Raw genomic sequence first — 57671 nt, forward strand, 5'->3', positions numbered from 1 at the left:
TTCTCGGACAGCCTCCTAGAGCATTTTCACGAAACACTTATCTGTCGATTGAGGTTGTTTTGAGTGCTTCCTTACTTCGATGCGGCCGGATATGGGTCGATGTAGGATGAAAGTGCTCTAACTACTGCAGCAGCGCCCAGGCCGTTGCCGCTGTAGCAAGTATCCAGATAAGGATGACGATCGCTGCGGCAACCCGGCTGACCGGCCGGCTGGCGGCCGCTTCTGCCTGGGCGCGACAGTGCATCATCACCTCGGCCGGAATCATCCGTACCGACAGCATCACTCCCAGCGGCACCAGAATCAGGTCGTCCAGATAGCCGATTACCGGAATGAAGTCCGGGATCAGATCAATCGGTGACAGAGCATAACCCGCTGTTATCAGCGCCAGCAGTGTTGCCAGCCAGGGCGTACGTGGATCCCGTGCTGCCAGCCAGAGTGCGTGAACCTCCTGCTTAAGGGTGCGGGCCCAGTGCCTGAGGCGCTGGAAAAAAGTCTGTTTCATGTTGCTTGCCTATCCTCGGTGTCGTAGCCCCTGCTTGCGGTTTGGTTCGCTGGCCGTCTGAACTCCCTTTTCCTGCATTGTTCCTGCATTGTTCCTGCTTGTTGCTGCCTTTCAGTAGTTTCTACCGGGTTCTACCGGGTATTGAGTGCTACTTGAGATAGGACCGCAGGGCCGCCACCACCTGATCCACATCCTCGGCCCGCTCCTGCGGTGATATGTCGTCGGCGCCCAGGTGCTCGCGGATATGGCCTTCCAGCACCTGCGCCATCAAGCCGTTTACGGCACCTCTGATCGCAGCGATCTGCTGCAATATGGCACTGCAGTCGCAGTCTTCTTCCAGGGCTTTTTCCAGTGCGCCGGCCTGACCCTTGATGCGCCTAATGCGCGTCAGCAGTTGTTTGCTGTCCTTGCTTGTATGACCCATGGATGCACTCCCATATTTTTAGATAGTATACTGGGGTATAGTATATTTTTAACAATCCTCGGAATATAGCATAGTGACATCTTCATCGCCCACAGAGCGCTGGCAGCATTCCCATCTGTTTAACGAAGGTGATCCACTGGCTGAGCGCAACACGCGCTGGGCAGTGGTGCTGACCGCGATCATGATGGTGCTGGAAATCAGCGGCGGCTGGATTTACAACTCCATGGCCCTGCTGGCCGACGGCTGGCACATGAGTTCCCATACCTTGGCGCTGGGTCTTTCGGTGCTGGCCTACGCGGCTGCCCGGCGTTTTGCCGGTGACCAGCGCTTTGCCTTTGGCACCTGGAAGATAGAAGTACTGGGTGGCTATACCAGCGCGATTCTGTTGCTGGGCGTGGCGGGTCTGATGCTGTTCCAGTCGGTGGCAAGGTTGCTGGCACCGACTGAGATTCATTATGACCAGGCGATTGCCATTGCTGTGCTGGGTCTGCTGGTCAATCTGGCCTGTGCCTGGCTGCTGCGCGGCGGCCATGCGGATCATCATCACCACCACGATCATCATCACGGCTCCACAATCGATGAGCATCACCATGGACAGGTGGCTGGGCATGCAGGGCAGCATCAGGACCTTAATCTGCGCTCGGCCTATCTGCATGTGATCACCGATGCGGCCACATCTGTACTGGCCATAGTGGCGCTTATTGGTGGCAAATTGTGGGGTGCGGCCTGGCTCGATCCGGTGATGGGTATCGTGGGTGCTGTACTGGTGACGATCTGGGCCCTGGGCCTGATACGGGACACCGGACGGGTACTGCTCGATGCAGAGATGGATGCACCTGTGGTGGCAAAAATCAGGCAGCAGATTGAAGCGGGGCCTGTTGATGCCAAGATTACCGATCTGCATGTATGGCGGGTCGGCAAGGGTAAATATGCCTGTATTCTGGCGCTGGCTGTAGCGCAGGACACCACTGCGGATGTGTTCCGTGAATATCTTCAGCTACAGGAGGAGCTGGTGCATATCACGGTAGAACTTAATCAGTATCGGTCGAAATGAGGGTTTCGCTACCAGATCGGCTCAGGGATCTGGCGCTAAAGTTGTAGCTATAAGCCACCTAAGACCAAGGGTCGGGTGTCGGCGCGAGGGGCATAATGGCGTTATCTGCAGAGGGCTCGATGGCTCTCGCCTGGCAGTGGTGGTGGGAATGTCAGCAGATTCGGTTGAACGGCGTTCCCAAAAGCTCCGCCATCCTGCCTTGTTGCACTTCACTCTGACCGTTGATTATTTTTCCCCGCCAGGTTTTCCTGGCGGGGATTTTTTCGTCAAGGCGGTCGTGCCGGGGCAGGGAGGCTTCAGCCCAGCTGATCGATTACTATGGCATTTGAATAGACCAGAGCATTGTCTTTGACGCGGCGCCCAACGAGGAAGAAATGGCCGCGGTTGTCGTGGCGATGGCGGTAAACGTGGAATTTGCAGTCTTTCAGTGCGCCGCATTCGGGCGGTGTTTCCAGCTCCAGACCATCCAGTTGCGTATCGATGTCCAGTTCCAGTCGGTCATTGCTGTCGCTGAGTTGATCTTCGGCGGCGGCCAGCTTCAGGTGCATGTCTGCGGTGACTCTGAACCTGATCAGTCCCTGGGGTGACGATTTTTCGGCGCCGTCGGGTTTGTACCAGGCATCGATATTGAACTTGTTCATGCTGTATCTCCCCTGATTGCGCGAGCGCCGGCCCGAAGTACAGGCAGCAGCGATGGCTTCACCGCTGCTGTGACTGCGGGGGCAGGCGGCGTCGCCTGATTTCAATTCCAGTATAGCGGCGCCTCAGACGGTGATCAGATTTGCATCCGTACCCCGTATCAGTAGCGATTTCACTTCGGCGTAGTGATGGATGACTTCAGTCCCCAATTCACGGCCAAGGCGACTCTTGGCATCAGCCGCTCAACCCTGTATCGCAAGCTCAAACAACTCGAAGAATAACCGCTGCGGACAAGTGGTGCGCCTGAATGAAAAAATCCCGTGTCAGCCAGGCTGACACAGGATTTTTTTGAGATGAGCCGCAGCGGTGTACGGCGCGGGTGCTTAGCTCACGGGCGCCATTTCAGGGTGAGTGTTTTGCACGTGATGTTTATCGGCCACCTTGCGCAGACTCATGTTGGCGATAAAGGCCACCACCAGCAGGCCTGCCATGGCGTACATGGTGGAGTTGTACAGGCTTGGTGTTGGGTCCAGAGTGCCGGCAGGAGCAATTTCCATCAGGCGGCCCAGAGTTACTGTCTTGGATGCCATCAGGGTTTGCAACTGGTCGATTCCGGCGCCAAAGGTAGCACTGAAAACGGCCGGATCCACCTGGCTGGCCAGGCTGTTAATGGCATCATTCAGCGATTGCTCGCGCAGATAAGTGATGGCAAAGGGCCCCAGCACACCTGCGGTACTCCAGGCGGTGAGCAGACGGCCGTGAATGCCACCGACATGCAGGGTACCGAAGATATCTGCCAGATACGCCGGGATAGTGGCAAAGCCGCCGCCGTACATGGTGAAGATGATCATGGTGGCGGCGCAGAAGAGTACCAGCCATACGAGGCTTGGATTACTGCTGACCTGGCCTGCGAAGTAGGGAATGGACAGATAGAGCGCCATACCCAGAACGAAGAAACAGTGGAAGGTGTTCTTGCGTCCCAGGTAGTCCGACGACGAGGCCCAGAAGAAGCGTCCGAGCATGTTGAACACACTGATCAGCAGCACATAGGTGGCGGCAAAGCTGGTATCCACTATGTTGGGCAAGGTAGTGCCGAAGATCTCGGTCATCATGGTCTTGGCAACGCCAATAACACCAATACCGGCGGTAACGTTCAGGCAGAGTACCAGCCAGAGCAGGTAGAACTGTGGTGTTTTCAGTGCCTGGTCAATATGCACATGCTTGTCGGTAATCAGACGGGTCTTGCCGGAGGTATCGGCCTTGGGCGCCCAGCCAGCGGGTTTCCAGCCATCGGGCGGTACCCGGTAGGAGAAGGCCGCGATAGTCATGATAATGAAATAGACAATGCCCAGGGTGATAAAGACACTGGCCACGCCGGTGTTGCCGGTATCAACAACATAGACGCCTTCAGGGCCTGAAACGGGCAGCTTGGCCATATCGGCCGCGGTCGCCACCACCACTTCGAGCTTTTGACCTGCAACCTCTGCGAAGCGGCGGCCCGACTCGGTGATGAGATTAATGTCGGCTACTTTGCCCAGGTACTGCGGTGCTTCGTAGAAGATCGACAGTAGCCAGGTTTTCAGGGGAGCGCCTATCATGGCGCCGCCACCAAAGCCCATGATGGCCATGCCGGTCGCCATGCCGCGCCTGTCCGGGAACCAGCGTAGCAGGGTACTGACGGGCGACACATAGGCCAGCCCCAGGCCGCAACCACCTATAACCCCGTAGCCGAGGTAGAGCAGCCAGAGCTGATCCAGGCTGATACCGATACTGCCGATCAGAAAGCCTCCTCCCCAGCACAGGGCCGCGAGGAATCCGACTGCACGGGGACCGACTTTCTCCAGCCATTTACCACCCAGTGCCGCAGCGAGACCCAGGAAGACGATGGCGGTGGAGAATATCCACACCACTGAGCTCAGGGACCAGTCGTCGGCTGCGCTGGTAACAACGCCGTGCTGGCGTATCAGGGGTGGGTTGAAAATACTCCAGGCGTAAACCGAACCTATACATAGATGTATCGCGATGGATGCCGGCGGCACCAGCCAACGGTTGAAACCGGGCTTGGCCACGATTCTTTCCTTGAGCAGAAATGCCAAGGGGCCTGACGAGTTAGACATAACACGTTGCTCCGCTATCTTCATTTTTATTGCAGGAAACCAGTGGCAGAAATAGCTCGCGGCTATCTGCGCGCAATAAGCAAAGCAAGTGCCGGGCCAGAATGCACAAAGCCTTTAATGGCGGACTGTGGGGGAGCTTGTGCGGGGTCCTACGGGGCAGAAGAGACTGCTAACAGGGTCAAAATGACCCTGTTAGCAGGGTGCAGCGGGACATTATGACCCGGTTTTGCGGCTGGCACTGGGCGATGCCTGCGGCTCGGCCGCACGCAGCCAAACGAAAAAGGTCGTGCCGCGACCCTCGCGCGAGCGCAGGGAAATGCTGGCACCGGCGTGTTGCAGGATGCGATAGCTGATTGAGAGGCCAAGGCCAGAGCCGCCCTGGGTGCGGCTAAAGAAGGGGTCAAAAATGCGTGTTTGCAGTTCGGCGGCGATACCGCAGCCGTTGTCCCGCACCGCCACCAGAACAGCATCCGGGCCGCGATCACGGCTGTGCAGGCTGATGCGACCATCGGTGCGTTCTGGCGCTATGGCGTTGATCGCGTTCATTATCAGGTTGATCAGCACCTGCTGAAACTGCATAGGGTCGGCGGTAATCCAGTGCCTGGCACGCAGATCCAGATGTAACGTGATACCACGGCTTGATAGTGCATGCTGCACCAGCTGGCGGCTATCACGGATAACGCCGTGGGGATCCATTGCCTGGTGCGGATCGCTGCCGGTTTCGGGGCGGGAGAACTGCAGCAGATTGGTGATAATAGCTCTTATGCGATAGACCTGATCAATGATCATCTGGGCTTCGTGGCGTACGGGTGTTGCCTGGTCTCCCAGTTCTTCCAGCAGCAGATCCATATAGCCCAGAATAACCGCCGTGGGATTGTTGATCTCGTGGGCGATGCCGGCGGTGAGTTCGCCTATGGCCGCCAGTTTGCCCTGGGCCACCAGCTGTTCGCGGCTGCGCTGCAGCAACCGGATATGCTGCTGCAGCTCGTCTGTGCGCTGGGCGACTTTAAGTTCCAGGGATGCGGCGGCCTGCTGTATCTGGTCGTGTTGGGCATCAAGCTGGTCGAGCATGTTGTTAAACTGTGTCGCCAGCAGGGTGACCTGGTTGTCGGCTGCAAGCAGCGGAATGCGTTGGCGCCGGCCACTGCGGACCTGCTCAATCACGTCTGCGACGATTTCAATGGGTTTGAAAATGGCGCGGGCACCAAGCACGGCAATACTGATGCACAGCACTAGCCCCAGGGCGAACAGCCACAGCAGCAGCTCCAGCCACTGGTAAAAGCTTTGCAGGAAGGGCGCCTCGAGAAAGCCGGCATAGAGCATGCCGATACGCTGGCCATGCACATCGGTTACGGGTTCGTAGGCAGAAATGTACCAGTCATCGACAACAAAGGCGCGGGCCAGCCAGCGCTCGCCGCGTTCCAGCACCTGGTTGCGCACCTGCTCCGAGACCCGCGTACCCAAAGCGCGCTCGCGCGGGATCTGGGTAATAACGTTGGTGGTGATACGGATGTCATCCAGAAACAGGGTAACGTTGCCCTGGCTGTCGGCGGGCAAGCTGCCAGGGCCGTAGACAATGTCGCGGATACGGTCAACGAAGGCCAGATTGCCGTTCATCAGTAATCCGGCGGCGACGATCGCCACGGGCTGTCCTTTGGCGTTGCGCAGCGGATAGGCAAAATGCAGCATCATGCCGCGGGTTTCTTCGGTCTTGTCCGATGCCTGGCTAAAGGGGGTGGGTACTAGCTTGAGGTAGGCGCGCCGAGCAAGCCCTGGGTCTATGGCACCAAGTTCGGTGGCACTGAAAACTTCGACGCCACTGACGGCGCCCTGCAGCCTTGCCTGTTGCAACAGCGGACTCTTCGGATAAAGGCAATTGAGCGGCTGTTGCAGGTCGCAGCCCTGCAAATCCAGCAGGCGTACGAAGTCAAAGCCGGTATCGCCTTGCAGCCGTGCCAGCAGCGCGGCTGTAGCGGGTGCGGAGCTCAGTTGTGGCAGTGGCAGACGCATCTGCAGTGCCTCGGATGCCAGAGACAGGCGCAGCAAGTACTGCTCGCGGGTGGCGACGAAGGATTCGTGGGCAACGGCAAGGTCTGTATTGGCCTTCATCAGCAGGTGCCGGTAACCCACCTCGTGGCTCCAGTAATAGGCCAGGGCAAGGACGCCGGGCAACACCAGCAGCAGTGGAAAGAGTACCAGCGCCAGCAGGCGATAGCGCAGGTTGCCCAGCAGTCGGCGCCAGAGGCTGCGCCGGGGTGATTCAGTCGCGTTCATTACTGCCCTGGCGCTTGCGATCCAGGGTTTTGCGGGCAATGCCCAGTTGCTCCGCCGCCCTTGTCTTGTTGCCGCCGTTGTTGTGCAGCACCCGATCAATGTGATCGGCTTCCACCTGATCCAGCGTCCAGTGCAGTGGATAGCCACCTGCTGATGGTGTCTCACTGGCGGCTGTCAGCAGATCCCGGGGAAGGGTGCGCAGCAGCAGGCAGCGCTCCAGCAGGTTTTTCAGTTCCCGTACATTACCGGGCCAGGGATAGGCCTCCAGTGCCTGCATGTCGGCGTGATTCAGAGGCAGCTCAGGCATGCCCAGCTCAGTGGCCAGGCGTGCCGCCAGCTGTTGTGCCAGCAGCTTGATATCCTGGGTGCGCGCCCGCAGCGGCGGGACTTCGATCTGCAGTACGTTGAGGCGATAGAACAGGTCCTGCCGAAAGCTGCCATCGCTGACCGCCTGGTGCAGGCTGCGGTTGGTTGCCGCTATAATGCGTACATCCACCGGGGTATCGCGCTCGGTGCCAAGGGGGCGTATGCGACCGTCTTCGAGGATACGCAGCAGCCGGGTTTGCAGCAGCAGGGGCATTTCGGCGATTTCATCCAGGAACAGGGTGCCGCCGTCGGCATAGCTGAACAGACCGGGCCTGGACTGGTGCGCGCCTGTGAAGGCGCCCTTGATATGGCCAAAGAGCTCGGATTCCATCAGTTCGGGGGCAATGGCGCCGCAGTTAACCGGCACGAAAGGGCCGACACGGCCGCTTTGCTGGTGTATGGCGCGGGCCACCAGATCCTTGCCGGTACCCGTTTCACCTTCGATAAGCACGGCAGAGGGCGCCGGGGCGACCTGGCGTACCAGGGTGCGAATGGCTTCAAGTGCTGGGCTGGTGCCAATGAGGGAATCCAGTGGCGCGCCGCTGTCTAGACGGCGGCGCAACACAAAATTTTCCCGCGCCAGACGGCGGCGTTCGAGCACTTGCTGTACGGCCTTGCGCATCTGTTCGATGCGAAAGGGTTTGAGGATCAAATCGCAGGCGCCGAGCCGCAGCACTTCAATGGCGGTGTTCATATCGGCGAAGCCGGTCATGAAGATAGTGTCCGGCGGGTTGCCGGCATCCTGCAACTCCTGCAGCCATTGCACACCGGAGCGCCCAGGCAGGCAGATATCGACAATCTGCAGGTCGAAATGCAGTTTTTGGCGCAGCAGGTTAGCTTCATCGGTGGAGGCGGCGGTTTCAACGCAGCTGTATTCCTTCTGCAGGGCGCGCTGCAGGAAGTCGCGGATACCGGCTTCGTCGTCCACCACCAGAATGGAAAAGCCCTGGCGCTTGGGCGCCTGTGTCTCGGGTGTCGGGCGGGTCTGTTCGCTGGCACTGGGGCACATGTTGGATCCGTGGGTAGCAAAGGCGGTGCCGGCAGTGTAACGCGGAGGATGCAACAAGGGGTAAGCATACGACTAAAGATTGAGAATAGCGGCCAGCAGAATGCCGTGGCGTCAGGGTGCCGCAGGTGAAAAGTTGCTTTCGCCCAGGGTGTTCCAGCCGCGATAGTCGCTCACATTGTCGCGGGTGATGAGTTCGGGCCTGATAAGAATGCGCTGCGCTGCAAGGGTTTCGCCGCGCAGCAGCTGCAGTCCGGTATCAACGGCGCGCTCGGCAATGCGTCCTGGAAACTGAGCTGCGCTGGCCTCGAGCAGGCTGGTGGTAGTTTTAAGCTGATCAAAGGCGGCGGGGGAACCGTCGATACTGACGATAACGAAGTTGCTGCGCCCGGCCTGATGTGCGGCTTGCTCTGCGCCCAGCGCCGAGGGGTCATTGATAGTGAATACGCCCTGGATGTCGGGGTGGGCGGTCATAAGCGCGGTCATTTTTTCAAGTCCGCCTTCACGGGCACCGCCACCATTTTCTGTGTCGGACAGCAATTCAATGCCGGCGAAGGCCGCCAGTGCGTCCCGACACCCCTGCACGCGCTCAAGTACCGAGGACACCGCAGGCCCGTTTATGATCACCACCTTGCCGGTGCCGCCAATGCGCTGTGCCAGGTAGTTGCAGGCTAAAGTGCCGGCGACGCGGTTATCCGTGGTGATGGTGGCATCGGCGCCGGCGGCTTCCACATCCACCGCAATCACCCGGATGCCGGCCTCGTGGGCGCGTTCTACCGCAGGGGCTATGCCATCGCGATCCGCCGCGGACAGCAGGATCAGCTGCACGCCGTCACTGATAAAGGCATCGATCTGACGAATCTGGCGGGGCAGGTCATAGGCGCTGGAGACCACCTGAACCCGTACCTGGTCGCCCCCAAGCTCGCGGGCGCGCCTTTCGGCTCCCCGGGCGATTTCAACAAAGTAGGGGTTACCCAGGTCCGACACTGAGACGCCGATGGAGGTGAGAACTGTGGTTGCAGGCTGAGGGCTTGATTCGCCTTGCGCCTGCGCACTAGGGCACAGCAGCACGGCCGCAAGCATCACCAGAGGTTTGAAAGCGGGCATGGCGATCTCCAGCGGCGATGAGTGGAATGCGTCGACTCAGATAACAGCAATGGGAGTCGTTCGGCAGTGCTGTGGTATTGAATCATGCCAGGCGTCTAAAGCGTAGTGCTCTGGCGCCTGATATGGATTGGCAGAATGTTTGAAATGGACATTCTGCCAGATAGCGTCTGGGCTGCTCGCCACCTGACAGGGTTCAGTCCGCGAGGAGTTGATTGAAATACAACAGATAAAAAAGGCGCGGCCTTGCGACCGCACCAAACGGGTTCAGGCGGCGTAGGCGCCGGCTGGATGATCTTCGGGATTCAGAGCGCCGGTCATAATGGCGACAGCTTCAGACATGGTGTGCGTATCGGGCTTGACGATGGCGATACGTTTGCCCAGACGATGGATGTGAATCCGGTCGGCCACTTCAAACACATGGGGCATGTTGTGGCTGATCAGGATCACCGGCAGGCCCTTGGCGCGAACATCGTTGATCAGGTTCAGTACCCGGCGCGATTCCTTCACTCCCAGTGCAGCCGTGGGTTCATCCATGATGACCACATGGCGGGCGAAGGCAGCGGCACGCGCCACGGCAACGCCCTGACGCTGTCCACCTGACAGAGTTTCGACGGCCTGATTGATATTCTGGATGGTCAGCAGGCCCAGTTCCGCCAGTTTGGCCTTGGCTTCATCGTGCATGCCTTTCTTGTCGAGCATGCGAAACACTGAGCCCAGGATGCCAGGACGGCGGCGTTCACGGCCCAGGAACATGTTGTCGGCGATGTCCAGTGACGGTGAAACGGCCAGGTTCTGGTAGACGGTTTCGATGCCAAGGGCACGGGCGTCCATCGGGCTCTTGAAATGAATGGGCTTGCCGTCCAGGGTGATTTCGCCTTCGTCCGGTACCAGGGCGCCGGACAGAGCCTTGATCAGGGAGGACTTGCCGGCACCGTTGTCACCAATAATGGCGAGTACTTCACCGGCATAAAGATCAAAGTCAGTATGGTCGATTGCGGTGACATGGCCGTAGCGTTTTACCAGCCCGCGGGCCTGGAATACGATTCTTTTGTCGGTAGTCATGATTTATACCTTCCGGATCCATTGATCGACGCCAACGGCGACAATAATCAGTGCGCCAACGGTAAATTCCTGCCAGAGCACATCGACACCGGCCAGGGCCAGGCCATTGCGGAACACACCGACCACCAGCGCACCCATCAGGGTCCCGAAGATCGAGCCGCGACCACCAAAGAGGCTGGTGCCACCAATCACCACGGCGGTGATGCTGTCCAGGTTGGCCATCATGCCGGCCTGCGGGCTGACAGAACCGATGCGACCTATGAGTACCCAGGCGGCGATGGCACAGAGCACACCGGCAACCACATACACGGACATCAGCACACGATCGGTACGGATACCTGCAAGTTTGGCTGAGTCGGGATCATCGCCGGTGGCGTAAACGTGCTTGCCCCAGGCGGTCCATTTCAGCGCATACCAGATAACGACGAAGAGCCCCAGCATCAGCAGTGAACCATAGGTCAGGCGAGCGCCGAAGATATCGATGGCCGTGCCTGTCCAGTGCAGCAGCGGAGCTACGGCGTCAATTTCCTGGGAACGGATGGTTTCGCTCTGTGAGTACCAGAGGTTGAGCGCGAAGAAGATGTTCCAGGTGCCGAGCGTGACGATAAAGGGCGGCAGGCGGAAGCGGGTCACCAGCAGGCCGTTAATCCAGCCGGTGATGCCACCGGCGATCAGGCCGATGCACAGTGCCGCACCAGAGGGTAAACCGACCTCAACAGCCATGCGGCCCATGATGACGGAGGTCAGCACCATCACGGCGCCGACGGACAAATCGATACCGGCCGTGAGGATAATCAGGGTCTGGGCGATACCCAGTACACCGATAATCGTCACCTGCTGCAGGATCAGGGACAAGTTGAAGGGGTCGAGAAAGCGGCCGCCAATAATAGAGCTAAACATCGCAATGGCGGCAAGCAGTACTATGGTCGGTGCGGCGACCGGGTACTTGTGGAAAAACTGGTGAAGTCTGTCAGCAACGGAGACCTGTGCGCCTTTGAAGGTCGCAAAGTCGCCACCGGCAGCATTGGCGACCTTTTCATGGTCAGCTGTCTGCACTTTGGCATTCTGCGGAGTGGTCATAGCGTGAACCTGTTATTGTTAGATTCGCAAGGGACCGGGAGTGAAAACTCCCGGCTTTGTGCATGGCTGTCTGGCGTTTGCCTGGCTTAGCCCCAGCAGAGTTCCAGGCCTTCTGCGGAGGTCTTGGAGCTGATCCCCTCGATCGGCTGATCGGTGATCAGCTCAACGCCTGTATTGACGAAGTCGAGACCCTCAGAGGCCTGCGGCTTGGTACCGGTCTTGGCGAATTCCATAACGGCGTCTACACCCATGGAAGCCATCAGCAGCGGGAACTGCATGGAGGTGGCGCCGATAACGCCATCCTTGACATTGCTCACGCCCGGACAGCCGCCATCGACGGAGACAATCAGCACGTCGGTCTTGCCAACCGCTTTGAGGGCTTCATAGGCACCGGCCGCCGCAGGTTCATTGATGGTGTACACAACATTGATGCTCGGATCTTTCTGCATCAGGTTTTCCATGGCAGTACGGCCACCTTCTTCTGCACCCTGGGTGACTTCGTTACCGACAATGCGCGAATCGGTTTCGTCACCCATCTTCTTCGGGTCCTTCAGATCAATACCGAATCCCTGCAAAAAGCCCTGATCACGGGCAACATCGACGGTGATTGCGCTGCTGTTCAGATCCAGCATGGCGATCCTGGCGGTGGCGGCCTTGTCACCCAGCTGAGCCTTGGCCCACTCGCCAATCAGCACACCGGCCTTGAAGTTGTCGGTGGCGAAGGTCGCATCAGCGGCGGTAGCAGGGGACAGCGGCGTATCCAGGGCGATCACCAGCAGGCCGGCTTCACGGGCACGTTGAACCGCAGGCACTATGGCAACAGGGTCGCTTGGGGTCAGCAGAATGCCTTTGGCGCCGGCAGCGATCAGGTTTTCGATGGCCTGAACCTGGGAATCATTATCGCCATCAAATTTGCCGGAGAAGGACAGCAGCTTGATGCCTTCGGCTTCGGCTTTCTGTTCGGCTCCTTTGCGCATCTTGACGAAAAACGGGTTGGTGTTGGTCTTTGTGATCAGGCCGACGATGGTCTGCTCAGCGGCGAAGGTGAAGGGAGAGGCGACTGCGATAGCGATGGCGAGAGCACTGAGTTGCTTTTTCATGATGGAACTCCAATTGTTGTTTTTGTGTTGCTTTGCTCGGTAGGGTCATTAAAGAGCGCCTGCATGAACACAAAATGTCGGCCAGAAGCTGAGCTGTTAACAATTGAAACATTGGCGCAAGGGGCTAGGGGCGAAACTAAAGGGGCTAGGGGCTAGGGAAACTAAAGGTGCGAGGTGCGAGGTGCGAGGGAGAGCAAGAGCAAGAGCAGGCCAGGTAGCCTGGAATGAGTTTACGAATTCCGGGAAAGGAGCGCGGCGGGTTTCGAGAACGAACCTACGAATTCGGGGAACGGAGCCAAAGGCGAGTTGCGAGAATATGCCGGCGAAAAGCCTATGGCTGCAAGGCGGTGGCGATGGCCCGTGCCAGGCTGTCCAGCCGGTAAGGTTTGGCGATAAAGCTGCTGTGCGTTGCCAGCCCGTAGCGCTTGCTGAGCTGATCGCGCGGCAGACCGGACGCCAGAATGCAGGGGAGGTCTGGCCACTGTTGCTGTAATGTCTGGCGCAGCTGGATACCGGTCTGGCCGGTGCCCAGGTTAATATCGCTCAGCACCAGGTCGGGTACAGGGTTGGTTTGCAGCCACTCCAGGGCCTCTTCGGCACTGCGGCACGCCAGAGGTTCGTAACCAAGCTCTGCCAGCATGTCTTCCACCGCCTGCAGCACCAGATGATCATCTTCCACCAGCAGTACAAGTTCACCGTTGCCCTGTGGGCGAGGGCCCTCGGACGCAGTGTCCTGCGGGGCCGCGGCGGCTCTGTGGCGCGGCAGGCTGATGCGGATGCAGGTGCCCTGGCCCGGCACGCTTTGAATATCGATATCGCCCCCGGATTGCTTGACGAAGCCGTACACCATACTGAGCCCCAGGCCGCTGCCCTGGCCCACTTCCTTGGTGGTAAAGAAGGGATCGAAGACTCGTTCCAGCAGTTCTTCCGGAATGCCGTTGCCGGTGTCTCTCACCTCTATTTGCACACGCGCAGGACTATCGGTGTCGGTTGCATGGCTATCGGTGGGGCTGTGCTCGGTATCGTCAATACCACTGACAACGCGGGTGCTAAAGCTGAGTGTGCCGCCATCGGGCATGGCCGCGCTGCTGTTGAGGGCCAGGTTAAGCAGGGCGTTTTCAAGCTGGCCGGGGTCCACATAGATCCAGTCATCAGTGGCCTCTAGCTTTGTTTGAATTTCAATATGGGGCCCCACGCTGTATTCCACCAGATCCAGCATGCCATCGATCAGCGCATTGAGCTGCTGCGTTTCCGGGTGCAACTGCTGTTTGCGGGAAAACGCCAGCAGACGCTGCACCAGGCTGGCGCCGCGCTCGGCGGCGGCCAGTGCGCGCTGGCCATAGCGACTGACCTTGTCACCCAGGTCGGGTTGCTGTTCCAGTAACTGCAGGTTGCCGATAACGGCGGCGAGCAGGTTGTTGAAGTCGTGAGAGATGCCGCCGGTGAGCTGCCCCAGTACTTCCATTTTTTGCGCCTGGCGCAACTGGGATTCGATGGTCTTGCGATCCGTAAGGTCGCTGTAGAGGGTAACAAAACCGCCGTCGGGCATGGGCTGGCTGCGAAACTCGATCACGCGGCCATCCTGATAATAGCGCTCGAAGCGAATGGCCTGCTCTGGGCGCTGCAGGTTGGTTTGTGTCATGTCCAGCGGGCGGTTGTCCAGGGTGCGGTTACTGTGGGCATTGCGCGCCATTAAATTCTGCACATGATCCAGCGACAGATCGCGGCGGATCTCGCCGGCGGGCAGGTCGAAAATACTCAGATAACGCGGATTCCAGGCGATCAGGCGCTGATCACGGTCGAATACACTGAGGCCGTCGTTGATATTGTCAAACACGGTTTGCAGCAGGCGCTGCTGTTTTTGCAGGTTCTCTGCCATGGATTGCAGTTCGCGGCTGTTTTCGCGAAAGACGTTAAAGGCGCGGGCCAGGCTGCCGATCTCATCGCGTCGCTGCACTGCAGGGGTGGCCTGCTCGGTAACGCCTGAGGCCAGGCGTGTCATCAGCCTGGTAACAGCCTTGAGGTTGTGGGTCATGGTGAGTACCAGGGTGGCGCCGGCCGCCAGTGCCAGCAGGGCCACAAGGCTGATCCACAGAATGCGCACCTTGCCCTGGTCGATGGTCTCAGCCAGAGCACCGTGCTGGCGCTCAAAGCGGCTTTGCAGGCTGTCGACGAAGGCTTTGACCTCGGTGGACAGCTGCTCGGAAATAGCGCGCACCGCCGCCAGCAGATAGGCCTGTCGTTGCTTGACGTCGAGTTGCTGGTGGCGCAACTCGAATATCGCTTGGGCACGTTTGTGCAGTGGTGTGTCTTTTGCGATGCGGGCGCCAAAGCGCTTTTCGATCAGAGCCAACTCGCGTGAAGACGCAGAGGCGGCTGCAAGCAGCTGATCGATTGCCTGGCTGTCGCTTTCATTCGGGCTCAGGCTGTTAATACCGGGGCTGCCTACTTGCTGCAACTGGTAGAGCAACTGGCGCAGATCTTCGCGCTGAAACAGCTCCTGCTGGGTCAGAAAAATAAGTTCATCCAGGGTCGCATAGAGCTTTTCGAGCAATCCGCGCAGCACCGGGGCCGAGGTCAGGTGGCGAATGCGGCCGGCCAGGTTCTTGAGCTGCTCGACGCGCTGCTGCAGTTGCTGGCGATCATGCTGCAGCTGGAAGGGGGCCGATGCCTCGGCGACAAAGGGCGCCAGGGATGCGAGGCTGGCAGTACGTTCGGCCAGTTCCAGGGAATGGGAAATATCCGGCAGAATCTCCGCCCGCAGACGTTCCAGCGACTGTTCGGTATCACTCAGGCCGCGCCAGCCGACGATGGCCAGAGCCAGGGCGGCCAGGGTGATACAGGCAAAAGCGAGCAGCAGGCGGGCGCGGGCACTGTACATAACTCAGAGCCGACTGATCTGGGCGTGGAAACAGTAGCCCAGGCCGCGTTCGGTACGAATGTAACGGGGCTGGCGCGGGTTGGGTTCAAGCTTGCGCCTCAGGCGCAGTATCAGTACATCAATGGTGCGATCGAAGACTTCGCTATTGTCACCGCGGGTCATCTCCAGCAGCTGATCGCGCGTCAGGATGCGATTGGGTGCCTTGACCAGGGCTTCCAGCAAGTTGAATTCACCGTAGGTCAGCTCCACGCCGGTACCATCGCTGCGCTGCAGCTGGCGGGCAGTGAGATCCAGCACCCAATCGCCAAAGGCCAGACGCTGGTGGCTATGCAGATCTTCTGGCTTGGCCATGATGCCTGCGGAGCGGCGCAGCAAGGCCCGCACCCGCGCCAGCAGTTCACGCACGTTAAAGGGCTTCATCAGAAAGTCATCGGCGGCCAGTTCCAGCCCCAGAATGCGGTCGGTTTCATCGCCCTTGCCAGTGAGCATCATGATGGGAATGCTGGATTCGGCTCGCAGGCCGCGCGCCAGCTGCATGCCGTCTTCACCCTTGAGGCGCAGATCCAGAATCACCAGGGAAAAGGCGGATTGCGCCAGTGCCTGCTGCATTTCTGCACCATTGGTGACCGCCAGGGCGTCGAAGCCGTTGTCATCCAGCAGATCGTGCAGAAGATCCCGCATGTCCGCTTCGTCATCGACGATAAGAATTTTCTGGCGTGCTGTTTCCGTCATAGATCTCTGTCCGTTGGTCCGTTGCGCTGTTGTGATACCACAGAATAGGCCAGATTGAATTTCAAATGTTTCAGGGGACTAGTTTTGCAATTGCGATAGTGTCGGTGATTTACAGGGTGCCGCACGGGGGATTAGCCCGGAGGATGCGCAGCAGAGTTATGGCCGATTGGATCGGCTGAGGCGTTCCCTGCCGCATCTGTATAGAGGTCATTAGTGCGCTGGAGGCTCGTGGCGTCGGGTTTCGATCATTGACCATTGACCATTGACCATTGACCATTGACCGAGAGCGTCGGCACCACCACGCCGGGGGAGGCTCATATTCCATGTGTTCGGCGCATTGGGACAGTTCGAGCGCGACCTGATCCGCGAGCGTACCAAGGTGGGATTGGCTGCCGCCGCACGTGGTCGTAAAGTAGGGCGCAAGCCCGTCGTTAACGACGAGAGGCTGCAGCGGGCGCGGGAACATATCGCCAAGGGTCTGAACGTCCGGGAGGCTGCGGCCCGCCTCAAGATTGTGAAAACTGCGCTATACGCCGCATTGAAGGCGCAAGTTGGGTGAGTGACCTGATGATAATCTCTGTTACGTTAAGTAGGGCCACCCATCGGGTGCTGACGATACACCACCGCAGGACCGGTTTGCGTGCCTCAGCGGTTTGTTGAGGCGCCTGGCACTGCCAATGGGAGTCGTAGAGGCTCACTGCTCCCTACCGTATATTTCTGATGTGCTCTCTGTTTACGCTTATCCCGTGACGACTGCACGATCTTCTGCCCAGGATTTCCCCGGATCGCTTTTAGCCTAAGATATACTCTGCTGCAGCCTGGCTCTTGCCAGCAGTGCAGGTGCGATGTCGCTGTTCGTCGGGTTGACGTGATGTCGTTTGGTAAATATACAAATTTATGTCTTTATATACGCTCGACATCTGGTTATTATTGCAAAATTAACGTATAAAATTTACCGTTTAGGCTCTTCTGTGTCATGCCTGCTCGGTCTTGCCGGCGTCTGATTGGCCTGCGGCATCTATAATTCCTAATTCAACTTGTAGACGAGGGGACAGACATGTCCGTTAAAGTCATCGCATTCGGTGAAGCCCTGATTGATATGCTTGCCAAGCCGGCAGAGTCCGGCCCGGCCAGCTTTGTGGCACACCCGGGCGGCGCGCCGGCCAATGTCGCTGTTGGTGTGGCCAAGCTGGGCGGCAACGCCAGTTTTCTGGGCCAGGTCGGACAGGACATGTTCGGCGACACCCTGGTGCAGACCATGCAGCAGTTTGGTGTTGATACCAGCCAGTTTGTACAGACCACCGATGCCATGACTGCACTGGCGTTTGTGAGCCTCGATGCCGATGGCGAGCGCAGCTTCGCATTTTACCGCGATGGCAGTGCCGATTTGCTCTACCGCGCTGAGCAGTGCCCCGAAGATTTTCTGCAGGGCGCAGTGTTTCACAGTTGCTCTAACACCCTTACCGAGGCTGCGATTCGCGAGCAGCATCTGATACTGATGGCCCGTGCCCGTGCCGGTGGTTCAATTGTCAGCTTTGACGTGAATTACCGCCATAACCTCTGGGCTGAGGGCGAGGATGCGCGGGAGCCTATCTGGCAGGCGATGCTGGCATCGGATCTGGTGAAGATAAGCCGCGAGGAGCTCGAAGCACTCTACGGCAAGGATCCATCCCTGGTTGGCGAACTGCTGGACGGCGGTGTTGAGCTGTTGCTGATCACCGATGGTGGCGAGCCGCTGGAAGCTCACTGGGCCGGTGGTTCTCTGCGCCTGGTCCCCCCCGTGACCAAAGTACTGGACAGCACCGCCGCCGGCGACTCTTTCGTGTCGGGCTTGCTGTATCAGCTGTCCGAACAGTCTGTCAGCCACGATGCCTTTGGCGCCTGGTTGCGTGATGAGGCGAAACTAACCGCAGCACTTGAGTTTGCCAGTCGCTGTGGCGCACTTACGGTCGGGCGTTATGGTGCCTTTGAAGCCTTGCCAATGGGCTCCGAGCTCGGGCTCTGATAAAAAGCCGCACCGCTTCAGGCTGAACGACAGCCTGTATCAGTAGCACGCATAAAAAACGGCAGGTTAAATTCCTGCCGTTTTTTTATGTCTGGTTTTTGGCGGCACCGGTTGGGGTTTGGCGTTGAATCAGCCGTTGCTCGTTTTGCTGTCTAGCTTGAGCTTGGACTTGGACAATAAGGCGGTGATCACATCGCTGGGCTGTGGTCGGCTGAACATGAAACCCTGGGCTTCGGCGCAGCCGGCGTTGAGCAGGTAATCGGCCTGAGGCTGGTTCTCTATCCCCTCGGCGCAAACTTTCAGGCCAATACTGTGGCCCAGGGCGATGATTGCTGCAGCCACACCTAACCCGTCTTTGTCCTCCGGCAAGGCCCGCACGAAAGGCTGATCCAGTTTGACGCGAGTCAGGGGCAGGCGGTGCAGGCTTGAGATGGAAGAGTAGCCACTGCCAAAATTATCAATGGCGAGTTCGAATCCGAGCGCTGCCAGGCGTTCAAACAGTTCTACTGCATGCTTCAGGTGGGTCAGGTCGCTTTCGCTGACCTCAAGTTCAAACCAGTGCGCCTGGCACTGATATTTCTCCAGTGTGGTGATGAGCCAGTCGACCTGATTGCTGGTGAACTGGCGTGCTGAGAGGTTGACGGTAATCACGCCTGGATCAAAGCCCTGCTGCCGCCATTGTCTTGACTGCTGCATGACCTTTTCGATGATGCTATTGCCGATGGTGATAATCAGATCACTGCCTTGAGCTGCGGGCAAGAACTGTGCGGCCTCAATAATTCCGTTGGTGGGGTGCTGCCAGCGTGCCAGAGCCTCCATGCCGATGGGAAGGCGGTTGCGCAGGTCAACGCGGGTCTGATAGTGCACGCAAAACTCGTCGTTGGCGACGGCCAGGCGCAATTCGGCGGTTTGGGACATATGAGCCACGGCGCGGTGGGTAAGTTGTTGTGAAAAAAGGCGGAAGACATTCTTGCCGTCTTCCTTGGCTCGGTACATGGCGGCGTCGGCGTTTCTGATCAGAACTTCGCTGCTGCAACCATCTGTCGGATACAGACTGATGCCGATGCTGGTGGTCAGCATCAAGGGGTTGTTGTTCAGCATGAATGGGGGCGCGATGCATTCAATCAGTTTCTGCGCCAACATGGCGGCGTCATCGCTGTGCAGTAGCGGTGACATTATGACGGTGAACTCATCGCCGCCAATGCGGGCCAGGGTGTCACTGGAGCGCACACAGGCACTCAGGCGTCGGCTCATTTCCTGCAGTACGAGATCGCCTGCCTGATGGCCCAGGCTGTCGTTGATGGCCTTGAACCTATCCAGATCTATAAACAGCAGGGCGAAAGACAGTTGCCCGCGTTCGGCCTGCAGTCGTACCTGTTCGAGTCGATCCAGGAACAGGGTGCGATTGGGCAGCCCGGTGAGCTGATCATGATGGGCCAGTTGCTGCAAGCGGGACTGTTCTTCGTGCAATTGCTGCAGCAGTCGGGTGTTCTCGCTGATATCGCGGTAAATTTCGATCACGCCACTCAGGGAGCCGTCCGGCAGGCTCAGGGGTGTGGCGACCAGTTCTATATGGCAGAGCTTGCCGTTGCTATCGGTAAAGCTGCAGATCTCGGTTTCTCGGGTGCTGCCGCGCAGCAGTCGCTGTGCCGGGCCTTGGTGTTGCATCGCTGTGGTGTCCGGTGACTGTAGCCGGTTACAGGGGTGGTTGGCTTCGCTGTCACGGGCGGCGCGGTTGAGCAGGCGAGTATTGCAGTTTATATCCCGCACCACCATGGCGTCGTGCACGCTGTCGACGACGTTCTGCAGAAACGCGCGGGCCTCGCGCAGACGCTGTTCTTCCAGTATGCGGCCGGTGATGTCGTGGGAGACGGTGATGATGCTGATGATATCGCCGTTGTGGTCAATAAAGGGGACGGCGTAGGTTTGTAGCCAGACATCGCTTTCGGCGCTGTTTGTGCGCAGGCGGTACTGCAGATTTCTGTTGTGCCCGGCGAAGGCGGACTTGATCAGATTGCCGAAGGCGGTACGGTCTGCTTCGGCGACAAACTGTTCGCAGAATGACTGCTCCATGGCCTTGTCCACCGGACTGTGCAGAATGCGGGCGCCGGCATTGTTGATGCTGAGTATTCTTCCGTCCTGGTCCAAAGTGATAACGCCGGCGGGCTCCGCCTCGATCAGGGTGCGCAGGTACTCTTGCTGATTCTTGAGGTTGGCGGTGTGACGGTGAACTTCTTCATTCAGCTGCTCTACGGAAAAGGTGGTGGTGCGCAGGCGCTTGAGCATGTTGTCAAAGCCGCGGGCAAGCTCGCCGATTTCATCGTTGCGCTGGTCGTTGATCGATACAACCAGGTTGCCACCGACGACCTGTTGTAGCTGGGTGCGGATACGATCTAGCCGACTTTTCAGGTTGCGGGCGATCTGGATGGCGATGAGCGTCAGAACCAGCGATAGCGTGATTATCAGTCCCTGGGAGATAACCCGACCGCGCTCAGTGGTCGCCAGTATGCGTTGCTGTGCCTGGGTGGCAAGGGGTATGGCGTCTTCAGTCATTTCCTGCAAGGTGGCATAGATGCGATAGGTCAGCTGAACCTGGCCGGGGTTGTCATAGCGCTCGCGCCCCAGCAGCGGTGTCAGGCTTTGCAGTGTCTCGTTCTGGCGGCTGATGCTATGTATAAAGCGGTCGGCACTCTCAGGATTGTCGTTGAGGACCGCGCTCAGCTGCGCGCGCGCCAGCTGCCAGTCGTCCAGGGCATCCGCATCATGGTAGGACAGGTAAAGCCCAAAACGGGTATTGAGCCGCGTGACAGAGCGCTGTACTGCATTGGCGTACTCCAGTTGTCCCATGGCTTCGTTGAGTTGGGAAGCGCTCCAGTGGCTGACAAACCAGCCGGATAGCGCAACTGTGGCCGAAAAAGTCGACAGCAGCAGTAATCGGGTTCCGACTTTCATGTCCAATCCCCAGGGTGAAACTTAAAGATCTTGTGCTTCAGGGGTTATCTGAAGCAAAAAACGGTTATCGAGCACGGACCTATAGTCCGGCAAGGGCTGTGGTTCTATTGCGCCGCTGCTTTGTGCCCAGCGTGCGGCGCTGTCGAGCCCGATCAGCAATGACTGGCCAAGACCCAGGCGAAAATTGTAGTCGGGCCAGACCCATTCGATAAAAGCGGATTCAAGCTGCAGCTGGTGCTGGATAATGGCCTTGGCGCTGGCCGGGTCGCGCTGAATAAAGTCCGCCGCCTGGTTCAGCGCTCGCAGTGTGGCGACGATTTCATTCGGATGTCGTGCAAGGGTGTCGTTCAGTGCCAGTAAATTGAAGCTGGTGGAGTGCAGACCCTTGGTGGGCAAGAGTACCGCCTTTTCACCCAGAGACTGCATCAGCTTGTAACCATAGGGTTCCCAAAGTGACAGTGCCTGGACTTCACTGCTTTCCAGCAGTTCCAGTGTCATGTTTTCCGGCGAAGTAGCCCGCATGTTCAGGGTATGGGTATCAATGCCATGCATGAGCGCAACATTGTGCAAAAAGTATTCACTGGACGAACGAGGGGTTACGGCGACCTGGGCGCCGGTGAGGTCATAGGGGCTGCGAAGTGGGCTATCCGCCGTGGTGATGAGCTTGATATCGTTATCGGACGAAACAAAGGAGGCGATGACTGAAAAATTGCTGTTATCAAAGCTGTGGAACATGACGACAGACTCTGAGCTGGTCGCCAGGTCGGCGCCACCACTGGCCATCAGGTCGTAGCTGCGGTTGCCGCCTATCACCTCGCGCAATTCTATATCCACGCCCTGGTTGCGAAAGTAGCCCTGCGCCGCCGCAATATAGACCGGGGCTGACAGTGGGGTACGGGATACGGCGATGGACAGTTGGGGTAGCTGTGTCGGGCGTAACAGCACGCCTACGGCAAGGGCAAGGCTCAGCAGGCTCAGCAAAAGCAGGCTAACGGAAACGGGGGACCAATTACTCTTTATCATTGCGTGGTGACATCCTGTTCCCACGGTTTAGGGTCGATATTATCTACTTACTATCGCTGCACAGGGGGCGAGTCTGCCCAGGGCGCTGCGTTCCGTGAGCCGTGAGTATCACAAAAGCATAGTTTATCGTCCCGTACTTGGACAGTGAACCTGCGTGGGAAATGTGATAATCGGGAAGGTATTCATTGGCATGCAATAAAAAGGCGCCGGGCTTATTAAACGCGGCGCCTTGTTTAGTTCAGCTGCAAGCAGTCCAGCTGTTTCGCTGCGGGCTTATTAGCCGCGCAAGCGGTTTACTGTATCCCGCGCTATATCACGGATGCCTTTCCAGTCGCCTTTGGCGATCAGGTCGGCCGGCGTAAGCCAGGAGCCGCCAACGCACATGACATTGCCAAGGGCGAGGAACTCAGGTGCGGTTTCCAGACGAATGCCGCCGGTGGGGCAAAAGCGCACATCGGGGAAGGGGCCGCCGTAGGCTTTCAGTGCCGGGGTGCCGCCTGCCACTGTGGCGGGGAAAAATTTGAAGCGCTGGTAGCCGCGCTGCAGGCCTTCCATCATTTCGGATACGGTCTGGATGCCTGGTAGCAACGGGATGTCGCTGGCAACGCCGGTATCCAGCAGTTCGCAGGTGGAACCCGGCGTCACTATAAAGGAGGCACCGGCATCACAGGCCTGCTGGTACTGGGCTGGTGTGGCGATGGTGCCGGCTCCGATTTTGGCTTCGGGCAGACGTTCGGCCAGTAACTGAATAGAGGCCAGCGCCACTTCGGTGCGCAGGGTGATTTCCAGTACCGGCAGGCCACCTTCGAGCAGGGCTTCGGCGATGGGCAGTGCTTCTTCAAGCGTGTTGAAGGTCAGTACCGGAATAACCGGCGCCAGGGCACAAATGGCATCAATCTGGGCGGTGATTTTGGGAGAAAGCATCGTGTGAGTCATCATTGATCCTGTATTTCGGCGACTGGCCTCAAGGGCTCCAGTAAATGGTCAGGGGCTGGCGCAGGAATAACCGTATCGGCATGATGCGGATGTCGTCGTCCAGTAACGCTTGCTGCAAGGTTTCGAGCTTGTCGGCACCTTTCAGGTGGAGAATACGTTCACGGCTGGCGAGCAGTCGTTTGGCGCTGAGGGTCATGCGTGCGTGGGGCGCGCTGGTCGGTGTCACGGCGGCACAGGGCGCGTCTGTCTCAAGTGCGTGCTCAAGCTCGCTGGCGCAGGGGAACAGTGAGGCGGTATGGCCATCGTTGCCCATGCCCAGCACGACCATGTCCAGTTCGGCTGGCAGGCTTGCCAGTCGCTCTGCGCAGTCGGCCTGGGCTTCGTAGGCCGTTTTGCCCGCCTGCCACAGGCTGATAAAGCGGGCCTGTTGTGCCTGGTTCTGCAGCAGGTTGCTCTGGATCAGACCTGCATTGCTGTCGGCCTGATCGGTGGCAAGCCAGCGGTCATCCGCCAGAGTCACGCTGATTGAAGACCAGGGCAGTGGGCTCTGGCTCAGGCGCTGAAATAGCGGCAGCGGCGTGCGCCCACCGGACAGCGCTATGGCCGCCTCGCCGCGGGTCTTAACCGCGTCGCTCAGGCTCTGGCTAATATGCTCTGCCAGGGCTTCGGTCAGCTGCTCGGGCGTGTCGAAACGCAGCAGTTTGACCTGTTCCGGCAGCAGCGCTGAGATATCACTTTTGTTCATGCCACTTCCTGCCATCGCCGTTCATCATTGAGTAGGAGGCTTCGGGGCCCCAGCTGCCAGCGGCATAGGGCAGCGGATCGCCCTTGTCGCTCCAGTTGGCCAGGATCTGGTCACACCAGCTCCAGGCATGTTCGATTTCGTCGCGACGAACGAACAGGTACTGATTGCCCTGGATGACTTCCAGCAACAAGCGCTCGTAGGCATCGGGTACACGATCCATATCGAAGGCCTGGGCAAAGCTGACCTGCAGCGGTGCCTGGCGCAGCTGCATGCCCTTGCCTAGCCCCTGGTCCTTGGTGGCAATGTGCAGGGCGATGCCTTCATCCGGCTGCAGCTTGATGGTAAGCAGGTTCTCCGCCAGTTCGCGCTGCTCCGGATCAAAAATGTAATGCGGCTGCTGCTTGAAATGTATGGTGATCTGCGACAGTTTTTCCGGCAGTCGTTTGCCTGTGCGCAGGTAGAAGGGTACGCCGGCCCAGCGCCAGTTGCGCACTTCTGCCTTGATGGCGACAAAGGACTCGGTGTTGCTGCTGGTGTTGGCGTCGGGCTCTTCGAGGTAGCCGGGCACCGCCTTGCCTTCCACTTCACCGGCAATGTACTGGCCGCGAATGACGTGGCTGTCGCGGATATCGTCGGTGATGGGGCGCAGGGAGCGCAGTACCTTCACCTTTTCGTCGCGAATGGCGTCGGCGGACAGGTCAGACGGCGGATCCATGGCGACCAGGCAGAGCAATTGCAACAGGTGGTTCTGAACCATGTCCCGCAGCTGGCCGTATTTGTCGAAGTAACCCCAGCGTCCTTCGATACCGACCTTCTCGGCCACGGTGATCTCGACATGGGAGATGTGGTTCTGATTCCACTGGCTGCCAAAAAGGTTGTTGGCAAAGCGCAGGGCGATCAGGTTCTGTACAGTTTCCTTGCCCAGGTAATGGTCGATACGGTAGATCTGGGATTCGGCAAAGTACTCGGCAACATCGGCATTGACCTGGTGTGACGAGGCAAGGCTGTGGCCTATGGGCTTTTCCAGCACGACACGACACTCTTTATCAAGGCAACCGGCGTCGTGCAGGTTTTTGCTGATCATGCCGTAGATGGAGGCGGCGGTGGAATAGTAGAACACCCGCGCGCGATCCGTTTTTTCATCCAGCAGCGTTTTCAGGCTTGCATAGCCCTGGGGTGCGCCGAAGTCGAAGTTAAGAAACTGCAGTTTGGCCAAAAAAGCTGTAACCGTCTTTGTATCCAGATCATGCTCGGATACGAAGCGACGCAAATTAGCTTCGCTGGTTATTTGGCTGGTGGCGGGTTCTGAGCCGCGGGCCAGGCCTATAATGCGGGTATCGGCGGGCAGCAGGCCTGCGCGATCCAGCTGATAGAGTGCTGGCAACAGTTTGCGCTGGGTCAAATCTCCCAGGGCACCAAAGAACAGGATGTCGCAGGGAGTGTCGGTGATAGACATGTGTCTCGACCTGTTTGTAGTTATTCAACGAATATGTGGTGATCCTATCGAGGCTAAAATGCCTAGTCAACAGGTTATTTTGTAAAACTTACCAAAATAAGACGGATAAACGTCATCACAACAGTCCTGGATTGCACTTTTGTACGGTTGGCAGGCTATCAAGGGGGCGTTATAGTGGGCCCCTGAACGAAATGTAGATAATTTACCAACTATCAGAGTCTGCCATGAACTCGAACAGTGTTAATCTTCTCGAGCAGATTCGCCAGCGCCTCGACAGCCTTAACAAGTCTGAACACAAGGTGGCGACGGTGATTCTGCGTGATCCCCAAACGGCTACCCGGCTGAGTATTACAGCTCTGGCCCAGGCATCGGGTGTTAGTGAACCTACGGTCAATCGCTTCTGCCGTGGTTTCGACAATCGCGGTTACCCGGATTTCAAGATTCAGCTTGCCCAGAGTCTGGCGGTGGGAATGCCCTACGTCTCCCGCAGTGTAGAGCAGGACGACTCGACCGAAGAATATACCGACAAAATTTTCTCATCGACCATTGCCGCGCTGGACAGCGCCCGCCAGGGCTTTGACTCTGCGCTGGTCACCCGGGCCGTGGATTACCTGAGCCAGGCCAAGCAGGTGGCATTTTTTGGTCTGGGTGCATCGGGCCCGGTGGCCATGGATGCGCAGCACAAATTCTTCCGCCTCAATATTCCTGTCATGGCCTATGATGATGTGCTGATGCAGCGCATGGTGGCGGCCGGTGCCAACACCGGCGATGTCGTGGTGGTGATTTCCTATACGGGGCGCACCCGGGAGCTGGTGGATATTGCCCGCCTGGCGCGGGAAAGCGGCGCCACTGTTATCGGTATTACCAGTGAGGGTTCACAGCTGGCTGCAGAATGCACCTTGCTGCTGGCGGTGCGCAGCTACGAAGATACCGACATCTATATGCCCATGACCTCGCGTATTATTCAGCTGACACTGCTGGATGTGCTGGCCACGGGTGTGACCTTGCGTCGAGGCGTGGATTTCCAGCGTTATCTGAAGAAAATCAAGGACAGCCTGGTACCGACAAGGTATCCGCAGGATTAATCAACACCGGTTTACATAATAAGAATGAATCAGAACAAACCGATATATGTGGTCGATGACGATGCCGCTATTCGCTCGCTGCTGCGCAGCTATCTGGAGCGCAATCAGTTTGCGGTAAAAACCGTGGCCGATGGTGAAAGCCTGTTGCGCGAGCTCAAGGCCGGCGGCTCGGCGGCGCTGGTGGTGCTGGATATCATGTTGCCGGGGGACGACGGCTTTGAAATCTGTCGCAAGCTGCGTACTTTCTCCAAAGTGCCGGTCATCATGCTGACCGCCAACTCCGACGAGATGGATCGCATCGTCGGGCTGGAAATCGGCGCCGATGACTATCTGGCCAAGCCCTTTAATCCGCGGGAACTGCTGGCGCGCATCAAGGCCATATTGCGGCGCAGCGATGCGCCCGATGAGGTGCCACAGGCGCTCGTTCAGTCGCGCTATCTGCGCTTTGCGGGCTTTGAACTGGATTCGGCCACCCGTGCGCTCTGTACGCTCAAGGGTGAGTCCCTCGTGTTGTCGGGGGCTGAGTACGATCTGCTGCGCCTGCTGGTGGATCACGCCGGGGAAGTGCTGAGTCGCGATCTGATTGCCGAGCAGACCCGGGGTCGGGATAACCTGCCGATGGATCGCTTTATTGATGTGCAGATCAGCCGGCTGCGGCAGCGGCTGCAGGATGATGCCCGCTCGCCGCAACTGATCAAGACGGTCCGCGGCCAGGGTTATGTGCTGGCGGCGACAGTGGCGGCCAGCAATGAGTCGTTGCGTCCATAGTCTCTGTGCAGCGATTGCGCGGGTAACTGTGGGGGTAGTCGCCTGTACGGCGAAGAAGGGGAGCGCGTGATCAAGTCACTGAAAACTGTGCTGCGGCGCTGGCCGCGTTCGCTTTCGAGTCGCATTCTGCTGGTGCTGGGCCTGGGTGTGTTGTTGGCACAGCTGGTCTCCAGTGCGATCTGGCTGACGCAATGGCGTGCTGATACCGAACGCAATGTGCAGGAAATGTCGCGTCACATGGCTTTCAGGGTCGCGGCCACGGTGCAGTTTTTTACCGAGTTGCCCATCGCCTATCGCCATCTGATTCTGGACCAGTTGCGGGACATGGGCGGTACACGTTTTTTTGTAACCCTCAATCGCGAAGAGATTCGCATCACCGATTTGCCCGACTCCCCCCTTAAAACACGGGTTGTGCAGCAGTTTCGAGAGGTGCTCGAAGGCCAGCTCGGCGTGACCGAGGGGCTGACAATAGCTTTTTCCCGACCCTCGACGCTGCATGTCATAAAAAACGATATTCTGCTGCGCGATCTGCCCGAGCGCTGGGGCAGTCAAACCCTGCTAATGGGTTCCAGCGATGCCCCCATTCTGGTGATCCAGATTCCCATAGCGCCTGAACAATGGCTCTACCTTGCGACCCTGATGCCGGATCCGGAATTTCTTGAAACAAGTACACCGCTGTCCAGGGAGCGGCTTATATCGCTGCTGGTATCCCTGGGCGTGATGCTGTTGTTCGGCGTTTGGATTGTGCGCTCGCTGACGCGTCCGTTACGCCGGCTGGCACAGGCGGCGGAAAGTTTTGGTCAGGGAGAAGCTTTGACCTTGCCTGAAACGGGCAGTCGCGAACTGGAAACCACGGCGCGGGCCTTTAATGCGATGCAGTTGCGTATCCAGCGCTATCTTGATGATCGTGAAAGGCTGTTTGCGTCCATATCCCACGACCTTAAAACACCTATTACCCGCTTGCGTCTGCGCGCCGAGCTGCTGGATGACGATAATGCGCGCGATGCATTTTGCCACGATCTGGAAGACCTCGACATGCTGGTCAAGGGGGCGCTGCAAAGCGTCAAGGATACGGATATCCATGAAAACCGGGTTGAAGTGGATCTGCACCGCATGCTCTGTTACATGCGCGACGGTGCCGCCTTGGCCGGCAAGATAGTTACGCTGCAGGGCGAACAGCGCGAGCCTTTCCTTGGCAAGCCGCTGGCGCTGCGTCGCTGTGTTGGCAATCTGGTGGACAATGCACTCTATTACGGTGGCCGTGCCGATATTCATATTGAAGACAGCCGTCTGGGCCTGGACATACGGGTGTGCGATAGTGGCCCCGGCATTCCGGCTGCTCAGCAGGAGCGTGTATTCGCCCCCTATACACGATTGATGGCGAACCAGACGCTGGACCCTGCGGCGCACTCCTCCATGGGGCTTGGATTGTCGATTGCCCGCAATATAGCCCGTGCCCATGGTGGGGATATACTGCTTGCCAATCGCGAAGAGGGCGGCCTTGAGGCCCGGCTAACACTACCGCGTTAATTTTCCCCTGTTTCTGCGCATTACTTGAGTGACTCCGTTGTAGAAGCCCGCTGTTGCGGGTTTTGCTGTCGTTACTGGTGTTTATGTCTGCACCTGTGTCTGTGTCGATATGCGCTGCGTGCAATCTGAGGCTGCGGCCTCGCAATATGCGCATTGCATTTTGCAACTTGCTAGTAAATCCGCTTCGCCGAGCCAGCAGCCACCTTGCACGAAAATTATTTTATTTATTTAAAGTATTGATAAATATCAATTTTATTCGCACCAGTGGTCGATTTTATTAATTGGCACGACTGCTGCATTAACGAACTGATACTGATTAAATGCTCGTTTGCCTATTAGCGCTACGGGTAGCTGAAAGTCAGGTCATAAGGTTTTCATTTTTGGCTGCGGGCAGGTTCCAGGTATTGCTGGCGGATGTTTAGGTAAGGAAGGAGTGCACACAATGAAGCTAACGCGATTAGTCGCAGTTATTGCAGGAATACAGGGGCTCTGGAGCATGCAAGCTTACGCTGTGGGCACTGCTGCCGGTACGCCTATTAACAACACCGCATCGGTGAGTTATTCCCAGGATGGGGGGGCCACTACACTGAGCAAAAACAGCCCCACGGTCACTAACCTGGTGGCAGAGCTGCTTGATGTTAACCTGGTATCCCAGGATGCTTCGGCCATCAGTGTCGGGCAGGGTGATACTCAGAGTGTACTGACATTCCTGTTAACCAATACAGGTAACGGCAACGATACCTATAACCTGGCGGCAAGCAATACGGCTGGCGATAATTTCGATACATCTAACATCAATATTTATATTGATAACGGTGATGGCATATTTAACGCGGCGAGCGATACGCTTTATGTTCCCAGCAGTACAGACCCCGCATTACCCGCAGATGGTGATGTTGTCGTCTTTATTGCCAGTGATATACCCCCAGGCGCGGCCAATGATGAGCAGGGTGTTTTATCGCTCACGGCTACGTCCAATACGGGCAGCGGTGCACCTGGCACCATATTCACAGGCGCCGGTGATGGTGGTCTGGTCGATGTGGTTGTCGGCAACAGTACCGGCATTCAAATCGATGACGGTGGCTACATTATATCGACCTTTAGTGTTGGGGTTGACAAGGTCTCCACCGTAACAAACGAGTTCGGTCATGCCGAACCTATTCCAGGTGCGACCATCGTCTACACAGTAACGGCGAATATAACCGGATCCGGCACCGCAACCAATATGGTTCTGGCTGATCCTATCCCAACCAATACCAGCTATAACGCAGGTTCGTTGCGCCTTGATGGGGTCGCTCTGACGGATGCGTCCGATGCCGCCGACGATGGTGACTATAACATCACCACGGCGGGTGCCATTACGGTCGACCTTGGCGACGTAACGGTCAGCAGCGAAACCAAAACCTATGTAGTTTCCTTTTCCGTAACAGTCGACTGAGGAGAAAAACAATGAAATATGTATTTTTTGCAATAGTGACGCACTTTCTATTCGCCATGTCTGCTCAGGCGGCTGGCGTTATAAAACTAAACCTGATAGCACAGCAGGAAAAAGTGGTTGTTTCTGCTGATGGTGTCAAGGAAATTAAACTGGTAAAGGCCGATAAGGTTATTCCAGGGGAAATCGTTATTTATACCCTGGAAGTGGAAAATACCAGTGATTTATCGGCCGATAATGTCGTGATTACCGATCCGGTTCCGGAACATATGACCTATATGGAAGATCTGACGGAGGCCGAGGGTGTTCGTGTGCTCTATTCCGTAGATGGCGGCATTATCTACGACACCCCGGAAAACCTGCAGGTTCAAGGTGACGACGGCCAGATGGTTACCGCCAAAAAATCGGATTACACCCATATAAAATGGAATTTTGACAAGGCAGTGCCGGCAAAAAGTGAAACCCTGGTTCGCTTCAGTGCGAAATTAAACTAACCCTAAATTAACGCAAGTCACTAATCAGGCTCTGGCGGGTGTTGATTAAAGGCTTAATAAAAACCATGCCTGTAGCAGTCGGGCCAGGTTTAATCTGATAGGAAGGAACTGAATCATGAACTACTCACGCTTATTCAGGCGACTTGATGTGGCGGCCCCGCTGGCGGTGCTGGCGCTTTCAATCGCCCCGATGCAGCTTGCGTACGCCGTTGGCGTAGCCTCTGGCATTCCAGTGAACAACACCGCGACCATCGACTACCAGGTTGGCGGTGTTCAACAGACCACGGAAACGACCAATACGGCCACCTTCGTTGTCGATAACAAAATTGACCTTACGGTGGTTGCTGCCGGTGACAATGCCGTGGCGCCGGGTGCCGTCGACCAGGTTCTCAGCTATACCCTGACGAACACAGGTAACACCACCCAGGGCTACGAAATTGAAGCCTTCCCGCTCGGGACTAACACCGTAACCATGGAGAACGTGCGTATTTATCTGGATGTAAACAAGGATGGCTTGCTCGATGCCGGCGATACCCTCTATACACTGGGTACCAACGTGGCAGATATTCCCGCCGATGGCGATATCAAACTGTTGATTGTGGCTGATACCCCGATCGGCGCAAGCGATGCGGATATCGCGCAATTCGATCTGCAGGCCACAACCCTGGATGCAGGCACAACCACTGTGACCGTGAACGATACAGGGACGGCGGATGATCCGACCCTGGTACAGACGGTATTTGCTGATGGTGCAGGCACTATTGATGCCACTACCGATGGCAAGTTCTCGGCGGCTGCAAGCTATATAGTTGCATCGGCTGAGCTGGTCGTAGCAAAAACTGTTGAAGTCATCAGTGATCCGATTAACGGCACAACCAACCCCAAAGCCATTCCGGGTGCGGTGGTTCGATACAGCATTACCGTTGAAAACACCACGGCTACAGAGGCCACAGACGTGACCGTGGTCGATGCGATTCCGGCCAATACCACCTATGTGCCCGGTTCCATCACCGTTGATGCGGTTGTCAAAACCGATGTGAATGATGCGGATGGTGCTGATCATGGTGCGACTAACGCCAACTCAGTGACGGCGGTTGTTGCAACTCTGCCTGCAACCACCACGACGACTGTGACTTTTGATGTAACCGTTAATTAGACGCATCCCCGTCTGATATTGGCAGCTACCTGGTAGCTGCCTTTTTTTTGCCTGTTTTTTGCCGTTTGGAAAATCAGCTGCCGACGGCGCTGGCGCTCGTTACTGATAGGGCATCCTGCAAGAAGTGGGGCAAGAAGCCGCATCTGACGCTTGGCTACAGGCGTTGTGTTCTGCAAGGCCCCGTCCTGAGGCTGTTCCTGCAGTTTAATCGCGGGGCTCCAGTGGAGCGCCAGGTTACCCCTATTGCTGTCTCTGCATGGGAGTCCGAGTGGGGCGCGCCTGCGCGAGTCTTAAGGGCGCCTGTCGTCGATTTGCACCTATTGCAAATTGCGACCAGCGCAGTAGTGGAAGGTCGGGAGCTTGGCTGGTTCTGATTTGGAAACAACGGCTTCTGCGTTTCGACACCCATGCCGGTGTCACCGTGGGCAAAAGCCGGATTGCGTTTTGCAAATTGCGAGTCGTTTTGTCCGTTGAGTTAAATATTCGCAGAAAGTCAGATTGCAAATATCGATAATCAATCGATTAAATAATCGTAAGTTTCTGTTTTAATTGAATTTAAAATGGTTTTTATGCATTGGCATTGTTTGTGCATTTGATATAGGTGCGCCGCTCTGTATTGCTTGGTTATTTTTTGATTTGGGATGTCGGCGCTTAACAGGATGTGGTGGGAGAGACTATGAAACGGCTCATTTTGACGACCAACCTAAAGGCGCTATTCACGCGTGTAACCGGGCTACTGAGCCTGATTGCGCTGTGCTGCTCTTTTGGCATCGCCACTGCGTCTGCTGCCACCATTTCCATCTCCAATATCGCCGAGCTGAGCTACCAGACACCGGGCGGCACTGTGCGGGTGCCTTCCAACCGCGTTGAAGATTTCCGCCAGCGCGCACCGGCCACGATTGATTTCTTGATGTATCGCCCGCAATCGACTCAAGCCCAGTCGCTCAAGGTGCAGCCGACCGCGTTTGATAGCAGCGGCAGTGAAACCTGGCAGACACTTGCGGCCCCCAAAAGCAGTCAGGGTGGCGCACTGAATCTGGCCGCATCGCTGTCGCTGGTACAGGACCCTCAGTTTCGCCAGGGCGAGCCGCTGTTCATACGCCTGAGCGATCTGGATGCCAACCGCGATCCGGCCGTGCTCGATACTGTTATTGTCACGCTGACTACCTCCAGCGGTAATGACAGCGAAACCCTGCTGCTGACAGAAACCTCCCCCAACAGCGGTGTCTTTCTGGGTTACGTACCGACCCAGGCCAGCGGTGGCGGCAACCTGGATGGCGCCCTCACCGTAGAGCGCAACAGCCGCATTATTGCGCAGTACACCGACGCCGGTGACCTGACAGACAACACAGAGTCCTTTACGCTGGTGGATCCTTATGGACTGGTACTGGATAGCTGTACCGGTGAGCTTATTGATGGTGTGAGTGTGACCCTTATCAATGCCGCGAGCGGGTTGCCTGCCGCCGTATTTGGGGATGATGGAGTCAGTCGTTACCCCTCAACGGTAGTCACCGGTGAGCAGGTAATTGATGCCGGTGGTACCGTTTACCCCGGTGTGACTGGCCGCTATCGCTTTCCGCTGATCGAGACTGGTCGCTATGCGCTGCGCCTTGATCCGCCGGATGGTTATGTATATCCGTCCAGGCGTACCAATGCTGAGACTCAGGCGTCGACACCTTTTCCGGTGGTACTGGTGAATGGTTCGCGCGGCGAGGTGTTTACCATTGTTGAAGGTCCGCCGCTGTACCTTGATCTGCCCGTGGACTGCGTTGCCATTGATCCGCTGTTTGTGAATATGAGCACCGATCAGGCCAAGGCGTCCATCGGTGACTTCGTCGCCTTTACCATTGATGTAGGCAATACCAACAGCGATACCGATTACAGCGACGTTGTGGTAAACGATCGTCTGCCACTGGGCTTCATTTACCGCTCAGGTTCCGCCACCCTCGATGGCCGCCCAATAGCGGATCCGCAGATTGCCAGCAATGGCCGCGACCTGGTGTTCAACCTTGATCTGCTGGAAGCCGGCGAGACACGCAGCATCGATTATGTCATCGAGGTGGGCCCAGGTACGCCTATAGCCACCGCTATTAGCATCAGCCGGGCCCAGGCGTCAGGAGGCGAGCAGTCCAACAGCGCCAGTGCCGGGGTCAATGTTCGCGATCCGTTTTTCCGCAATCAGGGCATTCTGATTGGCACTGTAAGCGAAACCGAATGCAAGGACGACGAAGACGAGCAACCCTGGAGGGGCATCGCAGGCATACGTTTCTATCTGGAAGACGGTACCAACGTGCAGTCCGACGACAAGGGCATGTTCCATTTCGAAGGTGTGCGTCCGGGTCTGCATGTTGTGCAGCTGGATGTCGATACCATCCCTGCCGGCTATGAAGTGGTGAACTGCGAGCCCGACAATCGCTTTGCCGGTCGCGCCTATTCCCAGTTTGTTGATCTGCGCGGTGGCTCACTGTGGCGCCTGGATTATCATCTGATCAAGACACCGGCACCGGTGGCGGATGTTGAGCTGAACCTGGGTGTGACCCTGGTGGGTGAGCAGCTGCAATACAGCATTGATAACCGTGGCGGTGCCGTGGCACTGAGCAACCGCAGCCTGATTGTTACTCTGCCCCCTGGCAGCCTGTATGAAAGCGGCAGTGCGCGCCTGAATACCGAGGTTCTGGCGGATCCGCAGCAGCAGGGTAATCGTTTGACCTTCAATCTGGGTGGGGTAGAAACCAGCTGGCGCGATCTGGTGACTTTCTCGGCCTCGTTGCCAGAGCAGGCCGACGAGCTGACCAGCAAGGCGCTGCTTAAGTTTGATACACCGTCTGCCAGGGGTGTTCGTACCCCGGCCGCCCGCGTGACCCTGATGGCTCCGGCTGAACCTGCCAGCATCATGCATGAACTGACCTACCGTGCCGGCTTTACCAGTCTGGGTGCTGACCTTTCCGCCGCCGATCATGCGTCACTTGCGCAGCGCTTTGAAGGCCTGGATGTTGACTCCCTGAGCCGCATCCAGGTGATCGGCCATACGGATAATCAACCCATTAGTGGCGCGGCGCGCCGTCGCTACAGCAACAATGAAGCTTTGTCGCTGGCCCGTGCCCGCACTGTGGGTCGTCATATTCGCGATATTCTTGGCCTGCTGCCCGATCAGGTCAGCGTTGCCGGTCATGGTGCCCGCGAACCGCTGACCGAGAACAACAGCGCTGAAGGCCGTCGCGAGAACCGTCGGGTGGAGGTTCGCATATTGCAGAAAACGACGCCGGTGCGTTCTGTCTCCCTGGCACAGGAAGTCGAGAGCGGCTGGCGCGCTCGCCTGGTGAAGGGTATTGCGAAGGCCGATCAGGTTGAACGCAGCGTAACCTCTACCAAGGTAACTCTGCCTGGCATGCCTGCGTTCGACCAGACCTGGTTGAACAGCGTACCCGCCGGCAACGAGTGGCTCTGGCCGCTGGGTGATTACTCGCCGGAGATTCCGAGCATCAAAATTGCCCTCAAGCACGGCAACAAGCTGCGCGCCCGCCTGATGCTTGATGGTGTGGCAGTGAGCGCGCTGAATTTCGATGGCACTATTAAAAGCAGCGACGGCAAGAAGGTGGTGAGTCGCTGGAACGGTGTCGACGTACGTGAAGGTGATAACCACTTTGTTGCTGAACTCTTTGATCGTTCGGGCAAGGTTGCCGAGCGGGTTGAAAAGGTGATTCATTACTCCAGTGCGCCTGTTAAGGGACGCCTGCTGAGCGAGCGTTCGCGTCTTGAGGCGGATGGCAAGTCAGCATTGATCGTGGCGGTACAGTTTTACGATGCGGCGGGTTTTCCGGCCCGTGCCGGTGTCGTAGGACAGTATCTGGTGGATTCGGGCCATAGGCCGCGGGCCGAGACCGATGACCTGACACTGGATCCGCTGGCCAACACCGGCAGCGATTATCAGCGTTTTACCGTCGAGGATGCCGGTATTGCCTATATAGAGCTGGAGCCGACCACCCAGAGTGGCGAAGTCGTGCTGCGCTTCAAGCTGGAGAACAATACTCAGGAAGTGCGTGCCTGGACGCAAGCCTCGCAGCGCGAATGGATACTGGTGGGTGTGGCCGAAGGCACCATTGGTCTGGATCGCCTTACCGGCAACCGTGATAACGCCAATGACGCAGGCAAGGGCAAGGATGACGATCTGCTCACCGATACCGGCGTTGCCTTCTTTGCCAAGGGTCGGGTCAAGGGAGACTGGTTGCTGACCATGTCCTACGATTCCAACCGCGAAGGCACCATGGCGAACAACGATCTGTTCAAGGTGATTGATCCCGATCAGTACTACACCCTCTACGGCGATGAAAGCGAGCAGCGCTACGATGCCGCCAGCCGTGAGAAGCTGTACGTCAAACTGGAACGCAAGCAGTTCTATGCCATGTACGGCGATTACGAAACCGGCCTCAATGTGACTGATCTGGCGCGCTACAACCGCAGCCTGACAGGCTTCAAGAGCGAACTGCAGACCGAGCGCTTTGATCTGAATGTCTTTGCCAGCCAGGCGTCGGAAGGTTTCGTGAAAGATGAAATTCGCGGCGATGGCACTACAGGCCCCTACAGCCTGAGCCGTTCGGTACTGATCAACACCGACAAGATCAGCATTGAAACCCGTGATCGCTTTCGCAACGAGAAGGTGCTGGAACGCCGTCAGTTGCGCTCCCATACCGATTACGAGATCGACTACGATCGTGGTGTTATCTACTTCAAGGCGCCCGTAGCCTCGAGCGACTTTGACTTCAACCCCAAGGTTATCGTTATCGACTACGAAACCGAGGGCACCGGTGAAGAAGCACTTAACTACGGTGGCCGCGTGGCGGTGAAACTGCTGGATGGCGCGCTTGAGATTGGCGCCAGCAGCATTCACGAGAACAATGCCGGAGACGAGGGCGACTTGCAGGGTCTGGATCTGCGTTATGACATTACCGACAAGACTCAGCTGCGGGCAGAGATTGCCACCAGCGAGAGTGTGGAAGAGGGTGTACGCAAGGAAGGCCAGGCCCGCTCGGTTGAGATTACCCATCGTGACGACGATCTGGATGTACGTGGCTACTATCGGGAGCTGGAAGAAGACTTTGGCCTGGGTCAGCAGAGCGCCAGTGGGCGGGGTGTGCGCAAACTTGGTGTGGATGCCAGCTACCGCCTGAATGATCGCAATCGCATTACCGGTCGCAAGTACCGCGAAACCCGTACTGAAACCGATGCCCAGCGCGATGTTAGCGAAGCGCGTTACGATTACCGCGGTGACAACTACAGCATCTATGTAGGTGCGCGTCAGACCGATGATCTGATCATCGATTATGCCGGCACACAGCAGCGCCAGTCGTCGAAACAGGCGCTGGTGGGTGGCGAAACCCGCATGATGGATGGCCGACTGCGCCTGCGTGCCAGCCATGAGCAGAATATTGGCGATGAAGTGCAGAGCACCGATTTTCCCAATCGCACCAAGCTTGGGGCTGATTACAAGCTCACCGACAAGGTGGATCTGTACGCCGAGCAGGAATACACCAAGGGCGATACGCGTGAAACCGAGAAAACCCGTGTCGGTGTGCGTACCTATCCCTGGGAAGGTGGCGAGATCGATACTTCCCTGGGGCAGCAGTTGTCCGAAGAGAGTGCGCGCCTGTTCGCCACCGCCGGTCTGCGTCAGCGCTGGCAGCTGAGCGATCGCTGGAGCACGGACTTCAGCATTGATCGCAGCCAGACGCTGGAGTCCGACTCGCCGGTGCGGGTTGACCCGGACAGCGAAGAGCCCGATGCCGAAATCGACTACACCTCCGTATCCGTGGGCAATGCTTACCACGCCGATGATTGGACCCTGAGCTCGCGAGTTGAAGTACGCGATGGCGAGACCGAACAGCGCTGGGGTGCAGCTGTGGGTGTTGTGGCCGAAGTAGAGAAGGGCACCGCTGTTGCCGCCAAGGCCCGTTACGGCGACAGCCGCCGCGATGATCAGCGCAAGCGCACTCTGGATCTGAGCCTGGGTCTGGCGTACCGCCCGCGCGGTGGCAAGCTTACTGTGCTGGATCGGCTGGATTATCAGCGCAACGATGAAACCATCGGCAGTGTTGATCGTGATGACTGGAGCCTGACCAACAACCTGAACCTGAACTACAAGCCCAATGATGATACCCAGCTGGCGCTGCATCATGGTATCAAGTACCAGCAGAAGACCATCGCCAAGAAAAGCTACAAGGGCTACACCGATACCCTGGGCGCCGAAGTGCGGCATGATTTTGGCGACCGCTTCGATGTCGGTGCCCATGCAAGCATTCTGCGCAATGACAGTGGCCAGTCCGAAACCAGCTTCGGTGTGTCGGTTGGCGTTAATCCGATGAGAAATACCTGGATCAGCGTCGGCTACAACTTCGAGGGTTACGACAATAACGATTTCAGCGGTGGTAACTTTACTTCCAAAGGCGCTTTTGTCCGCTTCGCGGTCAAGTTCGACCAGGACAGTGTCAGGGAATTGCTGGGTAATGATTAAAGTCGCCCGGTCCGACAAGAGGCCCAGAATATGAAGAACATCAAACAATCTGGACAGCAAAAACCCTTTGCCAGGCACGCTCTCTGGTGCTGCCTTACCGGCCTGCTGCTGGGCACTGGCGTGGCCCAGGCGGATTACCTGGGCACGGGTACCACACGGGTGTTTATAGACCCCGACAGTCTGCCGGCCATCATTGATGGCTATCAGGTGGGAGACATTGTCTCTATCATCGCCGAAACCACGCCCGATCCCAACAGCGGTAGTACCGTGGGCGCCGGTGCCTGGAATACCCAGTACGTGCCGGATGGCGCCGAGATTGTGGGTGCTGCCATAGTCGTAGCCAACCCCGATGGCACCTACTCGTCGACACCGGTCACAGATGTGTCGGAAATTGCCCGCGGCTGTGGCCCCCGTGGCTGTAAATACCCGGTTACCGGCTCCTTTCAGAACGGCACTGTGGGTCACTCGCAGCAGGATACCGGTATCTTCTACAGTACAGATCCGCGTACCCGCCAGCTGGCGACGCCCTACAGAGTATCCCCGACCGGCAGTAATGTGACGCCCCAGGATGCCTGGAACGAGTGGGACTACTGGCAGGTACTGGCCTATGGTACAGGCGATGCGCTAACCGGCAACGGAGGCCAGGGCAACACCCCCATCACCCTGGACACCACCTCCGGTATCTGGACGGGATCAGGATCGCCGGTGGCGGGGCCTGATGTCTATTACACCAATGATTACAACGATAACTGTATTGGCGGGGGGCTGGCGACGCTGCAGGACAAAACCAGCTGTGTCGGCCCCTGGCAGCGCATTAGCTATCCCAACTCCAAGATTGCGGCCTCAGGCCTGGTGCGTCCTCCACTGGCAACCGATGGTGAGGCACTGGCGAACGACTCGGTGCTAACCTCGGCGGGTCACAGTTTTAGCGGCGATGGCGCCCTGCCAAGCAATACCAATGCGGTACGTTTCGTATTTGGTGAACGTCGCCTGGGCGAGCTTGAGTATACCCGTCTGTCCTTTCGCATTACCGATGCGGCAGCGTTCACAAACTCTATCGAGCTGGGGGATGTCTGTGCCGATGCCACCGGTGGTGATACCGACAAGGAAGGTCGCGGGCCCCAGGATAATATCTGGCGCTATTTTGAAGGCAACGGTCAGAGCTGCCTGGTGGCCAGCACCGCGGCAAACCTGCATAAAACCATTACCCACGTCGATAATGTTGCCGGTGCAAGTTCCGCCCAGCAGGACTCCATAGTGGCGTTCAAGATCTCCATTGCCAACACCGGCATTGCCGATCTCCATGATATTGCTATTACAGACCTGCCACTGGATAACGATTTAGCTTTGCTGCCGCCGGGTGATCCCAACTGCCCCTACGCCAGCTACGATGGCAACTGGCCGGGCGGTTTGCCGACCTTTACCGGTATCGCCGGTGACACCGGGTCCTGGTCTACCGTGCCCTCCATCGGCGCTGGCGAGAGCTTTGAGGTGTATATCTGTGCTCAGGTCGACAGCAAGGCGAAGATTGGCAGTGCGCTGGATAACGAAGCCACTGCAACCTTTTCCAAGACCTCAGGGGGCACCACAGAGGCGCCTCTGACTTCAATCGCCAAGGTGCTGGTGAATACCAAGATCAGCGGTACTCTGTATCTGGACAATGATCGCAGCGGCACTCTGACCACAGGAGATAATCCTCTTACGCCTGTTTCGGTGCAGCTGTGGATAGATGAAAACGGCAACGGTGTGCTGGAGTCCGGCACCGATACCCTGGTTGATACCGCTGTAACCAACAACGCCGGTGGCTACCTGTTCAGCGGCCTGGAGGCGGGCGACTATCTGGTGGTGGAAACCGATACCGACTATGCCGCTATCGCTGATATCGATACGGCCCTGGGCGCCTGTGCCACAGGTAACAGCTGCAGCGTGATCGCGGTGGCCCTGGATGGGGGGGCGGCCAGTATCGGCAACGACTTTTTCAAGGTGGGTGCCAGTATCGGCGATACGCTGTACGCCGACAGCAACAATAACGGTGTGCAGGATGCGGGCGAGCCCGGCATCGAAGGCGTGACCTTGGATCTGCTGGACAGTGGTTCTGAAGTCATTGCCACCCTGACCACCGATGCCAGTGGCCTTTATAACTTTAATGAGCTGGTGGCCGGATCCTATACGGTGGTGGTAACCGATACCGACAGTGTTCTCAGACCTGGCTTTTTACATGATCAAACCGCGGACCCCGACGCCACCCTGGATGGTCAGCACAGTCTTAGTGTGACTGCTGGTGAGGTGGTTGATACCGTCGATTTTGGCTACCTGCCGCTGGTGATTAATCTCACCACGGTAAAATCGGTGGTTACGTTGTCGGATCCCGTGAATGGCACCAGCAACCCCAAGGCCATACCGGGCGCCGAGGTGGAGTACACCATTACAGTGACCAACCTGGGTAATGGCCGCACGGACGATGGCACCTTCGTGATTACCGATCTGATAGACCCCAGTCTTGAGGTCTTTGTGGGTGATTTCAGCGGTGCCGCCACCGGGCCTGTGGAACTGCTGCAGGGGGCCACCAGCAGCGATCTGACCTACAACTATGAATCGCTCAACAGTGTCACCGATGATCTGGAGTTTTCATCCGACAGTGGCGCTACCTACAGCTATAGTGTGACACCGGACGCCGACAACTTTGACACCCTGGTTAATGCTGTCCGCCTGACACTGGGTGGTCAGCTGCAGGGCAGTGATGGCACCCTGGACCCGAGCTTCAGCGTGCGCTTCAAGGCTCGGGTGAAGTAACCTGAGCGGAAGATGCACGCAGAGAATTTAGAGAGGCGGTTGAATAGGGGGGTGCAAAGGCGGTATCAGGTACAGAACCTGATACCGCCTTTGTCGTTTGTGCGGGAAGCAAAGTGCTTTGTTGCACTTTGTTACAATTCCTTGCGTAAGGTTACCCCTTTCCTGACGGCGCTTTGTTAATTTAGCTACATCCGGTTCAGGGCCGCAACAGCCCCCGGTCATAACAATAATTCAGGAAACAAAGTAATGAAGACATTCAAGACCTGCCTTACCAGCATAGCCCTGTCTATCGCCTGTGCTACAGCCTCTGCCGGTGAGGTTGAAGTGCTGCACTATTGGACCTCGGGTGGTGAAGCTGCCGCCGTGAACGTACTCAAACAGGAAATGGAAGCGGCCGGCCACACCTGGACCGACTTCGCCGTTGCCGGTGGTGGTGGTGAGTCCGCCATGACCGTACTGAAATCCCGCGCCATTTCCGGCAATCCCCCGTCTGCTGCCCAGATCAAGGGCCTGGATATTCAGGAGTGGGGTGAACTCGGTTTCCTGACGTCGCTGGATGATGTCGCTGCCGCCGGCAAGTGGGATTCGCTGCTGCCGCCTGTGGTCAGTGATGTGATGAAGTACGATGGCCACTATGTTGCTGTGCCGGTCAATGTACACCGCGTTAACTGGCTCTGGGCCAATCCTGAAGCCTTCAAGAAAGCGGGCGTTGAAATCCCAACCACCTGGGAAGAGATGATTGCTTCGGGCCCTAAGCTCAAGGCTGCGGGTATCATTCCGCTGGCCCACGGTGGCCAGGCCTGGCAGGACGCGACTACCTTTGAAGCCATCGCTCTGGCGGAAGGCGCAGACTTCTACCGCAAGGCCTTCGTGGAACATGACGAAGCGACCCTGAAGGGCCCAACCATGGTGAAAGTTCTTACTACTTTCAAACAGATGCGTGACCTTATAGATGCTGATTCCAGCGGTCGTGACTGGAACGTGGCCACCTCCATGGTGATCAATGGTCAGGCGGCCATGCAGATCATGGGTGACTGGGCCAAGGGTGAATTCACCGCTGCGGGCAAAGAAGCTGGCACCGATTATGTCTGCGTAGCCGCACCTGGCACCGCCGGCATGTTTACCTTCAATATCGACAGCCTGGCGATGTTTACCCAGTCCGATGACAGCCGTGCCCAGGCGCAGAAAGATCTGGCCGCCATGGTCATGGATCCCAAGTTCCAGGAAACCTTCAACCTGAACAAGGGCTCGATTCCTGCGCGTCAGGGTATGGACCGTACTCCGTTTGATGCCTGCGCACTGGCATCCATGGATGACTTCACCCTCAGCGCCGAGAAGGGCACCCTGGTGCCAAGCATGGCCCACGGCATGTCCACCAGCTCCCGCGTACAGGGCGCTATCTATGATGTAGTGACTAACTACTTCAACGCCAGTGATATCACCGCTGAGCAGGCGGCCGAGAAACTGGCCCGTGCTGTAAACGCCAGTCTGTGACAGGTGGCGGCCGCCGATCCTGCTAGCAGCCTGTCGGACTTACCGATCGGCCAAGTCCGACAGGCTGCTAGGGACCGGTGACCGCATTGAGCCACTCTCTACCGGTACCCCCTTATGAATCCCAAATCCCTCTCACTGCCCGAAACCGGGACGGTGCGACCCGTTACGCTTCGACTGCAGGATAGGTTGGCGGCCCAGCTGCCCAAGCTGGTGTTGGCACCGACCGTTATCGTTACTCTGGTAGCCGTGTATGGCTATATGATCTGGACCGGGCTGCTGTCCCTTACCAGCTCGCGAATTCTGCCGGTATGGAAGTTTATCGGCACTGATCAATACAGCAAGCTGCTGGAAAATGACCGCTGGGGCGTCGCGGTTGAAAACCTGATCATCTTTGGTGGTCTCTTTATTCTAATCTGTCTGGTGCTGGGTGTGCTTATGGCCATACTGCTGGATCAGAAGATCCGCGCCGAAGGCGCGCTGCGCACCATTTACCTCTATCCCATGGCGATTTCATTCATCGTTACCGGTACCGCCTGGAAGTGGCTGCTCAATCCGGGCCTGGGGTTGCAGAAAACCATCCGTGACTGGGGTTTTGAAAGCTTTACCTTCGACTGGCTGGTGAATCCCGACATGGTGATCTACTGCCTGGTGATTGCGGCCGTTTGGCAATCGTCTGGCTTTGTAATGGCACTCTTTCTGGCCGGCCTGCGGGGTGTGGATCAGGAGATGGTCAAGGCTGCCCAGCTCGATGGCGCCAGCATGCCGATGATCTACAGGCGCATTATTTTGCCCTGCCTGAAACCGGTGTTCTTCAGTGCCTTCGTGATTTTGTCTCATATTGCCATCAAGAGCTTTGACCTGGTGGCGGCACTCACCGGCGGTGGCCCTGGCTATTCTTCGGATCTGCCGGCGACCTTCATGTATCAGCACGCTTTCACCCGAGGCCAGATGGGCCTGGGTGCGGCCAGCGCCATGCTGATGCTCGGCGGTGTGCTCGCCATACTGGTGCCTTATCTGTATTCCGAACTGAGGAGCAAGAAAAATGGTTAAGCCTCAGCAAACTTTGAGTCAGCAGCTGTTGCGTTACGGGCTTTACGCGATTCTGGCGGTGGCCGCACTGGTTTATCTGCTGCCCCTGTGGGTCATGCTACTGACCTCGCTTAAAGATGTGGAAGAAATTCGCAGCGGTACCCTGTTGTCACTGCCCGGCAGCATCAACTTTGATGCCTGGAGCAAGGCCTGGAGTGGCGCCTGCACCGGCAGTACCTGTGAGGGTATAGCGCCGTTTTTCGCCAACTCTTTCAAGATCGTGATTCCGGCGGTACTGATTTCTACCCTGATAGGCGCTCTGAACGGTTATGTGCTGTCGTTGTGGAAGTTCCGTGGCAGCGAGTTGCTGTTCGGCGCCATGCTGGTGGGCTGCTTTATTCCGTTCCAGGTCATATTGCTGCCCATGGCACGCATGCTGGCGACGCTGGGGCTTGCCAATACCACCACCGGCCTGGTGGCGGTGCATGTGACCTACGGTGTGGCCTTTACAACCCTGTTTTTCCGCAACTTTTATGTTGGTCTGCCGAAAGAGTTGATCGCGGCGGCGCGCCTTGATGGCGCCGGATTTTTCTTTATCTTCCGCCGTGTGGTGTTGCCGCTGTCGACGCCGATTATCGTCGTCTGCGTGATCTGGCAGTTCACCCAGATCTGGAACGACTTCCTGTTTGGTGTGGTGTTCTCCGGATCTGATACGCAGCCGGTGACAGTAGCGCTGAACAACCTGGTCAACACCAGCTTTGGTGGCAAGGAATATAACGTGGATATGGCAGCGGCCCTGATGGCTGCGCTGCCAACCCTGCTGGTGTATGTACTGGCAGGCAAATACTTTGTACGCGGTCTGACCGCCGGCGCCGTAAAAGGCTGAAACAATAAGAGGTTTATTCCCATGGCGAGTTTAACCATTGATAACGTTACCAAGGCATACGGTCAGACCCAGGTGCTCAAGGGCATCAATATTGCGATCGAAAAGGGCGAGTTTCTGATCCTGGTGGGGCCATCCGGTTGCGGCAAGTCCACCCTGATGAACAGCATTGCCGGGCTCGAAGATGTTTCAGGTGGTCGTATTCTGATCGGCGATGCCGACATTACCGAGGCTGCGCCCAAGGACAGGGATATTGCGATGGTGTTCCAGTCCTACGCCCTCTATCCGAATATGTCGGTGCGTGAAAATATCGCCTTTGGCCTGGAGATCCGCAAGGTGCCCAAGCCTGAGCGCGAAAAGGAAGTACAGCGCGTGGCCAGCCTGTTGCAGATCGAGCCGCTGCTGGATCGCAAGCCGGGGCAGCTGTCCGGTGGTCAGCGTCAGCGTGTCGCCATGGGCCGTGCCCTGGCACGTCGTCCCAAACTCTATCTGTTCGATGAGCCGCTTTCCAACCTTGATGCCAAGCTGCGCGTTGAAATGCGCACCGAAATCAAGAAGCTGCACCAGCGTCTGGGCACCACTATTGTGTACGTGACCCATGACCAGATCGAAGCCATGACCCTGGCGGATCGCATTGCGGTGATGCGTGGCGGTGAGCTGCTGCAACTCGGCACACCGCAGGAGATCTACGACAACCCGGAAAATCAATTCGTGGCAGGCTTTATGGGCTCGCCGGCGATGAACTTTGTCCCCTGTACCCTGGTGGCCAGTGACCGTGGTATGGGCGTCGAGATCACGGACGGGGAGGGCAATCCGTCCTGGCTGCCGGTACCCAATCCTGAACGCCTCAGTGCCTATGTCGGCAAACAGGTGATTCTGGGGCTGCGGCCTGAAATGGTTACCGATCCGGTGCCCCACAAGGCCGACGATGCCATGGTGCAGCATGTGCCAATGAAGGTGCTGGTGACCGAGCCCACAGGCGCCGATACCATGCTGGTGTCCGAGATCAATGGTGTTGAAATCAACTGTCGCATTAATCCAGGCTACAGCACACCGGTGGGGCAGGTAGTACCGCTGATGTTCGATATGAGCAAGGTGGTGTTCTTCGATCCGACCACTGAAGAGCGAATCGACCGCGCCTAAAAAGCGCGGTACAGCTGCAACCTAAGTTCAGAAAACGCGCAGCCCTGGGAGGCTGTCCGGGAATACAGGCCGTAGCGAGTTCAGGTGACTCGCAGTCGGTTATGCATTGTCGGGCAGTCTCCTTAGTGCTGCGCACTTGTTTCTGCTGGGCTGAGCCTGTTTAATCGATGAGTTACCGCTAACATTCAGCTGTTGAAGTAAAGCATTCAAAGGGATAGATACCGATGAGTTACACGCCATCCAGCGAGCGCTATGCGCAGATGAAGTACAACCGCACCGGACGCAGTGGCCTCAAGCTGCCTGCGCTCTCCCTCGGCCTCTGGCAGAACTTTGGTGAGAATGCCCCAATGGACCGGGCGCGGGATATCTGTCGCACGGCCTTTGATCTGGGTATCACCCATTTTGATCTTGCCAACAACTATGGTCCACCACCGGGGTCAGCCGAAACCTTTTTCGGTCAGATGCTGAAAACCGATTTTGCCGGTTATCGTGACGAGATGGTTATTTCCACCAAGGCGGGCTATCGCATGTGGCCGGGGCCCTATGGCGAGTTCGGCAGCCGCAAGTCGCTGTTATCGAGTCTGGATCAGAGCCTGGGTCGTTTGGGGGTGGAGTACGTTGATATTTTCTACTCCCACCGCTTCGATCCCGAAACGCCGCTGGAAGAAACCATGGGTGCGCTCGACAGCGCCGTACGTCAGGGCAAGGCGCTCTACGCCGGTATTTCGTCCTACAGCGCGGCTCGCACTCGGGAAGCGGCGGCAATACTGCGAGAGCTGGGTACGCCTTGCCTGATTCACCAGCCGAGCTACTCGATGCTCAACCGCTGGATTGAAGACGATAGCCTGCTGGATACGCTCGATGATGTGGGTGCAGGCTCCATCGTCTTTTCGCCTCTCGCCCAGGGCATGCTGACAGACAAGTACCTTAATGGGGTGCCGTCAGACAGCCGTGCCAACCAGAACAGCTCGCTGAATCCAGGGCTGCTGTCTGATGACAATCTGGCGCGCATTCGTGGTCTTAACGCGATTGCCGAGCGCCGTGGCCAGACCCTGGCGCAGATGGCGATCGCCTGGGTGCTGCGCAATGGCCGCGTCACCTCAGCCCTGATCGGTGCCAGTCGGCCTGAACAGGTGATCGACAGTGTGGCGGCACTCGACAAGCCTGATTTCAGTGCCGAAGAACTGGCTGAAATTGATCGCTTTGCCACCGAGGGGGGGATCAACCTCTGGGCCAAGTCGTCTAATGACTGAGCGGCTTGCTCGATGCGCAGTCGCTGATTAATGCGAAATATACAATGCGGGGCCTGCAGGTCCCGCATTTTGCGTTTGGGGCTCTTGTGCTCGGCTGTTTTATTCAGCCCTGCTTAGAGCTGAGTTTCGATCCAGCGCTCAGCTGTGCAGCAAACAGGCTTTAATATCAATTTGGCGGCACAAACAACAACACCCGGCACAGGGCCGGGTGTTGTTTATCGGGTGTTGCAGTTGCCAGTGGTTGCTTTGCTGCCGCTTTAGCGAGCAGGCACGGCGATTGCGCCCGTGTTGCGCTCACTGGATTTCAGATCGAACAAGCCGTAGCGTCCGACCACCAGGAAGCACAGTGCCGGTACGATAAAGGACAGGGCACTGCCGTAACTATCGATAATGGCGCCCTGGAACAGGGGCAGAATAGCCCCGCCAAGGATGGCCATCACCAGGCCCGCGGCACCGAATTTGGTGTCTTCCCCCAGGCCCTCAAGGGCGACGCCGTAAATGGTCGGGAACATCAGCGACAGGCAGCCGGAAATGGCGACCATGGCCCAGACACCCAGCATATTGGGGCTGGCGATCATGATCAGGCAGAGCACGCAGGCCAGTACCGAAAGGCCTGCGAGCAGGGCGCTGGCACGGACATAGCCCATAAGCCAGGTCATGACAAAGCGCGCCAGCAGGAACAGGATCAGGCTGTACTGCAGGAAGTCGCCGCCGCGTACTTCGTCGACCGACAGTGCATCCATGACGTACTGGATTGTAAAGGTCCAGACACAGGTCTGGGCGCCGACATTGAAAAACTGTGCAAGCACACCAAAGCGGTAGTGGCGATTACGAAACAGGCGCTTGAGAGTGGCGCGAAACTCGATTTTTCCGTTCTGGCTATCCTGAGTCTTAGCGGTGGAAGCGTCATCTGCGCGCGGCATTGACATGCGTGCCACCAGTACCCAGATCAGCAGCAGTACAAAGGCCATGCCGACGTAGGGCAGCATCACGGCATCAAGTTCGGCGCTCTGAATGGCAACCAGCTGCTCTGCCGGCATGGCAGCGCGCTCCAGCGCTGTGGCGGGGTTTAGCTGCGTCAGTATCAGTGAAGCACCGAGGAAAACCCCCAGGTTGCAGCCGACCGGATTGAACGCCTGGGCCAGGTTTAGCCGTTTGGTGGCATTGCTCGTGGGGCCCATGGCGATCACGAAGGGATTGGCCGAGGTTTCGAGTATCGACAGGCCTGCGGCGAGAATGAACAGGGCTGCCAGAAAGAAGCCGTAACTCAGTGTCTGGCTTGCAGGGTAGAACATGAAAGCGCCGAGTGCTGCGAAGCCAAGCCCGGTCAGAACCCCTGTCTTGTACGAAAAGCGCCGGTTGATAAAGGCCGCCGGCAGTGCCAAACAGAAGTAGGCACCGTAGTAGGCGAACTGCACCAGGGCGGACTGCAGCGAGCTCATGGTGAAGATCTTGCTGAACACCTTGACCAGCGGATCCGTCATGTTGGCAGCTACACCCCAGGCTGCGAAGCAGGTGGTTAGCAGAATAAAGGGCAGAATCATGTCCCGAAAGACCAGTGGTGTTTTCTTGTTCATAGGCGCCTTTGTCACTAAAGCGGCCGCAGGGCGGCAGTTGGGTTTCAGGTGACATTGAGCCACGGCAATATCAACCTTAAATGAACGGCGCGGCGACGCTTTGTAATTTTTGTAATCTGGCTATTTGCTAATCTGTATAGGATGGCAGCCTCAGTAGCAGGCAGATTTCAGCCGGGCTGCTACTATGAGCGCTTTGGCATTCAGGGAGGCGCGCAATGACTACAGACAGCATTCTTTTCCCCGCTCTGGTGCAGCATCAGGACGATGCCGAGCTGAGCTTTATCGCATCCCCGGATGACTGGGCCAGTCGTGCGCTGGAGACGCACTTTTACCGCGGCGTTCAACCCGGTGATCGGCTGATCGATAGCCAGGGGCGTGTGTACTGGCTGTGTTGTACCGGCGCTGTAGTGATTCCAGAACGCAGTGATGAGCTGTTGACGCTGCCCCAGATACTGGCGCTGGTGCGCGGCCATGCGGCGCTGCAGAACAGTTGCTGTGTCGGCAAGCTAGGGGCCAGGACTATAAGTGAAGCTATACATCTTGTAGCGCACTTAACTGATTGATAAAAAATGATTCCTGTAACACACTTTGCCTGACTCTAAGCATTCGTACAGGACATCATGGCTGACTTTAAAACCCATACACTCGTTGCCACCGTGATCAGCGGCGGGCTCGGTATAGCGGCGCTGGCCACCGGCATGGCGACGCCCGCAGAGGCGTTTTGCTACTGGCTGGCGGGTACTTTGGGTGGTTTGCTGCCGGATATTGATTCCGATGAGTCCCTGGCCCTGCGTATCGTCTTTCGGCTTTTCGGTGCCCTGGTTGCGGGCTTGCTGGCGTTTTACTGGATGACGACGCTGCCGGCCTGGCAGGTCGTGTTGCTGGCCGGCAGCGGCTACCTGATGGTGCGCTTTGTGCTTTTATGGCTGTTTGCCCGCATTACCGTTCACCGTGGCATGCTGCACAGCCTGCTGGCCAATCTGCTGTTTGGCGTTATCGCTGTTTTGATGTCTTACCACCTGTTTGCACTGGATGCCCGCCTGGCCTGGGGGATTGGCGGATTTGTGGTCATGGGGGCTACGGTGCATCTGTTGCTGGATGAAATTTACAGCGTGGATTTGTCGGGCATGCGCATCAAACGTTCTTTCGGCACGGCGCTTAAAATAACCGACTGGCAGCGCCCGGGCCTGTCGCTGCTGATGCTGTTATGCAGCCTGGGCGGTTTCTGGCTGAGTCCTGGGGCCAGCGCCTGGCTGCAGGGGCTGGATCTTGCGTTGCCGCAAAGTCTAGGGCATGTGCTGGAAAGCCTTAGGGTGTCTGGCCTGGATATGTTGGCGGTGGATGTGCAGAGTGTGCAGGATGTACTGGCCTGGCTGCGCCGGGGGTGGCAGGATTTGCGCGCCGTCTGATGCCCTGGCTCTTTCTTTGAACACATACTCAGGAGACATGCATGACAGAGTGCAAGGTGACAGGTCCAGACAAGAGTGAGACTCAGGCGTCCCTCGGCTTGATGGGTATTCACCATGTGGCGATCATCAGCCATGACTATGCCCGCTCACGCCACTTCTATGTTGATTTGCTGGGGCTTGAAGTTATTGACGAAAATTACCGAGCTGCCCGGGATTCCTACAAGCTGGATCTGCGGCTGCCCAGCGGTGCGCGCATAGAGCTGTTTTCCTTTGCGCAGGCGCCACCAAGACCAAGTACCCCCGAAGCCCAGGGTCTGCGTCACTTGGCGTTTGCCGTGGCAGATATCGATACTGCCATAGCCTACCTTGAGTCGCACCAGGTGGCTGTGGAGCCGATCCGGGTGGATGAATACACCGGTCAGCGCTTCACCTTTTTCAAGGATCCGGATGCGCTGCCGCTGGAGCTGTACGAAGTTTCAGCAGGGCCCGGTCTGGTGAATAATCAGAGGAACAACTGATCATGACGACCTCGCCGCTTGTCCTTGAATGGCCCATTCTGGATAGTGAAACCGCATTCGATGCCGGTGATTTCTGCGTGACATCAGAATCGCTGGGGATAGACAGCAAGGTGCCCATTCGCATCGAGCAAACCACCCTTGCAGGTGGCAAGCAGCAGGGTGTCAGACTGATCACCCTGTCGGTGGGTGAAATGACGCTACGCGTGGTGCCCTGTCGCGGCATGGCGGTGCTGGATGTTGTTCAGGGTGCCACCCGCTTTGGCTGGGACTCCCCGGTCAGCGAGGTCGTGAATCCGGCGTTTATCAATCAGGAGGCCTCGGGCGGCCTCGGCTGGCTCGACGGCTTTAACGAAATGCTGGTTCGTTGCGGCTATCAGTGGGCCGGGCATCCGGGCCAGGATGGTGACGAGTTTCTGACCTTGCACGGCCGCATCCAGAATACCCCGGCGTCGCGCGTCTTGCTGCGCATTGAGCGTGACCCTCCCTATCGCGTGACTTTGTCGGGGCGGGTGGACGAAAAGCGCTTCAAGTCCACCAATTTCGAAGTCTGGATGCACCTGTCCATGGTGCCCGGCGAACCCTACCTCAAGGTGCAGGACAGCCTCACCAACAAGGGTGTTTATGCACGGGAATATCAGGTGATCTACCACAACAACTTCGGTGCACCTGTGCTCGAAGCCGGTGGCCAGCTGCATGTGCCGGTCGCCGAGCTGTCGCCATTCAATGACTATGCCGTAAAAGGGCTGGATGACTGGAACCAGATTCCTGCGCCAACCCGTGATTTTGATGAAATGGTGTTCAATGTGCGCCCGCTCAGTGATGAGCAGGGCGAGACCCGCTCTCTGCTGCATAACGCCGATGCCAGCCTGGGGATCGAAGTGGCGTACCAGGCCGATACCCTGCCGGTGCTGACGATCTGGAAGAATACCGATCTGCCGGGGCAGGGCTACGTTATGGGTATCGAACCTGGCAGCAGTTTCGCGTACAACAGGCGTTACCAGCGTCCGCTGGGCCTTGTTCCCAGTATCCAGCCAGGTGAAACGGTCCAGTTCTCGCTGCGCTTTGGCTTTTTGACAACGCCAGAAACAGTGTCAGGGTCGCTCAAACAGATTCAGGCCCTGCAGGGCGACACCGAGCCCCTGGTCAAAACGCAGCCGCTGGTGAATCTCCTCGATTGACGGCAGGGACTGCGTCTCTTGTGAAGGGTTATCAGACCTGGCTGGCAGCGGCGCGGATGCGGTCCAGCACCTGGATAACGGCACTGGACTGCTCCAGATTATTCCAAGCCTTGCCGGATTCGATCTGCTGGGCAAAGGCGCTGACCATGCTCGCGTACTGGTTCTGCGGTGCAATCTCGATCACTTCGCCGCCACCGAGTCCGCCTTCTGGCGCCAGGCGAATACGCACGCCTTCGTTGGGGGCATTAAAGGGAATCTCCAGTTCCGCCCAACCCTTGCTGCCCAGCATTAGCAGACGCTGATAGCGTGCGCCCTGGGTGCAGACGGTCAGGCTCAGGGTGCGGCCCTGGCCATAGTCCAGCAGGGCACTGGTCTGGCGGTCGATACCAAACTGCGGGTCAAGATCGATGCTGCTCTGCACGCCCACGGGCTCGGCACCGAAGCACCAGCGTCCGGCCAGCACCGCGTAGCAGCCGATATCCAACAGGCCGCCGCCGCCCCATTCGGGCACGTTGCGCACATTGGCTGCATCACTCAGGCCATAGCTGAACACCGCATGCAGCGCTCGCAGATCGCCGATGGCGGGCAGAATGCGCTGGTGGATGGCACTCCACTGGGCATGATGGCACACCATAAAGGCTTCCATCAGGGTACCGTCGAAATTCGCTGCGGCATCGAGTAGTGGCTGCAGGTCGTCGGAATTCAGCGCAATGGGTTTTTCACACAGAACGTGTTTGCCGGCGGCCATGGCCTTGATGGCCCAGGGCACATGCAGGTGGTTGGGCAGTGGAATATAGACCGCATCTACCTGATCGTCAGCCAGCAGTGCCTCGTAACTGTCGTAGCTGCTGGGCGCACCCACGCTCTGGGCGAAGGCCTGGGCCTGGTCAAGCGAACGTGATGCCACCGCCTGAATGGGATAGCCGGCTTCCAGAATGGCCGGTGCTACCTGGGTACGGGCTATCTTGGCACTGCCCATAATTCCGAATCGAATCACTGATTAATACTCCCTGACTGATGTAGGCCGCTAGGACTTTCCCCTTGGCCCGCCATCAAGTCAAGGCTTAACAGACGGTTGATCAGTGACTCAGAGGTTGCTTATTCACTAAGTTGACGTAAACGTAAACGGTGTTATGCTCGGTGCTCGTTTTCAAGGGGATAACCGCATGACCCGAGCCCTGATTGTCGCCGCCGTTCGTACCCTGGATTCGCTGGGGTCGCAACAGCACTGTCTGGATCTGGAAGCCCGCATTCGCGCCCAGGGCCTGGATATCCATGAGCTTGTGATTGAGCCCCTGAGTACTGACTGGCACAGCCCGGAACCCGAGGATCATTTTCGCAGCGGTTGTGCGCCCATCGAAGCCCTGGCCCGCGCCCATGCATTGATCGGTGAAGGTACCCAGGCGGTGCTTATCCGCGGTGAAGATCTGATCAAAAGTGGCTATAGCCGTGAAGAACGGCATCGGCTGATGGCGGTCTATGGTGCTGACTACCCGTTGACCCAGGCCTACACTGAGCTGGCCGAGAATTATCTGGCACGCCAGAATCTGGATGCCGAACGCTTTCGCGAACTGGCCCAATGCCTGTTCGAAAACTACAGCACGACCTACCTGGACAGCCATAGCGGCGAGGGCAACTCGCCTGAGCTGCCGGCGGATGCCTGGTATGAGCCTGTTACCGCACTGTTTCGTGGCGTGGATTGCGCTAACCCGATGGTGGACTTCAGCGGCCGTCTGCTTATCTGCAGTGAGGCGCTGGTAAACACTCTGAATGTGCCGCAAAACGAGCGCATCGAAATCAAGGGCGTGGGGCTGCGCCGTCTGGCAGGGGATGGCCGTGATCATATAGCCGAAATTGCCGGTTACGATCATCTGCGCAGCGCCTACAATGCCTGCTGCTCTATGGCCGGCATCGACTTTGCCCAGCGCTTTCGTGCAGGCGATGCGCTACTGGAAACCTATACCTGCTTTCCTGTTGTGCCCATGGCATTTTTGCAGGTCAGTGGTCTTATCGATGTACTGGATGAGATGCCGGATTTCCTTGCCCGTCACAGTGTGACTATTACCGGTGGCATGAACCTGGCGCGTGGCGCCTGGAACAACCCTGCGCTGAACGGCTTGATCAGCATGCATCATCGCCTGCTGCAGGGTGATGAGCATATTGGCCTGGTGCACGGTAACGGTGGTCTGGGGTATCGCCAGGGGGTGGCACTGCTGGTGAAGGCCGCTTGAGGTGGCATCAAGCTGAGGCGAAAGCCTGGTCGTTAAACGCGAAAAACCGCTGTCCTTGAGTTAACTCAAGAGCAGCGGTTTTTGGGTCTCCAGCGTTATTTCTAATTCATCGAGTGTATGGGTGCTGCGGCTGTTGTTACTGCGCCGCTTGCAACTGACCCCGGACCGCGCCGCCGGGGTGTGACGGGTTGTGCACGTTGATGTAGTAGTCGCCCGGGTTTGCCAGGATGCGTTTCACCATGCCGGATTCGTGGGTCGGAAACTTGCCTTTCTCGTATTCGCTCACGCAGTCAGCGGCATCACCGTCTTCCGGCCCTGCCAGGGCTGCGACCACGGGGCCGTTGCTGCCTTTCTTGCCATGATGGATATGGGCCGCCATGCCGGAACCCACCGGAACCATTTCAATGCCCGAAACCTGGAGTGCATAACACAGGGTCATTTCGTCGCCATCGACGCCAAACACCATGGCGTGTCCCTTGCCATCGCTTGCGCCCATGGCACCAATTTCCTGGTCCCCCGAGAGGGATGCGGTCAGCAGGGTGTTGGTGTGACCGGCCAGAGCCAGGGGTGCGCTGGCGACCAGCAGTCCCAACAGGCTGGTGCGAACAGCGGCGGCGATATAATTATTTTGCAGTTTCATGCTGTATTCCTTATAGATCCTGAAAATGGCGAGGTGGCCGTCGTCCGTCGCTGGCCTCCTTGACTACCATTACGCTACTGGGCGCGTTTTGGATGTATCAAGGTGCAAAAAAGCGCAAATAAAACCTAAACAGAGGTCTGGCTCCGTTGCCAAAGTACTGCCGAGGCTGACAGTGCGGTGGTCAATCGGTATGGTGTCAGCATTATCGTCAATGCCGGAATTAAGCCCTCTCCATGCTAAAACTCACCAACCATGTGTCCATACCCGACGACGAAATTGAGCTCAATGCCATACGGGCTCAGGGCGCGGGTGGGCAGAACGTCAACAAGGTCTCAAGCGCGGTGCATCTGCGCTTTGATATCAGGGCGTCATCATTGCCGCAGGGCTACAAGGAAAGGCTGCTCGAAATAAAGGACTCGCGCATTACCAAGGATGGTGTGGTGGTGCTCAAGGCGCAGCAGCACCGTACCCAGGAGCGCAATCGCGAGGATGCGCTCAACCGCCTGCGGGATCTGATTCTCGGCGCCATGGTGGTCCAGAAAAGCCGCCGCCCCACCAAACCAACCAAGGGCTCTAAGGTGCGCAGGCTTGACAGTAAAACCAGGCAGGGCAAGACCAAGTCGCTGCGCGGCCGGGTTGATCACTAACGACTGGTTTAGGTTATGCCCAGCAGCATGATGGCGCGGTCAGCGACTTGCTGCACATCCTCATACTGATGGGTGACCATCAGCAGCGTCTTCTGTGCCGCTTTGGCGGTGCGTCTTGTCCAGTCGGTGGCGCGCTGGCGACTGTGGGGGTCGAGTTCGGCGAAGGGCTCGTCCAGCAGCACTATGGGTTCGGGGCGCAACAGGGTGCGAATCAGCGCAATGCGTTGGCGTTGGCCACCGGACAGCTCAGTGGGCCTGCGTGCCAGCAACTCGGCCACTTCCAGCGTATCGAGCGCCGACTGCAGGGTCTCTTTAGGCAGCGTTGCACTGAGGCCCAGGCTCAGATTGTCGGCAATACTCAGGTGCTCAAACAGGTTGTGATCCTGAAACAGCATGCTCACCGGCCTTTGCGCAGCACCTAGCCCCAGCAGGGATTGGCCCTGCCAGTCGAGCCGGCCGCAGTGGGCCGATGCAAAGCCTGCGATGCAGTCCAGCAGAGTGGTTTTGCCAACACCGCTGCGCCCCTGTATGGCCAGAATCTCACCGCGTTGAACCTGCAGTGAATAACGCAGCGGCTGCTGATCACGCAGCACCTGCAGATCCTCTATATCAAGCATCCTGTTGTCCTTTCTCGAAGTGCTGAAACAGCCAGACCACCAGTGCACAAATCAGCAGTAACAGCAGGGAGGCAACCGAAGCCTCGCCCATGCGGTAGGTACCGGCGTAGCCGTAAATCAGCCAGGGCAGGGTGGTCCAGTCGCTGGTGCCGAAGATGGAAAAGATCGCCACATCCCCCATGGCAAGCAGCAGCATCAGCGCAAAGCTGGTGATGCAGGCGCGGCGCATATAAGGCCACTCAATGCGCAGGCGCTCTTGGAATCCGAGTTTCAGTGAGCGCACCAGACGCTCATACTGACGGTCGAACTGCAGCAGTCGGGGGCGCAGTTGCTGCACGGCATAGGGCAGGATCAGCACCATATTGAGCAGCACCACAAACAGCATGCCCCAGTGATCCAGATCCAGGCGCGGCAGCAGCAAAATATAGAGCCCGACCGACACCACCATGGCCGGTGCCACCAGGGCGTGGGTACTCAGCCAGTCGCACAGTAGCGCCAGGGTATTGCGGCCTTCAGTGCGAGCAAAACGCGAGGGCAACAGCGTGGCGTAGGCGAGTAACAGGGCGCCAGTACCGGCAATGGCTGCGATGAGCAAGGTAATGAATGCAGGCCGGGCTATAGCCAGCCAGTCAAAGCGTGCCAGGTTCACCTGTAGTACGCCGGGCACCAGGGCCAGCAATGGTAACAGCAGCGCCAGCGCGGCCGTGGCGTATAGCAGCCGGTGCAGGCGCTGCATGGCGGCACCGGGTTTGGGTGTCCAGTGCTGTTGGGTACTATCAACGCCCAGCCACTGGTTACCACCGAGTCGGTTCAGTAACAGGAAAAGGCTGCCGGCAATCAGCAGCTGGGTCCAGGCCAGCGTCAGGGCTTCGGGGATATTGAAGTCGTACTTGAGGGACTGATAGATTGCCACTTCCAGGGTGGTGGCTCGAGGTCCGCCACCGAGGGCCAGCACCACGGCAAAGCTGTTAAAACAGAGCACGAACACAAAACCGAACAGCTGCAGCATGCCGGCACGCAGGGCCGGCCATTCGATCAGGCGCAAGCGCTGCCAGGCTCCGAGCTTGAGCTGTGCTGCCAGCTTCCAGCTGCTGTCGGGAATATGCTGCAGCTGCAAGAGTTGTACTCGAATGGCAAAGGGCAGGTTCAGATACACATGGGCGATCAGGATGCCGGGCAGGCCGTAGAGGTTCCAGTCTTGTCCAAGCCAGGGGCTGATGAGTCCCTGGCGCCCGAGCAGCGCCACCAGTCCGGTTATCAGGATAAGTGTTGGCATCACGAAGCTGAGCACACACAGGCTCAGAAAGCTCTGACGCAACCAGAGCCCTGGGCTGTAATAGAGTGCTCTCGCCACGGGCCAGGCGAGAACGAGCGCCAGCAGAGCGCTCAAGCCCGCCTGTTTGATGGAAAACCAGACAACGCTGTGAAAATAACCATCTGATAGCAGGCGGGTGTCCAGGCGGCTCTCAGTCCCCGAGCTATCAAATCCGATCAGGCCATAGAACGCCAGTACGGTGACAGCCAGGCTGAACCCCAGGGCCAGCATGCCGGCAGCAAGCATAGCGGCAGTTACTGTGCGGCGCTGCTGCGCCACTCACGCAGCCATTGCTGGCGCGAGGCACCGGCTTCTTCGGCGCTAAAACCAATACGCTGGGGGCTGATTAGCTCGCCGAATACCGGCGGTAGCTCAACATTGTCTATCACCGGCAGCATCCAGTTGGTGACAGGGATAATGGCCTGGGCTTGGGGGGATACCAGAAACTGCAGGAAGTCGCGTCCCAGGTCTTTGTTCTGGCTGGTGCTAGTGATGGCGGCCAGTTCT

General features: G+C 57.7%; 45 protein-coding genes and 1 pseudogene (1 of these 46 running past the window's edge). 23 read left to right on the forward strand and 23 right to left on the reverse strand.

The window, feature by feature from the left end; genetic code table 11:
- Positions 1 to 121 precede the first annotated feature (121 nt).
- Both MPRO_RS16615 and MPRO_RS16620 read right to left on the reverse strand, forming a co-directional pair.
- Positions 122 to 481 (reverse strand): annotated as a pseudogene (locus tag MPRO_RS16615) (YkvA family protein); the annotation flags it as partial.
- A 169-nt stretch (positions 482 to 650) separates the two neighbouring features.
- Complete coding sequence (locus MPRO_RS16620; protein WP_067295303.1) at positions 651 to 926, reverse strand: metal/formaldehyde-sensitive transcriptional repressor; 276 nt, start codon at positions 924 to 926, stop codon at positions 651 to 653.
- 73 nt (positions 927 to 999) lie between these two features.
- Between MPRO_RS16620 and dmeF the strand changes: the two genes are divergently transcribed.
- Complete coding sequence (gene dmeF, locus MPRO_RS16625) at positions 1000 to 1980, forward strand: CDF family Co(II)/Ni(II) efflux transporter DmeF (protein WP_067295306.1); 981 nt, start codon at positions 1000 to 1002, stop codon at positions 1978 to 1980.
- Between the two features lie 296 nt (positions 1981 to 2276).
- Here dmeF and MPRO_RS16630 read toward each other — a convergent pair whose 3' ends face one another.
- Positions 2277 to 2621: a hypothetical protein gene (locus MPRO_RS16630; protein WP_067295309.1), complete on the reverse strand. Its 345-nt coding sequence runs from the start codon at positions 2619 to 2621 to the stop codon at positions 2277 to 2279.
- A gap of 186 nt (positions 2622 to 2807) precedes the next feature.
- Between MPRO_RS16630 and MPRO_RS25160 the strand changes: the two genes are divergently transcribed.
- Complete coding sequence (locus MPRO_RS25160; RefSeq protein ID WP_082708895.1) at positions 2808 to 2900, forward strand: helix-turn-helix domain-containing protein; 93 nt, start codon at positions 2808 to 2810, stop codon at positions 2898 to 2900.
- Between the two features lie 102 nt (positions 2901 to 3002).
- Here the strand turns inward: MPRO_RS25160 and MPRO_RS16635 are convergent, their stop codons facing one another.
- From MPRO_RS16635 to MPRO_RS16675, 9 genes are all read right to left on the reverse strand, one after another.
- On the reverse strand, positions 3003 to 4736 hold the full coding sequence (locus MPRO_RS16635; protein WP_067295312.1) for an OFA family MFS transporter: 1734 nt from the start codon (positions 4734 to 4736) through the stop codon (positions 3003 to 3005).
- Positions 4737 to 4949: 213 nt separating this feature from the next.
- Positions 4950 to 7010 carry a sensor histidine kinase gene (locus MPRO_RS16640; protein WP_067295315.1) on the reverse strand — a complete coding sequence of 687 codons (2061 nt, stop codon included), beginning with the start codon at positions 7008 to 7010 and terminating at the stop codon, positions 4950 to 4952.
- Entirely contained in the window at positions 6997 to 8385 is a 1389-nt protein-coding gene (locus tag MPRO_RS16645; protein WP_082708897.1) for a sigma-54-dependent transcriptional regulator, read from the reverse strand. The genes MPRO_RS16640 and MPRO_RS16645 overlap by 14 nt, the downstream gene beginning before the upstream one ends.
- A 111-nt stretch (positions 8386 to 8496) precedes the next feature.
- Positions 8497 to 9489 carry an ABC transporter substrate-binding protein gene (locus tag MPRO_RS16650; protein WP_082708899.1) on the reverse strand — a complete coding sequence of 331 codons (993 nt, stop codon included), beginning with the start codon at positions 9487 to 9489 and terminating at the stop codon, positions 8497 to 8499.
- A 264-nt stretch (positions 9490 to 9753) separates the two neighbouring features.
- Entirely contained in the window at positions 9754 to 10551 is a 798-nt protein-coding gene (locus tag MPRO_RS25495; protein ID WP_067295317.1) for an ATP-binding cassette domain-containing protein, read from the reverse strand.
- Between the two features lie 3 nt (positions 10552 to 10554).
- Entirely contained in the window at positions 10555 to 11631 is a 1077-nt protein-coding gene (locus tag MPRO_RS25500; protein ID WP_067295320.1) for an ABC transporter permease, read from the reverse strand.
- Between the two features lie 86 nt (positions 11632 to 11717).
- A complete protein-coding gene (locus MPRO_RS16665) occupies positions 11718 to 12731 on the reverse strand; it encodes a sugar ABC transporter substrate-binding protein (RefSeq protein ID WP_067295322.1) in 1014 nt (337 codons plus the stop codon).
- A gap of 331 nt (positions 12732 to 13062) precedes the next feature.
- The gene (locus tag MPRO_RS16670; protein ID WP_067295325.1) at positions 13063 to 15612 is read right to left on the reverse strand and encodes a PAS-domain containing protein; all 2550 of its coding nucleotides are present in this window, start codon (positions 15610 to 15612) and stop codon (positions 13063 to 13065) included.
- 3 nt (positions 15613 to 15615) lie between these two features.
- Positions 15616 to 16344 (reverse strand): response regulator, encoded by a 729-nt coding sequence (locus MPRO_RS16675; protein WP_067295329.1) that lies wholly within the window; start codon positions 16342 to 16344, stop codon positions 15616 to 15618.
- A 316-nt stretch (positions 16345 to 16660) separates the two neighbouring features.
- On the opposite strand from MPRO_RS16675, the gene MPRO_RS26670 reads away from it, so the two are divergent.
- Together MPRO_RS26670 and MPRO_RS16685 are read left to right on the forward strand one after the other, a co-directional pair.
- Positions 16661 to 16903 (forward strand): recombinase family protein, encoded by a 243-nt coding sequence (locus MPRO_RS26670; RefSeq protein ID WP_102136327.1) that lies wholly within the window; start codon positions 16661 to 16663, stop codon positions 16901 to 16903.
- A gap of 498 nt (positions 16904 to 17401) precedes the next feature.
- Complete coding sequence (locus MPRO_RS16685) at positions 17402 to 18349, forward strand: carbohydrate kinase family protein (RefSeq protein WP_067295332.1); 948 nt, start codon at positions 17402 to 17404, stop codon at positions 18347 to 18349.
- Positions 18350 to 18478: 129 nt separating this feature from the next.
- Here MPRO_RS16685 and MPRO_RS16690 read toward each other — a convergent pair whose 3' ends face one another.
- The 5 genes from MPRO_RS16690 to zwf all read right to left on the reverse strand — a co-directional run bounded on the left by MPRO_RS16690 (position 18479) and on the right by zwf (position 25461).
- On the reverse strand, positions 18479 to 21301 hold the full coding sequence (locus MPRO_RS16690) for an EAL domain-containing protein (RefSeq protein ID WP_067295334.1): 2823 nt from the start codon (positions 21299 to 21301) through the stop codon (positions 18479 to 18481).
- Between the two features lie 21 nt (positions 21302 to 21322).
- Positions 21323 to 22324, reverse strand: a complete 1002-nt coding sequence (locus tag MPRO_RS16695) for an ABC transporter substrate-binding protein (RefSeq protein ID WP_067295337.1) — start codon at positions 22322 to 22324, stop codon at positions 21323 to 21325.
- Positions 22325 to 22600: 276 nt separating this feature from the next.
- Positions 22601 to 23260, reverse strand: a complete 660-nt coding sequence (locus MPRO_RS16700; protein WP_245635121.1) for a bifunctional 4-hydroxy-2-oxoglutarate aldolase/2-dehydro-3-deoxy-phosphogluconate aldolase — start codon at positions 23258 to 23260, stop codon at positions 22601 to 22603.
- Positions 23261 to 23288: 28 nt separating this feature from the next.
- Positions 23289 to 24005 carry a 6-phosphogluconolactonase gene (gene pgl, locus MPRO_RS16705; RefSeq protein WP_067295344.1) on the reverse strand — a complete coding sequence of 239 codons (717 nt, stop codon included), beginning with the start codon at positions 24003 to 24005 and terminating at the stop codon, positions 23289 to 23291.
- Positions 23992 to 25461, reverse strand: a complete 1470-nt coding sequence (gene zwf / locus MPRO_RS16710) for a glucose-6-phosphate dehydrogenase (RefSeq protein ID WP_067295347.1) — start codon at positions 25459 to 25461, stop codon at positions 23992 to 23994. Before zwf ends, pgl begins: the two co-directional genes overlap by 14 nt.
- A gap of 224 nt (positions 25462 to 25685) precedes the next feature.
- Between zwf and MPRO_RS16715 the strand changes: the two genes are divergently transcribed.
- The 13 genes from MPRO_RS16715 (at position 25686) to mgrA (ending at position 47032) form a co-directional block, all read left to right on the forward strand.
- Positions 25686 to 26546, forward strand: a complete 861-nt coding sequence (locus tag MPRO_RS16715; RefSeq protein ID WP_067295350.1) for a MurR/RpiR family transcriptional regulator — start codon at positions 25686 to 25688, stop codon at positions 26544 to 26546.
- 24 nt (positions 26547 to 26570) lie between these two features.
- On the forward strand, positions 26571 to 27314 hold the full coding sequence (locus MPRO_RS16720; RefSeq protein ID WP_067295352.1) for a response regulator: 744 nt from the start codon (positions 26571 to 26573) through the stop codon (positions 27312 to 27314).
- Positions 27315 to 27380: 66 nt separating this feature from the next.
- Entirely contained in the window at positions 27381 to 28844 is a 1464-nt protein-coding gene (locus tag MPRO_RS16725; RefSeq protein ID WP_369406740.1) for an ATP-binding protein, read from the forward strand.
- 496 nt (positions 28845 to 29340) lie between these two features.
- Positions 29341 to 30282, forward strand: a complete 942-nt coding sequence (locus MPRO_RS16730) for a hypothetical protein (protein ID WP_067295354.1) — start codon at positions 29341 to 29343, stop codon at positions 30280 to 30282.
- Positions 30283 to 30293: 11 nt separating this feature from the next.
- Positions 30294 to 30773 (forward strand): DUF11 domain-containing protein, encoded by a 480-nt coding sequence (locus MPRO_RS16735; protein WP_067295357.1) that lies wholly within the window; start codon positions 30294 to 30296, stop codon positions 30771 to 30773.
- A 115-nt stretch (positions 30774 to 30888) separates the two neighbouring features.
- Positions 30889 to 31929, forward strand: coding sequence for a DUF11 domain-containing protein (locus MPRO_RS16740; protein ID WP_067295360.1), 1041 nt, complete (start codon positions 30889 to 30891; stop codon positions 31927 to 31929).
- 676 nt (positions 31930 to 32605) lie between these two features.
- Positions 32606 to 38437, forward strand: a complete 5832-nt coding sequence (locus MPRO_RS16750; RefSeq protein WP_067295367.1) for an OmpA family protein — start codon at positions 32606 to 32608, stop codon at positions 38435 to 38437.
- Between the two features lie 30 nt (positions 38438 to 38467).
- On the forward strand, positions 38468 to 41230 hold the full coding sequence (locus MPRO_RS16755; protein WP_067295371.1) for an SdrD B-like domain-containing protein: 2763 nt from the start codon (positions 38468 to 38470) through the stop codon (positions 41228 to 41230).
- Positions 41231 to 41476: 246 nt separating this feature from the next.
- Positions 41477 to 42724, forward strand: a complete 1248-nt coding sequence (locus MPRO_RS16760; RefSeq protein WP_067295375.1) for an ABC transporter substrate-binding protein — start codon at positions 41477 to 41479, stop codon at positions 42722 to 42724.
- 114 nt (positions 42725 to 42838) lie between these two features.
- Positions 42839 to 43774, forward strand: a complete 936-nt coding sequence (locus MPRO_RS16765) for a carbohydrate ABC transporter permease (protein ID WP_082708905.1) — start codon at positions 42839 to 42841, stop codon at positions 43772 to 43774.
- On the forward strand, positions 43767 to 44639 hold the full coding sequence (locus MPRO_RS16770; protein ID WP_067295378.1) for a carbohydrate ABC transporter permease: 873 nt from the start codon (positions 43767 to 43769) through the stop codon (positions 44637 to 44639). The genes MPRO_RS16765 and MPRO_RS16770 overlap by 8 nt, the downstream gene beginning before the upstream one ends.
- A gap of 21 nt (positions 44640 to 44660) precedes the next feature.
- Complete coding sequence (locus MPRO_RS16775; protein ID WP_067295381.1) at positions 44661 to 45779, forward strand: ABC transporter ATP-binding protein; 1119 nt, start codon at positions 44661 to 44663, stop codon at positions 45777 to 45779.
- Positions 45780 to 46003: 224 nt separating this feature from the next.
- Positions 46004 to 47032 carry an L-glyceraldehyde 3-phosphate reductase gene (mgrA, locus tag MPRO_RS16780; protein WP_067295385.1) on the forward strand — a complete coding sequence of 343 codons (1029 nt, stop codon included), beginning with the start codon at positions 46004 to 46006 and terminating at the stop codon, positions 47030 to 47032.
- A gap of 257 nt (positions 47033 to 47289) precedes the next feature.
- Here mgrA and fucP read toward each other — a convergent pair whose 3' ends face one another.
- Positions 47290 to 48609 carry an L-fucose:H+ symporter permease gene (gene fucP / locus MPRO_RS16785; RefSeq protein ID WP_067295389.1) on the reverse strand — a complete coding sequence of 440 codons (1320 nt, stop codon included), beginning with the start codon at positions 48607 to 48609 and terminating at the stop codon, positions 47290 to 47292.
- A gap of 215 nt (positions 48610 to 48824) precedes the next feature.
- Here fucP and MPRO_RS16790 point away from each other — a divergent pair, with 215 nt between their 5' ends.
- The 4 genes from MPRO_RS16790 to MPRO_RS16805 are packed head-to-tail and all read left to right on the forward strand — an operon-like array spanning position 48825 to position 51714.
- Positions 48825 to 49172 carry a DUF4144 family protein gene (locus MPRO_RS16790; protein ID WP_067295392.1) on the forward strand — a complete coding sequence of 116 codons (348 nt, stop codon included), beginning with the start codon at positions 48825 to 48827 and terminating at the stop codon, positions 49170 to 49172.
- A gap of 57 nt (positions 49173 to 49229) precedes the next feature.
- Positions 49230 to 50018, forward strand: a complete 789-nt coding sequence (locus tag MPRO_RS16795) for a metal-dependent hydrolase (RefSeq protein ID WP_082708907.1) — start codon at positions 49230 to 49232, stop codon at positions 50016 to 50018.
- A 41-nt stretch (positions 50019 to 50059) separates the two neighbouring features.
- A complete protein-coding gene (gene gloA2 / locus MPRO_RS16800) occupies positions 50060 to 50536 on the forward strand; it encodes an SMU1112c/YaeR family gloxylase I-like metalloprotein (RefSeq protein ID WP_067295396.1) in 477 nt (158 codons plus the stop codon).
- Positions 50537 to 50538: 2 nt separating this feature from the next.
- Positions 50539 to 51714 (forward strand): aldose 1-epimerase family protein, encoded by a 1176-nt coding sequence (locus MPRO_RS16805; protein WP_067295399.1) that lies wholly within the window; start codon positions 50539 to 50541, stop codon positions 51712 to 51714.
- A gap of 31 nt (positions 51715 to 51745) precedes the next feature.
- Here MPRO_RS16805 and MPRO_RS16810 read toward each other — a convergent pair whose 3' ends face one another.
- The gene (locus MPRO_RS16810; RefSeq protein WP_158651847.1) at positions 51746 to 52711 is read right to left on the reverse strand and encodes a Gfo/Idh/MocA family protein; all 966 of its coding nucleotides are present in this window, start codon (positions 52709 to 52711) and stop codon (positions 51746 to 51748) included.
- A 169-nt stretch (positions 52712 to 52880) separates the two neighbouring features.
- Between MPRO_RS16810 and MPRO_RS16815 the strand changes: the two genes are divergently transcribed.
- Positions 52881 to 53945: a hypothetical protein gene (locus tag MPRO_RS16815; protein ID WP_067295405.1), complete on the forward strand. Its 1065-nt coding sequence runs from the start codon at positions 52881 to 52883 to the stop codon at positions 53943 to 53945.
- A gap of 136 nt (positions 53946 to 54081) precedes the next feature.
- On the opposite strand, the gene MPRO_RS16820 is transcribed toward MPRO_RS16815, so the two are convergent.
- Entirely contained in the window at positions 54082 to 54585 is a 504-nt protein-coding gene (locus MPRO_RS16820; protein ID WP_067295407.1) for a CHRD domain-containing protein, read from the reverse strand.
- A 233-nt stretch (positions 54586 to 54818) separates the two neighbouring features.
- Between MPRO_RS16820 and arfB the strand changes: the two genes are divergently transcribed.
- Positions 54819 to 55232, forward strand: a complete 414-nt coding sequence (gene arfB / locus MPRO_RS16825) for an alternative ribosome rescue aminoacyl-tRNA hydrolase ArfB (protein WP_067295408.1) — start codon at positions 54819 to 54821, stop codon at positions 55230 to 55232.
- A gap of 8 nt (positions 55233 to 55240) precedes the next feature.
- Here arfB and MPRO_RS16830 read toward each other — a convergent pair whose 3' ends face one another.
- The 3 genes in view from MPRO_RS16830 to thiB are tightly spaced (each overlapping or abutting the next) and all read right to left on the reverse strand, a layout consistent with a single transcriptional unit that may run on beyond the window.
- The gene (locus MPRO_RS16830; protein WP_067295411.1) at positions 55241 to 55849 is read right to left on the reverse strand and encodes an ATP-binding cassette domain-containing protein; all 609 of its coding nucleotides are present in this window, start codon (positions 55847 to 55849) and stop codon (positions 55241 to 55243) included.
- Positions 55842 to 57443, reverse strand: coding sequence for an ABC transporter permease subunit (locus tag MPRO_RS16835; protein WP_082708909.1), 1602 nt, complete (start codon positions 57441 to 57443; stop codon positions 55842 to 55844). Before MPRO_RS16835 ends, MPRO_RS16830 begins: the two co-directional genes overlap by 8 nt.
- Positions 57419 to 57671: the 3' portion of a thiamine ABC transporter substrate binding subunit gene (gene thiB / locus MPRO_RS16840; RefSeq protein ID WP_067295416.1), read on the reverse strand. The gene runs 731 nt beyond the window's last position; only the last 253 of its 984 coding nucleotides appear in the window; its start codon lies beyond the right edge, outside the window — the gene reads right to left on this strand; its stop codon occupies positions 57419 to 57421. Before thiB ends, MPRO_RS16835 begins: the two co-directional genes overlap by 25 nt.

Origin of the sequence: Marinobacterium profundum, from assembly GCF_001528745.1 — a bacterium.
Taxonomy (GTDB): domain Bacteria; phylum Pseudomonadota; class Gammaproteobacteria; order Pseudomonadales; family Balneatricaceae; genus Marinobacterium_A; species Marinobacterium_A profundum.

Bases quoted from the DNA above. Each gene is read 5' to 3' on its own strand.
- MPRO_RS16620 (WP_067295303.1), bottom strand. From the start codon at position 926: ATGGGTCATACAAGCAAGGACAGCAAACAACTGCTGACGCGCATTAGG.
- MPRO_RS16630 (WP_067295309.1), bottom strand. From the start codon at position 2,621: ATGAACAAGTTCAATATCGATGCCTGGTACAAACCCGACGGCGCCGAA.
- MPRO_RS25160 (WP_082708895.1), top strand. From the start codon at position 2,808: ATGGATGACTTCAGTCCCCAATTCACGGCCAAGGCGACTCTTGGCATC.
- MPRO_RS16635 (WP_067295312.1), bottom strand. From the start codon at position 4,736: ATGTCTAACTCGTCAGGCCCCTTGGCATTTCTGCTCAAGGAAAGAATC.
- MPRO_RS16640 (WP_067295315.1), bottom strand. From the start codon at position 7,010: ATGAACGCGACTGAATCACCCCGGCGCAGCCTCTGGCGCCGACTGCTG.
- MPRO_RS16645 (WP_082708897.1), bottom strand. From the start codon at position 8,385: ATGTGCCCCAGTGCCAGCGAACAGACCCGCCCGACACCCGAGACACAG.
- MPRO_RS16650 (WP_082708899.1), bottom strand. From the start codon at position 9,489: ATGCCCGCTTTCAAACCTCTGGTGATGCTTGCGGCCGTGCTGCTGTGC.
- MPRO_RS25495 (WP_067295317.1), bottom strand. From the start codon at position 10,551: ATGACTACCGACAAAAGAATCGTATTCCAGGCCCGCGGGCTGGTAAAA.
- MPRO_RS25500 (WP_067295320.1), bottom strand. From the start codon at position 11,631: ATGACCACTCCGCAGAATGCCAAAGTGCAGACAGCTGACCATGAAAAG.
- MPRO_RS16665 (WP_067295322.1), bottom strand. From the start codon at position 12,731: ATGAAAAAGCAACTCAGTGCTCTCGCCATCGCTATCGCAGTCGCCTCT.
- MPRO_RS16670 (WP_067295325.1), bottom strand. From the start codon at position 15,612: ATGTACAGTGCCCGCGCCCGCCTGCTGCTCGCTTTTGCCTGTATCACC.
- MPRO_RS16675 (WP_067295329.1), bottom strand. From the start codon at position 16,344: ATGACGGAAACAGCACGCCAGAAAATTCTTATCGTCGATGACGAAGCG.
- MPRO_RS16685 (WP_067295332.1), top strand. From the start codon at position 17,402: ATGTCCGTTAAAGTCATCGCATTCGGTGAAGCCCTGATTGATATGCTT.
- MPRO_RS16690 (WP_067295334.1), bottom strand. From the start codon at position 21,301: ATGAAAGTCGGAACCCGATTACTGCTGCTGTCGACTTTTTCGGCCACA.
- MPRO_RS16695 (WP_067295337.1), bottom strand. From the start codon at position 22,324: ATGATAAAGAGTAATTGGTCCCCCGTTTCCGTTAGCCTGCTTTTGCTG.
- MPRO_RS16700 (WP_245635121.1), bottom strand. From the start codon at position 23,260: ATGACTCACACGATGCTTTCTCCCAAAATCACCGCCCAGATTGATGCC.
- pgl (WP_067295344.1), bottom strand. From the start codon at position 24,005: ATGAACAAAAGTGATATCTCAGCGCTGCTGCCGGAACAGGTCAAACTG.
- zwf (WP_067295347.1), bottom strand. From the start codon at position 25,461: ATGTCTATCACCGACACTCCCTGCGACATCCTGTTCTTTGGTGCCCTG.
- MPRO_RS16715 (WP_067295350.1), top strand. From the start codon at position 25,686: ATGAACTCGAACAGTGTTAATCTTCTCGAGCAGATTCGCCAGCGCCTC.
- MPRO_RS16720 (WP_067295352.1), top strand. From the start codon at position 26,571: ATGAATCAGAACAAACCGATATATGTGGTCGATGACGATGCCGCTATT.
- MPRO_RS16730 (WP_067295354.1), top strand. From the start codon at position 29,341: ATGCAAGCTTACGCTGTGGGCACTGCTGCCGGTACGCCTATTAACAAC.
- MPRO_RS16735 (WP_067295357.1), top strand. From the start codon at position 30,294: ATGAAATATGTATTTTTTGCAATAGTGACGCACTTTCTATTCGCCATG.
- MPRO_RS16740 (WP_067295360.1), top strand. From the start codon at position 30,889: ATGAACTACTCACGCTTATTCAGGCGACTTGATGTGGCGGCCCCGCTG.
- MPRO_RS16750 (WP_067295367.1), top strand. From the start codon at position 32,606: ATGAAACGGCTCATTTTGACGACCAACCTAAAGGCGCTATTCACGCGT.
- MPRO_RS16755 (WP_067295371.1), top strand. From the start codon at position 38,468: ATGAAGAACATCAAACAATCTGGACAGCAAAAACCCTTTGCCAGGCAC.
- MPRO_RS16760 (WP_067295375.1), top strand. From the start codon at position 41,477: ATGAAGACATTCAAGACCTGCCTTACCAGCATAGCCCTGTCTATCGCC.
- MPRO_RS16765 (WP_082708905.1), top strand. From the start codon at position 42,839: ATGAATCCCAAATCCCTCTCACTGCCCGAAACCGGGACGGTGCGACCC.
- MPRO_RS16770 (WP_067295378.1), top strand. From the start codon at position 43,767: ATGGTTAAGCCTCAGCAAACTTTGAGTCAGCAGCTGTTGCGTTACGGG.
- MPRO_RS16775 (WP_067295381.1), top strand. From the start codon at position 44,661: ATGGCGAGTTTAACCATTGATAACGTTACCAAGGCATACGGTCAGACC.
- mgrA (WP_067295385.1), top strand. From the start codon at position 46,004: ATGAGTTACACGCCATCCAGCGAGCGCTATGCGCAGATGAAGTACAAC.
- fucP (WP_067295389.1), bottom strand. From the start codon at position 48,609: ATGAACAAGAAAACACCACTGGTCTTTCGGGACATGATTCTGCCCTTT.
- MPRO_RS16790 (WP_067295392.1), top strand. From the start codon at position 48,825: ATGACTACAGACAGCATTCTTTTCCCCGCTCTGGTGCAGCATCAGGAC.
- MPRO_RS16795 (WP_082708907.1), top strand. From the start codon at position 49,230: ATGGCTGACTTTAAAACCCATACACTCGTTGCCACCGTGATCAGCGGC.
- gloA2 (WP_067295396.1), top strand. From the start codon at position 50,060: ATGACAGAGTGCAAGGTGACAGGTCCAGACAAGAGTGAGACTCAGGCG.
- MPRO_RS16805 (WP_067295399.1), top strand. From the start codon at position 50,539: ATGACGACCTCGCCGCTTGTCCTTGAATGGCCCATTCTGGATAGTGAA.
- MPRO_RS16815 (WP_067295405.1), top strand. From the start codon at position 52,881: ATGACCCGAGCCCTGATTGTCGCCGCCGTTCGTACCCTGGATTCGCTG.
- MPRO_RS16820 (WP_067295407.1), bottom strand. From the start codon at position 54,585: ATGAAACTGCAAAATAATTATATCGCCGCCGCTGTTCGCACCAGCCTG.
- arfB (WP_067295408.1), top strand. From the start codon at position 54,819: ATGCTAAAACTCACCAACCATGTGTCCATACCCGACGACGAAATTGAG.
- MPRO_RS16830 (WP_067295411.1), bottom strand. From the start codon at position 55,849: ATGCTTGATATAGAGGATCTGCAGGTGCTGCGTGATCAGCAGCCGCTG.